The following is a 57,475-nucleotide window of genomic DNA, read 5'->3' as shown; positions in this document are numbered from 1 at the left end:
CCGCAAGGAACTGGCACAGCGTGACATCAAGGTGGAGAAGTCCGACTTCAACATCGACAACATGCTCACCACCATGCGGCAGTATTACCGGGGCGGGCGTTACGATTTCCTGCTCAACTCCACGGAGAACATCGACCTGCTCGGCAAGCGGTTCATCGTCTTCGAGATAGATTCGATTAAAGAAAACCGCGAACTGTTCCCCGTCGTGACCATCATCATCATGGAAGCCTTCATCAACAAGATGCGGCGGCTGAAAGGCGTGCGGAAACAGCTTATCGTGGAAGAGGCTTGGAAGGCCCTCTCATCGGCGAACATGGCTGAATATCTGCGCTATATGTATAAGACGGTCAGAAAATATTACGGCGAGGCAATCGTGGTGACGCAGGAGGTGGACGACATTATCAGTTCTCCGGTGGTCAAAGAGAGCATTATCAACAACTCGGATTGTAAAATCCTGCTTGACCAAAGGAAATATATGAACAAGTTCGACCAGATACAGGCGTTGCTCGGACTGACGGAAAAGGAGAAGTCGCAGATACTCTCCATCAACATGGCGAACAACCCTTCACGGCTCTACAAGGAGGTGTGGATAGGCTTGGGCGGCACGCAGTCGGCGGTCTATGCCACGGAGGTCAGCGCGGAAGAGTATCTGGCGTACACCACCGAGGAAACGGAAAAAGTGGAGGTTTACCGTCTGGCGGAGAAGCTGGGCGACGACATCGAAGCCGCCATCCGGCAGCTTGCCGAAAGGCGGAGAAACAAGGAATAACTAAAAAACAGAATGTATCAACCAAAAAAGAAAAACGCGTATGAATTTACCAAAAGTGAAAATGCTGCAAGTCAGCAAGTGCCTTATCGGATTGGCGGTCATGATGCTGCAATCCTGCGACGTGGCCGACAACCGCCGCGACATGCTGTGCGGGAACTGGGAGAGCGTGGAGGGAAAACCTGACGTGCTTATCTACAAGGAGGGCGAAGCCTACAAAGTGACGGTGTTCCGTCGTAGCGGTCTGCGCCGCAAGCTCAAGCCGGAAACCTATCTCTTGCAGGAGGAGAACGGCAACCTGTTCATGAACACCGGCTTCCGCATCGACGTGTCCTACAACGAGGCCACGGATGTGCTGACTTTCTCGCCAAACGGGGACTATGTGCGGGTGAAGCCGCAGCCGGGACATCCGACCGAAGAATAACAACCACTAAAATCCAAAGTAACATGAGAACAAGAATAACAATGATTATCTGCCTGTGCCTGCTTTTCGCGGGCAGGGCAAGCGCACAGTGGGTCGTAAGCGATCCGGGCAATCTAGCGCAGGGCATCATCAATGCCTCCAAAAACATCATCCATACCTCCAAGACCGCCACGAACATGGTGAGCAACTTTCAGGAGACGGTGAAAATCTATCAGCAGGGCAAGAAGTATTACGATGCCCTCAAATCGGTGAACAATCTGGTCAAGGACGCCCGCAAGGTGCAGCAGACCATCCTGATGGTGGGCGACATCACAGACATCTATGTGAACAGTTTCCAACGGATGCTCCGTGACGGGAATTTCAGACCCGAAGAGCTTTCCGCAATCGCTTTCGGCTACACGAAACTGCTGGAGGAAAGCAACGAAGTGTTGACGGAACTCAGGAACGTGGTGAACATCACCACGCTCTCCATGACCGACAAGGAGCGCATGGACGTGGTGGAACGCTGCCACTCGAAGATGAAGCGTTACCGCAACCTCGTGAGCTACTACACGAACAAGAACATCTCCGTGAGTTACCTGCGTGCGAAAAAGAAGAACGACCTCGACCGCATCATGGGGCTGTACGGGAACATGAACGAAAGATACTGGTAGCCTATGAAGTTCGACAACCTTCATCAGATTTTACGTTCACTTTATGAGCAGATGATGCCGCTGTGTGGGGACATGGCTGGTGTGGCGAAAGGCATCGCCGGGCTGGGTGCGCTGTTCTACGTCGCCTACCGGGTATGGCAGTCGCTGGCGAGAGCTGAACCGATAGACGTATTCCCGATGCTCCGTCCTTTTGCCATCGGTCTGTGCATCATGTTCTTCCCGACTGTGGTGCTGGGCACGATAAACAGCATCCTCTCACCCGTCGTACAGGGCACGGCAAAGATGCTGGAGGCGGAAACGCTGGACATGAACCGATACCGGGAGCAGAAGGACAAACTGGAATACGAGGCGATGGTACGCAACCCCGAAACCGCCTACCTCGTGTCCAACGAGGAATTTGACAAGCAACTGGAGGAACTCGGCTGGTCGCCCTCCGACATGGTGACGATGGCGGGAATGTATATCGACCGGGGAATGTACAACATGAAGAAGAGCATCCGCGACTTCTTCCGCGAGATACTCGAACTGCTGTTCCAAGCCGCCGCCCTCGTGATAGACACCGTCCGCACCTTCTTTCTCGTGGTGCTGGCGATTCTCGGTCCGATAGCCTTCGCCCTGTCGGTATGGGACGGTTTCCAAAACACGCTCACGCAGTGGATATGCCGCTATATACAGGTCTATCTGTGGCTACCGGTATCGGACATGTTCAGCACCATACTGGCGAAGATACAGGTTCTGATGCTGCAAAACGACATCGAGCGGATGCAGGCAGACCCGAACTTCTCGCTGGATTCGAGCGACGGGGTGTATATCGTATTCCTCTGCATCGGCATCATCGGCTACTTTACCATTCCCACCGTTGCGGGCTGGATTATCCAAGCCGGAGGCATGGGCGGTTACGGTCGCAACGTGAACCAGATGGCGGGACGAGCCGGAAGCATGGCGGGCAGCGTGGCGGGTGCAGCCGCAGGAAACGCAGTCGGACGTGTCGGCAAATTGCTGAAATAATCAATGTGCAATCATAAATTGGAAAATATAAATGGAATTCAAATCACTTAGAAACATCGAATCGTCGTTCAGGCAGATACGCCTGTTCGGTATCGTCTTCCTCTCGCTGTGCGCCGTGGTGACGGTGTGGAGCGTGTGGAACTCCTACCGTTTCGCAGAGAAGCAACGGGAGAAAATCTATGTGCTGGACAACGGCAAGAGCCTGATGCTCGCCTTGTCTCAGGATTTGTCGCAGAACCGCCCGGCGGAGGCACGGGAACATGTGCGCCGTTTCCACGAGATGTTCTTCACGCTATCACCTGAAAAAAGCGCGATTGAACACAACGTGAAACGTGCCTTGCTGCTGGCGGACAAGAGCGTGTACCACTATTATTCGGACTTCGCGGAGAAGGGGTACTACAACCGCATCATCGCCGGGAACATCAACCAAGTGCTGAAGGTGGACAGCGTGGTGTGCGACTTCAACGCCTATCCCTACCGTGCCGTGACCTACGCCACACAGAAAATCATCCGGCAGAGCAACGTCACCGAGCGCAGCCTCGTGACCACCTGCCGCCTGCTGAACGCATCGCGGTCGGATGACAACCCGAACGGTTTTACCATCGAGGGTTTCACCATCATTGAGAACAAGGATTTACAGACTATCAAACGGTAACAGGACATGAAAAGTATCAGAAAATCAATGTGGGGCATGTATTGGAAACTCCACGACAAACGGAAACGCTTGGCGGCAAGTCTCAAAGGGTATCTGGACGGCTTGCCGCCGGAAACACGCCGCCGCATCGTGCTGGGGATGTTCGCCGCCTTCGCGGTGCTTGCCCTTTACACCTTCGGCAGAGCCGTCTATGACATCGGCAGGAACGACGGCTCACATATGGAAACGGGACACGCCGGACGGGTGGAACTGCCGACCCCGGCGGAAACAGGCAATCACTTAACACCTTATTTATATGGAACAGACAAAGAATGAACCGACGAAAGAGAACAAAGCTGCTCCCGAAACGGGGAAACCGAAAAAGGAGCGCGAACCGCTGACAGAGGCGCAACGGCTGAAACGGCAGAAGATGATCGTGCTGCCCGCTATGGTGTTGGTGTTCATCGGGGCGATGTGGCTGATATTCGCCCCGTCCTCCGGCAAGGAGCAACCGCCGGGAACGGACGGATACAACACCGAGATGCCCGACGCTGACAAGGCGAACCGGCAGATTATCGGCGACAAGCTGAAAGCCTACGAGCATGGGGAGATGGAAGAGCGTCAGGAGAGCCGCAACCGTGCCATCGGGCAGCTGGGCGACATGTTCGACCGCGAGATAGCGGGAACGGAGAACGGAGTGGACTTCGACCTCGCCAATCCGGGCGGCAAGGAAGAAAGGGCAAAGCCAGCCACGCCGCAGACCATCCAGTCCTCCGCAGCCGCCTACCGTGACCTGAACGCCACGCTCGGAAACTTCTACGACCAGCCGAAAAACGACAATGCGGAGATGGACGAATTGTTGGAGCGCATCGCATCGCTGGAGTCGGAACTGGAAAGCGAGAGGGGCAAGGCTTCCTCTATGGACGAGCAGGTGGCTCTTATGGAGAAGTCCTACGAGCTGGCGGCAAAGTACATGGGCGGTCAGAACGGAGGACAGCCATCGGCGGAACAGAGGGCAGAGCCAACTACCGTGCAGAAAGGGAAGAAGAACAAGGCAATGCCTATCAGACAGGTGGAGCATCAAGTAGTTTCTTCACTCTCACAGCCTATGAGTAACGCGGAGTTTGTCGCCGCCTTATCGCAGGAACGCAACCGGGGTTTCAACACGGCTGTCGGCACGGCGGAGGTATTGGACAGGAACACCATACCGGCGTGCGTGCATGGGGCGCAGAGCGTGACGGACGGGCAGACGGTAAGGCTGCGCCTGCTGGAGCCTATGGCGGTGGCAGGCAGGACAATACCCCGGGGTGCGGTGGTGGTCGGCACGGGCAAGATACAGGGTGAGCGGCTCGACATCGAGATTACCTCGCTGGAATACGACGGCACGATTATCCCCGTGGAGCTTGCGGTCTATGACACGGACGGACAGCCCGGCATCTTCATCCCGAACTCGATGGAGATGAACGCCGTCCGGGAGGTCGCCGCCAACATGGGCGGCTCGCTGGGAAGCAGCATCAACATCTCCACCAATGCCGGGGCGCAGCTCGCCTCCGACTTGGGCAAGGGGCTGATACAAGGCACGAGCCAGTACATCGCCAAAAAGATGCGAACCGTCAAGGTGCATCTGAAAGCCGGGTACAGGGTCATGCTTTACCAAGAAAAATATTGAAAACAATAAAAATTACCACTAAAATCCAAAAGTAATGAGAAAAGTAATCATCATGTTTGCCCTCGCTATGGGCATCATAACTGCCAACGCGCAGGAGAATGTAACCGTTGAAACGACCAACGGAAGTGAACAACCGACCTTGACGAAGGAGGTCTATCCGCAGAAGGAGGCGGACGGCGACCTATATCACGGGCTGTCACGCAAGCTGACCTTCGACCGCATGATACCGCCGCACGGTCTGGAAGTGACCTACGACAAGACCGTCCACGTCATTTTTCCGGCGGAGGTGCGCTATGTCGATTTAGGCTCGCCCGACCTGATTGCCGGGAAAGCCGACGGAGCGGAGAACATCATCCGTGTGAAGGCTACCGTAAGGAATTTTCCCAACGAAACGAATATGTCCGTCATCACGGAGGACGGCAGTTTCTACACCTTCAACGTGAAGTACGCCGCCGAACCGCTGTTGCTCAACGTGGAGATGTGCGACTTCATCCATGACGGCAGCACGGTGAACCGCCCGAACAACGCGCAGGAAATCTATCTGAAAGAGCTGGGCAGCGAAAGCCCGATGCTGGTGCGCCTTATCATGAAGTCCATCCACAAACAGAACAAGCGCGAGGTGAAGCATATCGGCTGCAAGCGTTTCGGCATCCAATACCTGTTGAAAGGCATCTACACGCACAACGGCTTGCTTTATTTCCACACGGAGATAAAGAACCAGAGCAACGTGCCTTTCGATGTGGACTACATCACTTGGAAAATCGTGGACAAGAAGGTTGCGAAGCGTACTGCCGTGCAGGAGCAGATTATTCTGCCGCTCCGCGCGCAGAACTACGCCACCCTCGTGCCGGGCAAAAAGAGCGAGCGCACGGTCTTCACGATGGCGAAGTTCACCATCCCCGATGACAAGTGCCTCGTGGTGGAATTGAACGAGAAGAACGGCGGCCGTCACCAGTCCTTCGTGATTGAGAACGAGGATTTGGTACGCGCGGGTACCATCAACGAACTTCAAGTACGCTGACCATGAGAAAGTACATCGCAATAATCATCGCGTCGCTTGCCCTTTTTACAGGGCAGGCGCACGCCCAGCGGTGTCTGCCGAAGATGCAGGGCATCGAGGTGAGGGCGGACATGGCGGACGGCTTCAATCTCGGCGGCAAGGACGGCGGGTACAGCTTCGGGGCGGCTCTCTCCACCTACACGAAGAAGGGGAACAAGTGGGTGTTCGGTGGCGAATACCTGTTGAAGAACAATCCCTACAAGGACACCAAGATACCCGTGGCGCAGTTCACGGCGGAGGGCGGCTATTACTTCAAGATACTGTCGGACGCCCGAAAGATTGTTTTCGTCTATGCCGGGGCTTCGGCTCTCGCCGGATATGAGGCGGTAAATTGGGGGAAGAAGGTGCTGCATGACGGCTCCACGCTGCACGACCGGGACGCCTTCATCTACGGCGGTGCGCTGACGCTCGATGTGGAGTGTTACGTGGCAGACCGTATCGCCCTGCTTGCCAACCTGCGGGAGCGTTGCCTTTGGGGTGGCGACACACGGAAGTTCCACACGCAGTTCGGGGTCGGTATCAAGTTCATCATCAACTGACACGGGCATGGAAAGGACGGAAATAGATGCTGTCAGAAGGATGCCGCTTGCGGATTTTCTCGCACGGCTGGGGCATGAGCCTGTCAGAAGGAGCGGTAACGAGCTGTGGTATCTTGCCCCGTACAGGGGCGAGCGCACATCCTCTTTCCGTGTGAACGTGGCGAAACAGCTCTGGTACGACTTCGGTTTGGGCAAGGGCGGCGACATCTTCACGCTTGCCGGGGAGTTTCTGCAAAGCGATGACTTCATGAAGCAAGCGAAGTTCATAGCGGAAGCCGCCAATATGACGGTTGCCGGATGGGAAAAGCCCGTCTATCTCTCGAAGCCGACCGAATCCGTTTTTGAGGATGTGGAGGTCGCTCCGCTGCTCCGCTCACTGCTGACGGAGTATTTAGAGGAACGGGGCATCCCTTACGCCATCGCATCCCGTCACTGCTGCCGCTTGAACTACGGTGTGCGTGGGAAACGGTATTTTGCCGTTGGCTTTCCGAACATGGCAGGTGGCTATGAAGTCAGAAGCCGATATTTCAAGGGTTGCATACCTCCGAAGTCTGTATCACTGGTAAAGGCGAATGACATCCCGGCTGACGAGTGCCTCGTGTTCGAGGGCTTCATGGACTTTCTCTCTGCCGTGACGCTTGGTGTAACCGGTAACGCTGACTGTCTTGTGCTGAACTCAGTCGCCAACGTGGAGAAGGCGGCGGGATTGCTGGACGGATACGGGCGCATCGGCTGCTTCCTCGACCGTGACGAAGCCGGACGGCGGACGCTTGCCGCACTTACCATGCGATACGGGGAACGTGTCACCGACCGTTCCTCCCTCTATGACGGTTGCAAGGACTTGAACGAGTACCTGCAACTGACAACGAAAAAACAGAAAAACAACCATCTAAAAATCGAAGAACAATGAACATACTGAACAACAGAAACAAGAGAACATCAATATTCAAGGCAGTGGCGTTATGCCTGATAGCCGCCATGTCATTCACCCTCGTGTCATGTGACGATGACATGGACATCCAGCAGTCCTATCCCTTCACGGTGGAGGTCATGCCCGTGCCGAACAAGGTAGTAAAGGGGCAGACAGTGGAAATCCGCTGTGAACTGAAAAAGGAGGGCGACTTTTCGGGTACGCTCTATACCATCCGCTATTTCCAGTTCGAGGGGGAAGGCTCGCTCAAAATGGATAACGGCATCACCTTCCTGCCTAACGACCGCTACCTGCTGGAGAACGAAAAATTCCGCCTGTACTACACGGCGGCGGGTGATGAGGCGCATAATTTCATCGTGGTGGTGGAGGATAACTTTAGCAACTCCTACGAACTGGAATTTGACTTCAACAACAGGAATGTAAAGGACGACGATCTTACCATCGTTCCCATCGGCAACTTCAGCCCCTTGTTGAAATGATGCGTGTATTCATGACAATGCTCTGTTCACTTCTGACGGTCTGTTCTGTGTCCGCGCAGATCAGCCGCCAAGAGGGAACGGACGGGCAGGCGGCAATCTACCGACTGCCGCTTATGGAACGTGCTTTTTTATGCTGCCGCTACTTTGAAGGCTGGCACTCAGAAAAACACTACCCATACGTCGGTTGGGGTCACAAACTTTTGCCAAACGAGAAGTATTCGGCACGAACCATGACAAAACGGGATGCGGATGAACTTTTGCGGAAAGACCTGCGCAAATTTGTCGCCATGTTCCGTAAATTCGGGGTTGATTCGATTTTGCTTGGCACGTTAGCTTACAATGTGGGACCGGCGAAGCTGTTAGGCAGCAAAACAATCCCCAAAAGCACCTTAATCAAGAAGCTGGAAGCTGGTGACAGGAACATCTACCGTGAGTATATAGCCTTCTGCAACTACAAAGGAAAACGCCACGCCATGCTGCTCAAACGGAGAAAGGCGGAGTTTGCGCTGTTGTATATCCCATAAAAGGACTGACAAAACTGGCAAAAGACGTGCCATATTTAACTTGGCACGTCTTTTGCTCTATCACTTGATAGATTATCGTAGGATTTTCTCGTTAATTGACATCGTTGAGCCATTTTTGCCTATCGGTTTCCAAATAACACTTCAAGTTGTAAGTGTTGTGAGAGCAATACAAAACATAGTTATTAACCATAAAAAGTATAGCGAAATTATGAAGAAAGTATTTAGGAAAATTCAGAAAGGAACAACAAAAATGATTGAACGTATCAAATCGTTGGGGGAAATGGAGACGAAGCAGAAATGTGTAGTTCAACGGTTCGAGATTATCATTCCCCTCCACCAAAAAATAACGACCCAATATATAGCCTCCGCAAGTTTTACTTGCGGATTTTTTAGTTATCGCAGATTGGACAAAGGTTTCTTTGCTACTTTCTTTGTCCGCCATCATGCTCACTGAAAGAAAGTAGGGCGGCTCTCGCCGCCCCGCCACTCAAAAGCGTGTGTAAAGTCCCGTCACCATCGTGAACATTTCCTCCAGCATATCAAAATAGATACCCTCGTGTACGGCAATGTCCTTTGTCTTGCACTCAAAGGTCTTTTTGCTGAACGTCCTGCGGTAGAAGCGCATATTGTAGAGGTCTGCCCCTTCGTCATAGATGATGTCAAGGCGGTTGGCACTTGTTTTGTTCCTTGCAAGGCTCATCCGTAAGCCGTTGCCCATATCTATGAAATCACGGCTACCTGTCATGGCGGTGAAGCGTTTTCCGCCTATCTGCTGTAATATCGTCTTGGCTATCATATCTTTTGTTTTTAGGGTTTTAAGTATTGGCGGTGCGGACACCGCCATCCCGTTCAAAATTCTCGCATTTCGGAAATGGGGGTCTGCCGTTGTAGCCACTCTTTCACACATTCCATATTGTACTCGCTCGTGATGACTGCCGTATGGCTGTCGGTGGCGGTGAAACGTGTGCTTTCGTAATCATCTATCCACCCCTTGAGGGTGTCCGTTCCCCACGCTCCGGTATCGTCAAAGATACCGTCCAATGCCGTGATAGGTTCGCTGAACTTGACTATCAGCGTTTGATAGGTCGTGTTCATAGTCTGTCCTCCTTTCCCTTCTTTGCGTTCAGCCACTTGTCCCGTGCGGCTCGGCACTCGTCCAACGTGGGTTTGACACAAGAGAACAATTCTCTGTCTATGGGGTGGCGGTAGTCGTACTGCACAAGTGTCCGCCTGCGTCTTCCGATACCCGATTGGAAACGCTCGTATTTCTCCGTACCTGCTTCCGCGCAGGTGCTTACTCCGTTGATGGTCATTCGTGTTGTCATAATGTTGCTTTTTAGATGGTTAAAAATGTACTGACAGAACTCTGTTCTTCATCACCATTTCGGGGTTGCTTGTGTAGCGTTGGTGCAGGTAGAAATGGTGTGAGCCGAAGCCGTAAAGGAAAAACTTGTCAAGTTCGTGCTTCTCGGCAAACTCCTTTACGCTCTTTCTCAATTCCCCCTCACTCGTTGTGAGAGTGAGGAGGTTCACAAATTCAAGGAACATCGTGGGGATTGCATCATCCCACACACAAATCATACTTTCAATTCTTACTTCCATATCAATGTTGTTTTAGGGGTTATGCTATGCCGCTTTCATCCGCTCACGGATAAGGTTGGCGTTCTTGTTCACAAGGTCTATGATGCGCTCGTGATATTCGGTGTCCTGGTTGTGCTTGCCGTGGCACTGCACCACTTCGAGGGTTCGCAAGTCCACCTCTACGGTTTCAATAATCTCATCGCCAATCCTTGCCGATAGTATGAGGGTTTCGGCTTTCTTGTAGTATCCACTGCCAAACACGCAGATGCCCTGCGTCTTGCCCTCGTTGTAATACTCGTCTATGCTTTCAAGCACCTTGACGATTATTTCCTCGTCCGTGATTACCAAGCCGAAGAATTTGGATTTGTTGGCGATGAAATCCTCCGCATCTTTCTTTCGTTGGAGTTGTCGCTGTTGCTCACGCTCACGCCTTTCAATCTCCCAACGGCGTTGCTCTGCGGCTCTTTCCTTCTCGTGTATGGCTTCAATTTTTCGGGTTGCGTTGTCGTGTGCCGCCATGAAATCTTCGGGACAGATGTTCTTCGGGTTACGGAGGTCTTGACCGAGTTTTTTGAGCATACGCAGATAGTCGCACCACATTGAGAGGTTGTCTATCTGATACTTGTGACGCTTGGCAATCAGATATGATGCCCAACATTCATCGGCAGTACGGGTATTGAAAAGAAAGTGTTTCATGACCTCAATCTCACCGCCTTTCATAAGGGTTTCAATTCTTGGGTCTGAAAGCAAGGCTTTGAAAAGACGCACGGGGGAGATGCCGTGGAAATCGCCCTTGAAGCCGTTACGTCTGAGTTGGGGCAATATCCTCATCTTTGGATATGCACAGCTTCTTGCCACCACATCATCGTATAGGCTGTTGTGCGGTCTTACCTCCATATCGCTGCCTAATGCCCACACATCGCAATAGCAGAAAAGGAAGCCACGGAGCAACGCCATGTCCGTAACCTTGCCGTCGGGTGAAATCCAACGCTGCACGACCTCGTGGCAGTAGAAACGCATCGGTTCGCCTTTCCTGCTCTCGCATCTGACCTGCGCCACGCGGATTACCTGATACCCTTTGCAGGTGGTTATCACGCTGAAATTCTGCGTTTCCTTGTAGATGCGTCTGCGTGTGTCCTGCACTTTGAGTTCGGCATGGCATTTGGGGCAGGTGCAGCCTTCAAGGGTGTCGCATAGTCCGCTGTCGCTGTGCCACTCGTGACCGCAGTCGGAACAGGTGATGTTCCCTTTCTTGGTGCGGTAGCCGATATGCTCAACGCAGTGGCGGTATGCCCAATCTATTTGTGTCGCTGATATGGGGCGAAGGTTGGCGGAAAGTCTTGCCACCTCTTTCTGTATCTTGGTCTTCGGTTTCATAAGCCTAAATCAAATAATGAGGGTTGGGGTTGGTTTTCTTTTCTCGCTGACGGTCTGTGGCGGTTCTGCAACTTGCGGAGTTCCTCCTCTTGGTATTTGCGGACAGCGTTCTGACGTGCCTCCGCCTTTTCCTCTGCCGTGAGTTTCACAACGTGGTTCACAACCACTTGGCAGTCCATCGGTTTGCCCACCTCTATCTCGTTTTCCTCATAGTAGTGGATGGCTTGCCCGAATATCTCTCCGTCCGTGAAACCGTTGCAACCGCTTTTCTGCACATAGTTCAGAATGTGGGTCACGCACTCGTCCATGTTCTTGGCAGGGTTGCGGTACTTCTTTGCAAATAGCGCATCTTCCTCCGCACGCTGTTCCAAGTACATATATATCGTTCTCTTGAAATGGTCTGTTCCTTTCATATCGCTGTCATTTTTAGATTATCTGTTTCAGTATCTCTCTCCAATAGGTCGGCTCTACCTCGCTGAGAAGGAAGTCCATGAAATCCCTCCGTGCGTCCTTGTTCAGTTCGTGGTACAATCTTCGGAAAGTTTCAAAATTGCCGTTGATGTACGTTTCCACCATATACACGAAGATGTTGTCCACCTCGTAATATCTGCACTGCTGCGCTGCCGTCTTGCTGTTTCTTTTTGCCATGTCGGTAAGGGTTAAAGGGTGAATAACCAAAGGATGAAGCCAAAGAAGGCAATGGTGGAAAGGATAGCCACGATTACACCTATCGCCACTCGGAACACTCCGTTTACAATCTCTCTGATGATGCCCCAAAGGATGCCGAACACCCCGAAGGCGGTGCGCATCATCAAGCCGCATATCGCCAACCCGATGTGTTGCGCCATTTGTCTGAAATTTGCCGTTGCCGTCATATCTTCGCTGTTTTTGATTTTTTTGTTTTTAATGCGGATTCAAGAGCTGAGGGAGTTGAGTTTCAAACTATCTTATCTGCCTCTCGTTTATCCGACATTTTTTTTATGCGTCTTTCTGTCGCATCGGTCGTTTTCGTTTCGGGTGCTTGAAAAGGTAGGGATTAGGGAATGCAAGGTTTTTCGGTCAAAATACTACCCGCAGGGCTGGAGATTTTTACCGAAAACAGGAGGCTTGACCTTGCTTTCCCGTCCAATCCCGGAATTACCTTTGCGCCCAGAACGAAAATGACTGACTGATGCGGCTTACTGAAAGGCGCAAAATGGAGGTAAACGAAAACAGAGGCAGATTGTGTAGAAAAAAACTTCAGGGGAAAATCCGTAAAAAAAAGAATCACCAAAAGGAAAAAGACATCACCGGAAGCGTGAAAAGGGCAAACCACAACAAAGGAAGTATGATTGTTTCCGATCCGACGGAACTTGTTCAGCCGGGTGGCAACAATCATTCTTCCCGGTTTGTCCGGCTGTGTGTGGGCGCCTGTTTCATTCATGGGGCAGGCTGACACACTCTGCATTCACTTTCCGCTTCCGGCAAAAGAGACAGCGAAAAAAGAAAAATCATTTGAAAACCCGTAAAAGCATCTCTTGGCATAGGCGCAAAAGAAAGGGGCATTGCTTCATCTGTCTAAACATCGTTTAGGCGTGAGGCAATGCCCTTTTCTCCAGCTATGCGGTAGTCGGCACACGTTTGTTCCAAACTCGTTTTGGGCAATGGTGTGCCGACGGACAATACCGCTTTTACGGAAAATTCTTATGAATGAGGGGATAAAAAACGGGAGTTTATATCAAAATCTCGAATTAAATAGCTACTTTTGCATACGAAGAGTTCTTTGAAGGTTACGCAACGCGCAGAAGGATAATGCAGTAGATAACTAACTAAATCGTAACCTATTACTATCAAGAGCAATTAACCTACGCTCATTTCCAATAAATTACACTCTTTTCGTAACTTCACACTGCGAAAATACAACAACAGCTAATATATAAGACTATGAGTATTAAAGGAACAAAAACAGAACAGAACTTATTGAAATCATTTGCTGGTGAATCACAAGCCAGAAGTCGTTACACTTTCTTTGCAAGCGTGGCTAAAAAAGAAGGCTTCGAGCAAATCGCCGGAGTATTCATGGAAACCGCGGAACAAGAAAAAGAACACGCCAAGAGATTCTTCAAGTTCTTGGAAGGCGGAATGGTTGAAATCACGGCGTCTTACCCCGCGGGAATTATCGGAACTACCGCTGAAAACCTGAAAGCTGCCGCCGAAGGTGAAAACGAAGAATGGGCAGACCTTTACCCTGAATTTGCTAAAGTAGCCGAAGAAGAAGGATTTACCGCTATCGCTGCCGTATTCCGCAATATCGCGAAAGTAGAGGCTGAACACGAGGCTCGTTACAGAACTTTACTCGCTCGCGTTGAAGAAGGAAAAGTATTCGAGAGAGATGAAGAAATCCTGTGGCAATGCCGTAACTGCGGTTACGTGCATAAAGGCAAGACCGCCCCGAAAGCATGCCCGGCATGTGCTCATCCGCAAGCATACTTTGAAGAAAAGAAGAACAACTATTAACGAGAAAAGTTAATAGTTAAAAACTGAAAGCCGGGGATATATTTTTCCGGCTTTCTGTTTTTTATTTTTACACGTGGTAGAAAAATAACAAGGTGATTTTCGTTATATTCGCGTCGAGGAAATAGAATTATATTTTTAAATCAATAAAATAAAAGTCATTATGAAAAAAGTTATCAATTCACCGAAAGCACCGAAAGCAATCGGGCCTTACAGTCAAGCTATTGAAGCCAATGGAACGCTCTATATCAGCGGACAACTTCCTATTGACGTGAACACCGGTAAATTCGCGGAAGGTGGCGTGAAAGAGCAAACCGAACAATGTTTGAAGAACATCGGTTATATCCTCGAAGAAGCCGGATACACTTTCGACAACGTGGTTAAATCAACTTGTTTACTCGGTGATATGTCTTATTTCGCTGAAATGAACGAAGTATACGCGCAATTTTACAAGAGTGACTGCCCGGCACGTGCCGCGTTCGCCGTGAAAGCACTTCCCATGGGCGCTATGGTGGAGATCGAAACGATAGCCGTGAAATAAAAAAAGGAGGTGTGTCAAACACACCTCCTGTCTGTAATGTCTATAAAGTCGAGCCTCCGGATCCTAAAGTCCATAAAGTTCACGACGCAATAACACAATGATATACAGTATCATAAACAAAACATTCCGATAGATTTGACCTTATGACCTTATGACATTATGGACATTCAGACCTTATGGACGAGAGGGCGATACATGGATCATGTCATGATTTTTGTTTTTCTCCGTTTTTTTTCGTAACTTGGACTGCACTTATAAACACATAAAAACAATGATTATGAGAACATTCGGATTTCTTCTCGTGCTTGCCTTCTTTTGCTCGTGTGCCTCACAGAAAGACATTACCCAAAACAAGAAGGGACGTTGCGCTATCAAAGACTCCGCGCAATATGAATTAATCGTTTTCGATTCCGGGTTCGACTATTGGCTGGCAACTCACCAATCCGTCGCGAACCAACACAGCAACGAATATTATCAAAGCATGAATCTGCAATACTCCATCGAATGGAACAGGCGCTATGCCATGGGCGATCCGAGGATAAACAGTTATATCGATTATAGTATGAATAAAAACTACGGCTTCGATTTTAATTACAAGCTATACATGTATTTCAAATTCTTCGAGGACACGAATCACATCAAACTGATACCGGGAAGCAGAAGCATTTAAATGATTTTAGATTTACGATTTTAGATTTCAACCACACGAGGCTATATCTTTTTTTCAATCCGAAATCGTAAATCATAAATCGTAAATCATCCCGTTTGCCTCTTTTATCGCCTCCGGAGTTCCGAGGTCAAAGGCAAGTCCGTCATGTTGAAAAAGTTCGATAGGATGATTCTTTGCTTGTGCCAGATGTTCGTCGATGATAGAGAAAACATCCCCATGGATCATGTTATGTAAATATTCGGAACTAAGCACCTGTATCCCGCAATAGTTGTATTCTTTCGCCCTGTAAAAACCGTCGTCCACGATTTTCTGTTCTCCAGTCCGCTTGTTCTCCCAACCTTTCAATATACCGCCATTAAACTTTAACACCCGATCTGCCAGACAAGGCTTCACCACTAACGTGGCATACGCGTCGTGTTCCTCGTGCTGCCGAATCAAAGCATTCAAATCCAGATCGGTTAATATGTCCACGTTGTGTATCAGCACCGGAGTGTCAGGAAGGAATAAATCACGGGCTTTCAGAACTCCTCCCCCCGTATCGAGCAATTTTTCCCGCTCTTCGGATAGAACGATATCCATTCCGAAATTCTCATGCTCGCGTAGAAAGATCTTTATCTGATCGGCAAAATGATGAATGTTTATCACCAAACGCTCGACCTTCACTTCTTTCATTCTCCCGATCACCCGTTCCAACAAGGCTTTCCCGTTCAATTCCACCAAAGCCTTCGGGCGATCATCCGTCAACGGTCTTAGCCGTGTGCCTAATCCGGCGGCGAAAATCATTCCATTCATCAACTAATTTTAAATTTAATGATTTATCTTGTAGCTTTCAGATCTCTATTATGTTGTTCTTTATGGCGTACATAACTAACGCGGCAGTATTGCGGCATCCCGTCTTGCTTAGCAAATTGGCACGGTGTTTATCCACCGTCCGTTTACTGATAAACAACTCGTCGGCAATCTCTTGGTTGGAAAGCCCGCGACAAACGTGGTACAATATTTCCAATTCCCGTTCCGAAATGTCATTATCCACCACTTCCGGCACGTCATTTTTATTATCCCGCATATTATTCAAGATATTCACCAACAACTCTTCCGAGAAGAAACTCTCCCCTTCCGCCACCTTTTGAATCGCCGTTACCACTTTATCAATACCGGAATTTTTCAACAAAAATCCTTTCGCTCCCGCATCGATCATTTTGTAATAATATTGCTCGTCCCCGTACATGGAAAGCACGATAATTTTCAAGCCGGGCTTCATCTTCATCGCCTCGATCGTCGCCTCGATCCCGTTCATTCCCGGCATCTCGATATCCATGAGTACCACGTCACAATCCACGAACGAGAGATTCTCGATAAACTCCCGACCGTTCGAAGCCTCGTAGATATGTCGCACGAAATCCTGCGTCGAGAGCAACAGCTTCAATCCCTCGCGAAATAACTTGTGGTCGTCGACCAGATATATTCTCAATTTATCCATATTTAAACAACTACTTACATTTTATAAAAGCCCGGGCAATCATTCCCTTTCCCCGCTCGCTCAATATCTTGATATCCCCGTTACCGGAGTTCAGACGATATTGCATATTACTCAATCCCATTCCCCCGTCACTTTCCGCCAGTTTCACGTCAAATCCCATGCCGTTATCCTCGTATTCGAGGTATAGGATATCATTTTGTAATTGCAGGTCAATACTGATTTTACTCGCTTCGGCATGGCGCAACGTGTTATTGAGCAATTCGCAAACCACACGATACATGATAACCTCGACATTATAAGCGAAACGGCGATTTTCTACATTTGTTTCAAAAGTTATCTCGATACCTTCGGCCGGACGCAATTTCTTGATAAATGACCCCACGGCATCCTTTAGCCCGAAATTGTTCAATATGTGGGGACTGATATTCGCGGATATCTCCCGAACTCCCACGATGGCCTCGTCTACTGCCTGTTTCAGGTTCACCTTGATTTTCTCGTTTACCTCCGGGGTATTACTTTGGTCAAAACCGGAAAGCAGCATTTTTATCACGCTCAGCAACGGTCCCAGACCGTCATGCAATTCTTTGGCAAATCGTTGCCTTTCCTGTTCCTCCGTGCGGATCACTGCCGACAAAACCCTTTTCTCCGTTTCACTCCGTATCCCGTCCAAACGCCGCAGGAATTGAAATACTTTCCGTATATAAAACGCCCCGATGGCAAATGCCAAGGAAATCACGAACGACAGCCATACTTTCGTCTGGTATAACTCTTCCGATTCTCCCCGGTGCATGGACGGAACCAACTCTATCGCCCGGTAAATCGCCATAAGAAAAAAGCCCGTGGAAATCAATATCCACGCCGCATTGAATTTTGTCCGCTTAAATAAACTGATTGCAAATCCCATCGCCACGATCTGCAACAACAACGATAAATATACAACGATCTGTGTCACCAAGAGATATATTAAATTAAAAGTTAAAAACTAAAAGATAAAAGTTATCTGTCAAATATCGGTATAATTTACAAATTTACCAAACGCCACAGGGCAAATACGTTAAAACGCTTTTACCCTGCTAGAACGGATACCCGATTGCCACATTAAATACCGAACGACGGAAACCTCCGCCCGAGTTAAACAACACGAAACGCTGTCCGGCGGGGAGCGCGGGATCTTTCAGTTTTATACCCAAGTCGAAACGCAGAAGGAAGAAATTAGCGTTCAATCGTAATCCGGCTCCCGTACCTATCGCTATCTGGTTGAAGAAATTGTAATTCAATTTTGCACCGTGACGGGTTTCTTTCGGGTTGATATTCCACACGTTTCCGGCATCGAGGAACAAAGCACCCTCCAGTAGCCAAAGTAATTTGAAACGATACTCGATATTGGCTGCCAACTTGAAATCCCCCACGCTATTCGGGTACTTTTCCGTTGCCAGATATGACCCCGGTCCCAGTGTCCGAGCCTGCCAAGCCCGCATATCGTTAGCCCCTCCCCCGTAAAAGGCCTCCTCGAAAGGCAACACTTTCATGTTCCCGTACGGGTAACCGCAACCGACAAAGAAACGCCCGACGAGGGAGTTCGCCCGGTTGATATACCAATTGTAACGGTATTCGGCATCCGATTTGACAAATTGCGCGTACCGTACACCCAACAACTTATAATATTTCTCGTCCAGACTCTCACCTGTCTTCTTGCCGCCGGAAAGGCGATCTATCACGTTCAACACGTTACCGGAAGTTTCCACGTTCACCCGAAAATAATTATAATTCATTGCTTTCGCGTTCAGAAGCTGATCGGTAAAGGTCGCGGAGAACACGGCCGAAAGAATCATGTGGTCCGTGTAGGCATTCTTGATATACTCGTTTTTCAGCCCGTCGATAAAACTCTTGTCGACATCCTTCATCAACACGTAATTCAAATCGATCAAATCAAAATTATACCGCCATTTCTTATCCGCTTTCCGCCACAAGTAACCGAACCGGGCGTTGGCAATCGAACGGGTATAATAAGGCGTGTATTCATAACTGTAAGAGAAAGATATCGACGTCTTCGGGGCATAATTCCGACGGAAATCTTTCATCCGCAAGAAAGGCATCCAGAACTGCGGCGTCACGAGTTTCAATTCCGCCCCGATCTCCGTGGTATTAAATAATTTTCCCTCCCCGTTCACTTGCTCCTTACGCAGGCTTCCCCACACGCTGGCAGAGATATTCTCGCCCGCCCGAAACACGTTACGATGGTTATACGTGAAGTTTCCCCCGACTCCCAAGTTACCCGAATTATGAGTTCCTTCCAAGAACACGTTATATGACTGTCTTTTCACGGGGGACAACTGTATCGTGCAATCCAACGCTTTCACCTCCCCGTCGGATTCCACCTCTTTGAAGTCGATATTCACCAGCTTGAAAAGATTCAACGCCTGTAAACGCACGTAAGTATCAATCACCCGTTGCGCATCGTACAATTCCATTCGCTGCAACTGTATCGTCTCGATAATCATCTTCGGCTTGATTTTCAACTTATCCTTGTACAATATCGTGTACCCGTTATATACCAATGAATTATAGGTCGCAGCAACCTGTTCCGCGCTCACGAGAGGATCATAGTCAAAGTTGACGCTGATATTCCGCACGAAATAACGCTTGTAGGCATTACTGTCCACGGCATTCTCGACAATACGCACGAAGACTTTTGCCATATTCTCTTTTTTCACAGTCGACGTGTCTGCCATAAAACGAATAAAATTCTTCGAGAAGTTGAAGTACCCCTTTTCCCGAAGCGCTTTCGTGATCCTTTCCCGCTCGTCGTCCAGCACGTCCAAATCCAAAGGTGCATTTTTCTCCAACAGCGTGTTCACCGTGTCTCTCCGGTAATTCGCCATTAAACCGCTTTCTTCCGCTATCCGATTTTCCGGCCGTCCTTCGGGGGCATCAAATTTTATACTCTCGATCGAGGTCACGGGACCGACTTTCACCTTATACTCCACGTTCGCCCTTTTCTTCTTGTAATACACCGTATCATGCACTTCCGCTTGATAGAATCCTTTATTGTGAAGGAATAATTCTATTTGCTCGACACTCCGTTTCGTTAAAAAGGGATCGTAAATCACGGGAGCCTCCCCGATACGACGCAACCATTGATTAAATTTCTTTTTTTCGTTCCGTCCGCTTAAATTATAAAGCCCCAAATGGAACCGCACGGTACCCAGAATCCGGGTGTTCGGTTTTTGTCGTATACTCCGCCTCACATCACTCCTATTCAGCTTGTAATCATCCACTTTCACCTTCACGTGATCCAACAAATACTCATCCTTCCCGACATACTTCGTCGGGGAACACGAATACAGGAAGTAGAATATAAAAAGAATAAAACTTATCTTGTACGCTCCACGCATGCTCAAAAATCTCAAAAAAATACTATGTTTGTGTTTTAATTCTAATCAGCAAACTTGAAAAGTATGCTTAGTAAACACTTAACAAATATAATCCAAAACCTTGAAAAAAAGAAATTCAGGGAAAAATATAATTTGTTCAAAATAGAGGGTGAAAAACTCGTGCAGGAATTATTCCTTTCCGACATGAAGGTTGACACCTTGATCGCCCGTCCCTCGTGGATTGAACGCAACAGGCAAAAAGCACAGTCATACAATACGATAGAGGTCAACGAAATTGAAATGGGACGAGTTTCCAACTTCAAATCCCTCCCCGAAGTAATCGCTTTGGCACAGATTCCGGTCAAAGAACACTCGCCGGAAGAAATAAAAAATGAGCTTAGCATCGTGCTCAACGGTATTCAAGATCCCGGTAATCTCGGCACGATTCTCCGCTTGAGTGATTGGTTTGGAGTTAGGCACGTGTTTTGTGACCATGATTGCGCGAACATTTTTAACCCGAAATCCGTTCAAGCGAGTATGGGTGCAATTTTCAGGGTGAACGTGTTCTACTTGAATCTTGTTGAATTTATCCCGCGATTCGTGGATCAGGATTTCCCCTGTTACGGGGCGTTTCTGGAAGGAGAAAACATCTACCGGACTGAACTTCGAACGAAAGGATTTATCGTCATGGGAAACGAGGGGAACGGTATCAGTCCCGAAATAGAAAGGTTTGTTACCCGAAAAATAACAATCCCCAGCTTTGCACACAGCCCCTATTCGACGGAATCCCTGAACGTGGGCGTTGCCACCGGCATCATCCTCTCGGAATTTAAACGGATAGAATATAAATAGCAACAATTTATTTAATCACACAAAAAAGAACAGTATGAAAAAGATTGTAATTTTAGCGTTCTTCAGCCTTATCGGTTTAACTACCATGGCTCAATCCCTCCCTATCAGTCTGGGTATCCACGGCGGTTGGAACGACACGAAAATCAAGGCAAAACACTTGAAAGTAGATTCTCACGGCGGATACATGATCGGTGCCTTTGCCAGAATCAATTTCGGAAGTATTTATCTGGAACCGGCTTTAAACTTCGCTCACAAGGAAAGTAAAGTTACCGCCGGAAATATCGGGAAATTCAAATACAGCTCTATTGACATTCCGGTTTTGGTCGGTTACCATATACTAGAACTCCCGATCTTCAAACTTCGCGGATTCGTTGGTCCGGTAGCCTCTTTCACAACAAAAAAACTTAAAAAAGATATGTTTGACACCGACAAGATGATGTGGAACGGTAAAGTCGGCGCCGGTGTAGATGTATGGAAAGTTACTTTCGATATTGACTACGAGTTCGGTTTAAAGAAATTCGGTGACGGCATCAAAGCCCCGAAATCATGGAACTTGACTCTTGGATTCAAGATTATTTAATAAACTGTATATAAAATGAAGGAGTGTTTTTACACTCCTTCATTTTATATACAACACCTCCTTATCCCGGTATCTACCCATATCCGACAATATCACTTTCTCTCCCGAAGTCAGTCCCTGCACGACCTCCACGTGTTCAAAACCACTCTCTCCCAACACTACTTTTCGCTTCTCGGCACGGTCGCCGTTCACTACCCACATATCGTAATCGCCTTTACCCATGTAATAAGCTCCCGTCGGGATCCGTAACACGTCGTCTTTCATGGCGTGGGTAACATGTACATCTACTTTCAGCCCGGAACGCAAACGGGTGTTGTTATGCTCCGTCAGGAACACGACAAACTTGATAATCCCGTTATTCACCGATCTGGCTATCTTGTAATCCAATTCCAACGGCCAGATTTCCGATCGAGAGGCACTTTGCTTGTTCTCGAACTTACGCTTCAGTTGCTAATACTATAGTTATTCTGTTTGCGTATCAACGAAGTAATCTCCACGGTAGACTCGTAAACCAATTATAGTCCCCCTGCCCTTCTTTTCTCCGGGCAAGGGAAATATTTTACTTTTTCGCGTTTTCGTCAATAGACTTCAAGAAAAGGCGTTGCAACAATTCTTTATCAATAGAATCCTCGTTATTTTTGCCTAATTCCTTGTAAAGAGCATCCAAATATTCAGCTCCTTTCAGTTCCAGAACAATATAATTCGTGTATTGTCCGGTTTGCTCATCCTGTGTCCAACGGTCGAATACAATAGTAGCCCCCACCAAAGTCTTTTTCACCGTTACTTTCGTCTTATCCTGAAGCAAAGATTTGGACGCGGACGACAACCCCTCGGACAGCACCGTGGTGTATTCTTCAACGGTAGCCTCCACGGTTTTAGACAACATGGCGGCCAATTCAGCGGAAGCCATCATCTGTGCTTTCTTCCGGGCAGAAGCCTCGCTGTCGGACTTCCCGGAACCCCATCCGCGAAGCACACCGTTGCCGCTGACATATTCGGAACCGGGCATGATAAAAGTGGATACGGGAGATGTTTCCTGTACTTTCTTCGATGAGCCGCAACCGACTAACGAGAAAAACAGAACTAAAAATATTACCCACAAGGCATAATGTTTCATAATCTTACATTTTAATTGATTTTTAATTTTTTAATCCGGTCCGGTAATTCACGGTTGACACGTTTCATAACTTCCCGCACACACATTGAAATAGTTTCTTCCGCAGACTTACTGATAGGTACCAGAACTTTCACGCGATTCACCGAATAGTTTAGTAACATCTGCTGATTCTTGTTATTATAAATCTTGAGAACGAGTGTACAATAACACGCGTTCAAATCATAAATACCACCGGTAACCGTTTCCCCCATCTCCATTTTTGTTGACAAATCGACAAAACATTGTGGAGCATCCGGGTCTTCCGACAGCGTGAAATAATTGTTGGTCAATAAACTGCTGATATGGCGTTCACATCCTTCCAAGTCATTATCGTTGACATACAAGTAAGCCGTGATCGGGGCACTTTTCAACAGAATAGAAACCTTGGCAGCCGGCCACGTTTGATTTTGTAACAGCCGGCGATACGCCGCAGGAAGAGCGTCCGTGAACGACTCGTCAATAGAAACGCGTAACTCCTGCACATCTTCTTTAGACGTGATATTCGTCACGTAAAATTCAGCCGTCCCCGTGTGATCCGTCTGTATGGCAGGCGACACGGCACCGCTACCGGACACGAACGACGCTTTCAACTTCACATTGGGAACAACAACGCCATTCTTTGAAAGACACCCGGCAATAGGCTCAGCAACCGCCTTGAAAGCCTCCCCTTCCACTTGAACGACATTCGTGGTAATAGCCATACCGCTGAATACATTCATGTAGGCATTGTAAAGTTCAACGGGAACATTTACAGACCTTCCCCCCTCGTCCGTCGTCAAATCCATAAACACCCACGGTTCCGCGGCTTCAAGTCCTTTACCGTAAAGCTGGACGGCTTGCGTGAGATTCATGGCTTCTTCCGCGGCACGTCCCTTTTGCAGGTAATCCATACCCGTTTTTATCGCCTGCTGCCTGCGTTCCTCCGCCTTCCGGGCATACACGTTTTTATCCAGAACATAATACACGTAGTATTTTTGTCCGGATTGGTAGGTATCCTTCAACTCCTGCCCTTCTATCCAAGCCACCAGCGAACCGTGAATCTTGTCCTCGAACATCTCGCGCGACTTCCCGTCTACATCCACCCGATGTAAAAAAGAATTATTTTCAAGTTTTATCGCTATCTGTGAAACAATGTCCAACAGAGCATTTTGAGTGGCCTTTTTCATGTAGTCGGTTTCTGTCAGCGATGCCATGCCTATGCCGATATACATATCCGGCGAAGTCGGACGCTTGTTTACCCATTCGGGTTCCTGCGCTCCGGCTTGAAAAACACCGTACACGGAAAGCAACAAGCTTAAAATAATCTTTCGCATAATCCTTTTCTTTTAACTGTTATTACTCTCTACAAATCCAGCATCAGCAAAATCGTGCCGCCCTCGATACGATAAGAGGCGGAAACACCCTGTTCTTTGAGTTGCCGTCCCAGTTGACCGGCGAATTTGTCCGCGGTCATTTTGTAACCGTTCTCGTCTTGCATAGGAATCATGACATAATCAAATATAGCCGACTCTCCCATAATACCCTGCATATGATAATCCCCTTCAAAAGCGTTACGATCCAACCAATTCTGGATAAAATCCAAAATCCGCTCTCCATTAGAGCAGGAAGCATCGTTCAAGGAACTTATAGAACTTCCGCTAATGGATATTTGCAAAACGACACGTGCCGGCTGAGAATAATTCTTAACAATCTGTTCCAAGAACTTCGGAAGATTGTCCTTAACGGCATGAGAACACAAAACATCCGTGGCTCTGGTACGGAAACGATTCGTCCACCCGTCTTCCGATGCCCAGATAGTTCCGCTTGCCGTTTCGTAAGCCTTCATTATCAATGATACGCGGGCATCCTGTTCCGTGACATCCTTTTTCATATCCACGGTGACATACACATCCGCACCCGACGACAGCAAAAGCTGCTTATCATTGGAATCCGCCGCACCGGCATTGTCCTCGTATTGCATACGCCGTTTCATCGCGTCGATAGTCCCCTGCAAATCCCTCGTTTTAATATCACAATCTTCAAACCCTTTCTGCACGGCAGCCACGGCGACACGAAGATCATAGTCATTCTCCAGTATGCTTTGAAAACTTTCGCCTTCCTTCTTGTAAGGAACAACAATGATTGTGGGTTTAGGCAGGCGGGGTTTAGGAGTTTCCGCCACCATCTGGTCATAACCCGTGTTCTTCCTCACGTCGTTTATCAATTGGCGAAGGCGCAACGTGACACGCGTCGTCCCTTGGTAACGTCCGCCAATCTTCGCGGCCTTGACAGCCTCTTCGGTACGCGCCACATAAGAAGCGTAGCGCGCCTGATTATTAAAAAACGAATTGGTATAGGCCTCGTTAGGCTTGCTAACCAAAGGTTTCCCGTCATTAACACCTTCTACACCTTGAAAAAACAAGGTATAGATAAGTGATTTTATAGCGTCTGTTTCAATCCCTTTTTTATTCTCAGCCGCCCCCGCGGAAGAAAAAACAGCTTGTGTCCCGTTATCCGATTCCAAAGAAACAATCTGAAGATAATCCTGAGCCTTTACTGAAATTACACCCCCGAATAATAGTACACAAAATAGGCTAATTATTTTTTTCATAGCTGACTATTAAAATGATAATAAAGGCGCCACCGTAGATTTAATCTTTAGAGCTTGTTTCTTCTGTGCCGCTTCATCCAGTGCTTGAAAACTTTCCATCGCGGCAAACACTCGCTTGTCCCCTTGCACCACCTTACACTGCGACATGGTTCCGTCTACCACTTCTTCCACTCTTAACCGCCCCACTTCGCTGTAAGTCGTGCGACCGGCTCTTACGCTGGGCGACAAAACGGAAAAATAATCTCCCTTCTTAACCCCGTGTTCAGCCCCCAAATCAATGTAACACTTTACCATTTTGTCCTTCTTCACCTCATAGTCCAAAGGGATAACTGTACCTTCCAACGGAAATTCCTTGATCAGGAAATCCTGAATATCACTGGAAATCATATTAACGGCACCGGCAATTGCCTTTTCTTTCGAATCCGACATATCCAAAAGTTTACCCACGGTACCGCCTATCCCCGAAGGGGAATGATCGAACGCTTTGGTTGCAACAGTCGTTGACGTGGTAACTTCCGTCAACGTGACAGAATAATTCAAAACACAGGTGTACATCGTCTTGCCGTCTTTTTGTTCGGATTTCACGGAACACCCCAATACATTCCCGCTCAAGATATAATCATGGGCGGCGGCAGACATGGTTTGTGTACGGGCTTTTTCATCTCCCATCGCTTTCTCGTCGGAACGGCGTTCCTCTTCCTTTTTAAGAGAGCTTTCAACATCCCGGTCTACCAACTCGAAACGCTTTGTCTTGCTGAGGGCATCAATCACCGCCTGACGAACTTTATCGCCGTCCGCTTTCGATACTCCATTCGCTTCCGTGAAATACTCCACGTACAAACGCGGTTTCTTAACTTCCTGAGCTTGAACTGCAATTGCTACAACACAGAACAAGGCAACACTCAAAACAATTTTTAACATAGCGCCAATTTTAGTCATTAGTAAATTCTATTAATATGTTTTTTTATTTTCATTTCAATTTCGCTTTCGCGTCTTCATTTCCCATATCGGCAGCTTTCTTAAAATTCTGCCGTGCCATCATTGCGTTGGCAGCCACTTTACCGCAGCCGCTTTCATAAATCCTACCCAGCATATAATAAGACGTCGCACTGCCGGATTTCTTGAAAAGGCGAATGGCTTCAATCCCCTCCTTCTTATCATAAGCCGCCATTCCCGCATCATAATCAGCATCTTTCTTCGCCACCACGGGTTGTTCAGCCTTTACCGCCGTTTTTTCCGTTTTCGCCGGAGTTGTGACCTGTGGTGCGGCTTTCTGTTCCGCAGCCGGAGCCGCTTGTTTAGAAACCGTCTGTTTTTGTTCCGTCGGGGGAACAGAAGCCGTTTCTTTGGAAGAATTATCTTTCTTGCCAAAAACGAAAAAAACGCCAATCACGACAAACACGATAACAACCGCAGGAAGCCACTTGTTTTTCCCTTTGCTTGTCGAACGAGGCTGAAGAGGTTTGTCCCCGGTTAAAGCTCCCACGCCTTTTCCGGCTATTTCCGCTTGCTGAACGGATTGTCCCGTGAATGTTGCAGCACCCCCAACCAAGGGTTGTACAGCCTTATCCACCGGTTTGTACAATTCATTCATCTCCTCCTCGATAGCCTCTTTCGAGTCCTCCACGTCCAACTCTCTCGCCTTCTGATTCATCATCTGCCGTCCGGCAATACCAATATTCCCGTTCGTCGTCAAGAGCAATTGCTGAAAAGCGACACTGTATTCGTTCACGGACTTTTTCTCGCACTCCACGCAACGATTCTTGTTCTTCACCTTACAGTCAAAACATATCTGTTTGCCGCATTTCGGACAACGAGCGTGTTTCTCCCCGAAAGGATTCCCGCATACCTCACAATATTCAATCTCCCCCTTTCCCATCACTATCGTCGTGTTATTATGGACGGTAGCGGAATTATCCACATGGGAGGTATTGACATTAGTATGTGTAGTTGAAGTTTTATTGATGCCCCCGGTAACGTTTGCCCGCGCCCCCGCGCCGATGATAGATCCCTCCGTGTCCGAAGGCTTAACCTCGTTCAAAACCGCCTCCGCCGCGGCACGGTCTTTATCCGGATCACACGGTACCTCTGCCCCGCAATCCTGACAAAAACGTTCATCCGTTTCCATTACCTGACCACATTCCGGACAATATCTCTTTTTGCTCATAATCTCGTATTTTTAATTCATTTTTTTTCTTTAAACTCGTACAGCACATAGGACTAAACAGACTCGTCGGCAACGGGAGGTTCTACCGGTTGCGAAAAAACTTCCGTTCCGTCATCCAATAGAATAGATGTTACACAAAAACTCCCTGTCGCTTCCTCCGCATTTCCGGAAATCCCGACCCGCATCCCGTCATAAGGGATAAAAAAAGGATCCCCGGCAGGTAAAATGCCAACCCGATAGAGTTTATACGTCCTGCCGTCATCTCCTTTCAGAACCGCTCTCACGCCTTCCGACTTCGACCCGACATGCTGCAAACGACACTCTATGATTCCATGAATTATTATCATATCCTTAACTCTTTGAAATGAGAAATTCTTTTGCTATACCTCGGCTCCGCAATCCTCGCAAAACTTGATTCCGGCTTCCAACTGCTTCCCGCATTCCGGGCACACGACAAAAGCAACCGTTTTCGCTCCCGCTTGCCGTGCTACCTGTTCCGACTCCGCGTTCTGCCGCGGGTGAGCGGGCGCGTTACCGCGGGTGCTATAATCCAACGCACGGTCGTAAGCCGTATCCATCCGTCCCTCCTGCCGCAGAATACGCTCATCGCGTTCACGCAACTGACGGTCTTTTTCCTCCATCTTTTCCCGTGTCCGGCTATCCCGATCCTCCGCTTTCTGGGCTTGAATACCCCCGGTCATAGCCATCATGTCGCGCATCATCCCGAACATCTGACTCTGATTATCCCGGTACTCGGCATCACGGGACGCGCGTTCCGCTTCCAGACGCGCATCCAACTCGCGCCGTTGGGCTTCCAGACGTTCGCTCGCTTCCCGCTCGGCATCCGCGCTATACCTGTTCTCGGCATACGCCACGGCAGCATCGCCACCGCTTAACGCCCACACCTTCTCGTCAGAAAGTTCCTTAGAGTTCTCCCACTTCAGACGTTCCAACTCCTCGGCACTCTTCAAACGCGTTTGTTCCAGTTCCGCCTCATGCCGGCGCTGATTTTCTTTTCCTTCTTCCTCCCCCTTTTGCATCGCCATGAACTGTTGGAATTGGGTATCGTCATCCTCCCGTTCCATATCGTGCATACGCTTGACATCCTGATAGTCCATATCACGGCTACGCTGTTCCAAATCCAAATTAGTTTCGGCAAGCGTACGCTGTTTTTCAACTTCTTTATAGAAACGGCTGTCGTCATAATCGTCACGTAAACCGGTCAACTCGAGTTCCTTCTTGATAATCACTGCCGCCTTGTCAGCTTCACCTTCCAGACGAACACGCTCGAACTCGATACCGTCACGAAGTTGCATCATCTGGAATGCCATCCCCCGCTGGTAGCTGTTCGTTTGCAACTGATCCTGAAGCGCATACACTTCATCTTCACGGATCAAGCCCGTCTTGGCCAATTCCGCTAAAGCCGCGTTACGCTCGTCATCATTCTGCGCCTCACGCACGATACGCTCGTTTTTCAGGAAATATTTGAATTTTTCCACTTCATCCTCGTGCAACAACCGGTCATGATTGATCACTTCCAATTGCTTGTCCAAATCCAAATCGGACGAGGCTTCATGCAACCGTTGTGCGTTCACGGTATCGGACAATCTATTCTTGAATTCATTGGAACGACGCAGGTAATCCAACTCTTTCTCTGAAAGATACAATTCACGACTCAACGCCCTGAAACGCTCCAAATCCTCGTTCGCCGCCGAAATCTCCACGATACGCACGACCGACACACCGAAGAACGCCTCGGCGGCAACCGCGTTAATCTTGTCTTTTAACATCGAGTGAAGTTCCTTCGGGATACGATTGGAAGAGAGTTCCACGTCATACAACGCATCTTGGAGTACCGTACGGACGGTATCGGTTATCTCGTCCACGATAAACGCCGTGTTCAGCACCTGCCGCTCCGTCAAATAGTGAATGATAAACCGTTCCGGGTCTGAAATCTTGAAATAGGCATTCACGCCCAATTCCATATCGAGATACCGGGTCTGAATATTCATCGGGGTAAAATCCTTGTACCCGTCAATCTGCTGCTGTTTGGAACCGATGAGAAGCGGAAATGCTTTGTCCAACAAAATGATAATTGAAAAAGCCGCTCCCCGCTTCGCGTTTTCTTGAATCACATTCTGCTGCTGCCGGTAAAGTTCCTCCCCGGTCTTATCTCCCTCCTCCCGCTTGCGGCTTTTAAATAAATTGACAATAAATTCCCATCCTTTCCGCAAATTTCTTCCCGCATTATTAATCGCTTGTTCCGATGAACCCGTAAAATCATAAGTACCGCCGCTGATAGAAGCGATAGTGCGCCCGTTAGCCCGGATATATGCTGTTGTTCCTTCCGGTATGATAATGCCTTGAATCTTATTATAAGAGTCAAATTCCGCCTCACTGATCACCCGGGCAACTTGCCCCGGTTGTATATTCCAATAAATACGCCCCTTCACCGTATTCAAGTCGGACGCTTCCGGTTGCGGTGAAGCCGGTGCTTTTTCCGCCGGAACCATTCGATGGCCGCATTTGGTACAAAACTTGGTCCCCGGTTTCAAGGGAGCACTACATTGAGGACATTCCATCGAGGCCTCTATTTTCTGTCCGCAAGAAGTGCAAAACTTTGCACCCGCACGAAGGACTGTATTACATTTAGGACAATTCATAATATTTCGTTTTACAATCTTATTTTAAATATTTCATTTTGCCGTGTAAACACGCTTGATTTCCCCGCCGACAGTGGTCGTTATGACATAACGGGCAGGTATTTTTCCCTCTTGAGCCTCCATGTCATAATTAAACTGTAATTCTTCCCGCCCGTCTTTATATCGCACCTTGAAAATCCCGTCAACCTCACGCGGTACCACGCCATAATTCGCGTTCAGGTATTGATTTATCATCGTGTGAATTTGGAGAATATTACCATCAACGGCACTGCGCACCTGTTCCAGAATGGAACCGCTCCTATTCCCCGATTTAATTCTCTCGACAGTACACCCGATTTTAGCGTCTTCGGGAACCAGAGCCTTCTTCCCAAGCCTTTCGCCCTCTGACTTTCCCCCCTTGTAAAAATTCATCGAGAGAGTCGGGTCCCCGAAAAGATTAAATTCCACGATCGTCAAAGCCGAGTATAAACTGCCCTGATCGGTTCCCTGCAACAAAGCACTACGCGCGATAAACAATGCCTGCGCCACGGTATATCCTTGCAAAACGGCATTCATGAAGCAACTGGCGATGATATCCGCCTCGCACAAAGCAACCGTGGAAGGAGTTGCGTTCAAAGAATCCACGGAACCCCAAGCCACCCGCGACGAACCCACGAAAGCCAACGTGTTCGCGGAGAGCGAGGCCAATAACATACTGTGATACCTATCCAACCCGATAAAACGTCCCCCGTAACAAGCCTCGCTGATAACGATATTAGGAGCCAGACAAGTCATCATGTGTTCCGGCTCGATGACCGGATAAGCTCCCTCCCCGCTTTTATGAAGCATGGCTCCGAAATAACCGCGTGACTCCAATCCTTCCCCTCCATGAAGGTTATAATAATACAAAGAAGCTCCCGCGTGGAAAACTTGGCTGACATTCTCCTCCATAACCATGGGAGAAAGAATAAGCCGGTTATAATAACAATCAGCCGGCAAACGACCGTCGAAATTACGCAAATAATTACCGCTCAAAAGATCACCCGCCACGCGGACGGACACATTCTTCCAGTTAGGATCGCATTGCCCGTAAGCCGCGATCATCGGAATACCGTGAGAATTTTCTATATCCCGCTTCAGGTAATCGAGTAAATCTTCACATGACGCATCCTCCCCGAAAGGCAACCGTCCCACGAAAAAAAGCTGTTCGTACTTGAATATCTCCTGACTTTCAAGTAAAGCAAGCATCTCCTTGCCGTAGGGATAAGCGTAAAGTATATCCGTATCGATACTGTCATCATTACTATCATCCGGGATATAATGACGGACGCACGGCATGGGAATAATATCGCTTCCTCCTATAATAAACAGGTATTGTGATTCTTCCTTTCCCGCCGCTTCTTCCCGTTGATGAACATCCATCAGTATGTCCATATAATCCCACAACGAACTGTCGGCATTTAAACTGACCGTTCTGGCCTTCCCGAAAAAACCGCTCTTCCCGTAAGAATAATTACCGGCATCGACAAGTTTGTATGAAACGCCACACTTCCTTTTCTCCACGATAAATTTGTCAAACACGGCTGTTAAACTTTGCTCGTCAACATCCAGTTTTTCTGCCAGCAAATTCAGATTCGTGAAGAGCAATCCATGAATACCCGCTTCTTTAGACGAGGACGAACCCATGGAATCCTTGTTCATCGTGTGAACGTCCCTCTCCAATTTTGTTCCGCATTCCGAACAAAAAAGCACGTTCCCGTCTTCTATTTTATTTCCGCATTCAGGGCAATACATCGTTATTTCATTTTTTATTTGAGATACTTTTTCTGTCGTTTCGTCACCCCCGAAACATAATTCCGGGCTTCACTCGTGCTCAGACGAGTCGTGAGATGACTGTATAATTGTTCATAATTGCATTCGTTTATCAACGGGATGGCTTTATTCAGGTTCGTTGCTCCCGTGAAAGCCCTGCTCACGTTTCCCGCCCCGGTATTATACCCGGCAATCACGCACAACTTGCGGCAATCGGAATTGGCAACCGACGCGAACTGGTTCGACAAAACACGCAAATAGGCGGTACCCAATTCTATATTATTACGCGGGTTGAAAAGATAACTCCGCGTGGGAATCCACTCGCGCTTGTACACATAGCGAAACGCGTCAAAACCTCCCGACGTCGGGACAAGCTGCATCAACCCGTAAGCCGGAACCCAACTCGTTGCCTCGGGATTGAAACAGGATTCCTGCTCCATCACGGCATAAATAAGTGACGCCTCAATCTGGTAGACGCGCGAAAATTCCGCTACAAGGTCTTTATAAAGAGCCGCGTTTTTCGAGAGATTATCGGCAACAAGGCTCATTTGCACCTGCACCACTTGACGTGCTTCCTTGTTCGTTCCCGTTACCTTGACCGTTTTTTTACTTTGCGCCGCGATAGCTTTCGCGATAGATGCCGTTTCCCCTTTGCCCGACCATTCCTGCTTTTTTTGTTCGGCACGCTCACGAGCCTCTTCCTGTTTACTAGCGAGAGGATTACCATTTCTTTTATCGTCTTTCTCCAGAGTACGCTGTGCCATCGTTTTCCCCGTGTCGACAGTTCGTGCCAGCGAATCCTGCTTCCGATCAACCGTCAGATTTTTCCCCTTCACGGTCGGCACCGGGGGGACAGGACGGGCGGATGTCGGTTTCCTGTCCGTTGAGGCTGACGACGTATCGAATTTATACTTGGAGAAATCGACAAGCCCGTCAAGGATAGGTTTTTGCGTTAAGGCTTCCGATGCGTCAACAGAAGATTGGTAAGGACAGGTTGAACCCCTGCTGTTCAACATCCGTTCTATGGCTTCCGCCAAACGTGCGTTTATCTCGGTAGAATCCGTAACGCCGATATCGTCAAGCGCTATCTCCACGAAAATCTCCCCTTTGTCAAAATCGACAATGGAACGGCTATGATAATCATCACTGTATTCCACCCATTCCGTCCGGGTGTTGTCAATAACACTATCTTCCCCCCATACCTTTTTGATAGAACGGACATAACGAAAATAATCCGCTTTTGCTTGTGCCTCGTATTTCGCGTACTCTTCACGAGCCTGTTTACTATACGCCTCAAAATCAGACGTGATTTGCTTGGCATCTTTCTCGAACTGCACACGAAGCGAATCGGTAAGCGTCTTCGTCGATGTTACCGTCTGTGCATAACCATAAACCACTAAAATCATGATCAAAAAAACAAACACACATTTCTTCATACTCGCAACACATTGACAGTGTAAATATCCATATTAACTATCCGCAAAAACTCACACGAATCGCTCCTGTTCTCCCTTTCACACGCGACACTTCTCTAATTTTACAATAATATCAATAAATTTTTATTCACTGATACACAAAAGTAATTAATTTTTGATTAACACAAAATATAAATACATGAAAATTTGTCGTTATAAATCTTATATTTAAAATTATCACATTTATCGTAATAATATCAGTTTGTGTTTCATTTCTCGCAATTCGCAAAATGTTAAATTGCGATAAACGAAACACTGCATTTTCATCCCTTCACTCACACCCGGCATCCCCCGGACTATACTTAGGCTATGGTTTCCCGCTACCAAGTTCGAAGCATGAACGTAGCATCTTCGAAGCATGAACGTAAACCAGCGTTCATGCTCTGTTAATGATATGAAATTGCAATCTTTTTGATAGAGACCAAGGGTTGAACAGGGGTTATTCACGTGTAATGAAGAGTTATAGCAGTAAATTAGAATCCCCGATCGCAAAAAAGATGAAAAATATTTGCATTCTTCATTTATTCTTTTTTTCTTTGTCCCGATCAATTCAATCTGCGAGGATTGTTTGAATTATAAAGAGGAGTCGAGAGAACAGGCTCATTGAAGCTCCGACAACCTGCAAAAGATTTGCAAGGTGCCAAAACCTGACCTGAGAACCAGGAGTTATAATTTAAGCTGAAGAAAAATGAAAAAAGAAACAACAAACCAGAACAGCAGTTATTGCACCGCCAATTGTAGAAATCTTTTCATCCTCTCTATTGCCATGTCCATGTGTATGCGCTGCATGCGCTAATATCTTTTTTACCCCGGAACTTATTCATTTTAGATTTTTTGATTTTAGATTTATGATTGATCGTTGTGTCATGACTTTTATGACACAAACAACATCTACAATCTAATAATCAGATAGTTGCAAGGCAATTATCTTGAAAAAATCATTATTCAAACATTTATTTATCAAGAAATTGGACAATATCATGGCAAAAACATACGCGGAAATAAACGACAAGATAAAAAAGGGAACGGCAGTGGTTCTGACCGCCGAAGAAGTTTCCGAATTGGCAAAAACACTCTCGCCGAAAGAGATCGCCGAAAAAGTAGATGTGGTAACAACCGCCACTTTCGGGGCAATGTGTTCATCGGGCGCATTCTTGAATTTCGGTCATGCCAATCCCCCGATTCGCATGGAAAAAATCGAATTGAATGGGATACGTGTCAGTGGCGGACTCGCCGCCGTGGACACCTACGTGGGTGCCACGGACTGCAACCCGGAGAACCCGGCATACGGGGGAGCGCACGTTATCGAAGATCTCGTGGCAGGAAAAGAAATCGCCTTGGAGGCTTGGGGAAAAGGAACAGACTGCTATCCCTGCAAACATATTAAAACCCGTATCACGAAAGACTCGATCAACGAAGCAATCCTGTACAACCCGAGAAACGCGTACCAGAACTACAACGTGGCAACAAACTCCACGGACAAAATCAAATACACTTACATGGGAACCCTACTTCCAAAATTGCGCAACGCCTCGTACAGCACGGCAGGTGAACTCTCTCCCCTGTTGAATGATCCGGAATGTCGCACGATAGGATTGGGAACCCGCATTTTCCTCTGCGGCACGGAAGGGTACGTCACATGGAACGGGACACAATTCCACTCCACCAAAGAAGTCAACGAATACGGCATCCCGACCAGTAACGCCCGCACGATAGCGGTAATCGGCGATTTGAAGAACATGAGTACCGACTTCCTGCGAGGCGTGTACTACGAGAAATACGGGGTAAGCCTGTTTGTCGGGATCGGTATCCCCATCCCTATTCTGGATGAAGACCTCGCGCGCAGGGTATCCATTCGTAACGAACAGATTGAAACAACCGTCGTGGATTACGGGGACGGAAACAAGATTCTAGGAAAAACAAACTATGCCGCCCTCCAATCGGGTGAAATAGAAGTAAACGGACACAAGATCAGAACCACCCCCGTGGCCAGTCTGGCAAAAGCCCGACAAATCGCCGATATACTGAAATCATGGATTCAAAAAGGTGATTTCCTGCTCTCGGAACCCGTTCGACCGATGCCGACAGGAACTGCACTGAAACAATTGAAAATTGAAAGTTGAAAATTGAAAATGAACTCCTCCGTCTGCTTCGCAGCCACCTCTCTATAAACAGAGGAGGAGCTGGTGACACTAGCCAAAGACGGTGAGTAATTCAGCTCTCCCTCTGTTTATAGAGGAAAACTGGCGAGTAAGAGAGAACAGACTGAGAGCTTGCTCGTTGTCTGTCGAACGAGAGCCAGTTCGAGACCGGTTTCCAGGCTCAATACCCCGAAGGAGGGAGGGAGTTCAATCTAAAATCTAAAATTTAAAATCTAAAATTATTCCGGTTATGAATAAAAAAGTAATATTGACCTTCCCGGTCGACGCAACAGACAGACCTTTGACATACGAATTGATTCGTATTTATGATATAAAAATAAATATACTGAAAGGAGAAATACAACCCGGAAGAACCGGCTCTTTACTCATTGAAATGGATGCCGACGAATTGCGTATAGAACAAGCTATCGCGTTTCTGAACGACAACGGAGTCACCGTGAGTCCCGTTTCCAGCAAAATCTCGTATGACGAAACCCGTTGCATCAATTGCGGCAACTGCGCATCCGCCTGTTTCTCCCACGCCTTGACTATTGAGGCTCCGGACTGGAAACTGCAATTCAACCCGGAAAAGTGTATCGCCTGCAAGCTATGTCTGAAAGCCTGCCCGCTGAAACTTTTCAAGATTGAATTCAGCGATTCGCTGAATTAGTTTATAAAGTTTATAAAGTTCATAAGGTTTATAAAGTTAGCAGACCTTATGAAAGCAAAAATAATAACACTGGACACTTTATAAACTTTACAAACCTTATAAACTTTACGAACTCAAATGGAATACAAAGATCGTACATACAGGGAACATTTACAGGAAGAGCGCTGGCATTCTTTCACGGTCGCTTTCAAGGAAACCGATTTGTGGATAGGGATTGACAAAGTCTCGTTTCACCCGGAGATTCCCGTCTTCACGGAAACCCGTGTACGGGCGTTACGGGAGAAAATGGACGCTTACATAGCCCAAGATCCGGACTACTTGAAAGCATTGGTACCACACGAGGCACAACCGACAGCACCGGTTATCTTCCGTGAGATGGCGGAAGTGGCTGTCCGTTCGGGCATCGGTCCCATGAGTGCCGTTGCCGGAGCTGTCGCCCGCGAAATAGGCATAGAAGTCAAAGAAAAGTTCGGGGTACAAGAGATTATCGTGGAAAACGGCGGAGATATATACGCCGACATCCGGACAGACATGGATATCGCCGTGTTCGCCGGGCAATCTCCCCTGTCCGAGAAAGTCGGTTTCACGATCAACGCCGGATATGCCCCGCTGGGAATATGCACCTCATCGGGCACCGTAGGTCCATCGCTCAGTTTCGGGAAAGCGGACGCGGTAATGATTATCTGCAAAGACTGTGCTTTGGCCGATACATACGCCACTGCCTTTGCCAACCGGATACAGACCGTGGAGGACATTGCCCCCTGCATGGAAGAGATAGGAAAAAAAGACGAAATCCTAGGAGCTATTTGTATCAAAGACGATAAAATCGGTATTCACGGGATATTTGATTTGAAGATTTGGAAATGAAGAAATTTAGAAATGAAAACATACAAAGACATACAACCAAACAACACCGACACGGGAGTTCCTGTAACCTGTAACTTGCCAAAGGCAAATGCAACCTGCAACCTGCAACTCGCCGCAGGCGACAACAAACGCATCCTCATCCTCGACGGAGCCACGGGGACAGCCTTACAAAAATTCGGATTAACAGAAGCCGATTTCCGGGGAGAAGAATTCGCGGGGCACCCTATCCCTTTGAAAGGCAACAACGACGTGTTGAATATCACCCGTCCCGACGTGATTCGCCGAGTGCATCAAAGTTATATTGAAGCGGGTGCCGATATTATAGAAACAAACACGTTCAACGCCAATGCCGTATCCCAAGCCGAATACGGGTGCACGGAATGGATTACCCGAATAAACCGGGAAGGGGCACGAATCGCCAAAGAAGCGGCTACCGCCTGCCGAGAACGCGAAATACTCGTGGCAGGAAGTATCGGTCCCACGGACAAATCTCTCACGCTTGCCCCCGATCCGGAACAGCCCGCCTACCGTATCGTGGACTTCGACACATTAGTCGCGGCTTACACGACCCAAGTTACCGCACTAATCGAGGGAGGCGTAGATCTCTTGCTCGTGGAAACCATTTATGACGGCCTGAATGCCAAGGCAGCCTTGTATGCTATCGCCAAAGTACAGGAGGAACGCGGGACACAACTCCCCGTGATGCTCTCGGCAACGATCAACGACAAAAGCGGTCGTACGCTGACAGGGCAATCACTGGATGCACTGTTCACCAGTTTGTCCCACTACCCCATCGTGAGTTTCGGGTTAAACTGCTCGTTCGGGGCAAAAGAATTACACCAATTCATCCGGGAACTGGCGCCACATATACCTTGCGCGATCAGCATCTACCCGAATGCCGGGCTTCCCAACGAAATGGGTGAATACGACGAATCTCCCGAATTCACGGCACAATGCCTGCAAAATATGGCAAAAGAAGGGTTAATCAACATCGCGGGCGGATGTTGCGGAACGACACCCGAACACATTCGGGCTATCGCCGAAGTGTTGAAAAACATCCCTCCCCGTGAAATCCCGGTTTCGGAACACTGGTTGAAAGTGAGCGGACTGGAAACTGTAATTGTTGATAAAGAGCAAAGCAATTTTATCAATATCGGGGAACGCACCAACGTAGCAGGTTCCGCCAAATTCGCCCGTCTGATACGGGAAAAGAATTACACGGAAGCCGCTATCATCGCCCGCAAACAAATCGAGGCGGGAGCGTCCATCATAGACATCAACATGGACGATGCCATGCTGGACGGCACGGCGGAAATGGAACGCTTCATTCGTATAATCAGCAACGAACCGGATATAGCCAAGGCACCCTTGATGATCGATTCGTCGAAATGGGAAACCATTCTTGCAGGATTGAAAAATTCGCAAGGGAAATGTATCGTGAACTCCATCAGCTTGAAAGAAGGGGAAGAAGAATTTCTGCACAAGGCGAAAGAGATACAACGCCTCGGGGCTGCAGTCGTGGTTATGGCTTTTGACGAGGAAGGACAAGCAACCACTTTCCAACGGAAAATAGACATCTGCCAACGCGCTTACCGATTACTGACTACCCGCGCCGGATTTACCCCCGAAAATATTGTCTTTGACGTGAATATCCTCGCTATCGGCACGGGTATCGACGAACATAACAATTATGCAGTGGACTTCATCGAAGCCGTGCGCTGGATAAAACAGAACCTGAAAGGCTGCCGCACATCGGGCGGAGTATCCAACCTCTCTTTCTCGTTCCGCGGTAACAATACCGTGCGGGAAGCCATGCATTCCGTTTTCCTGTACCACGCGATACGGGCGGGACTGGATATGGCTATCGTCAATCCCGCCATGTTGCAAGTGTATGACGAAATCAACCCGGAACTTCTGAAAGCAGTGGAAGATGTTGTCTTAAACCGCACTCCAGAGGCCACGGAAACATTAATCGCCCTAGCCGAGAAATATAAAGAAGTAAAGGGCGAAAACAAAAACGTACAAAACGAGGAATGGCGCACCCGCCCGCTGGAAGAGCGCTTGGGACACGCACTCGTGAAAGGCATCACGGACTATCTTCCCGCGGACATAGAAGAGGCCCTCGCCCGGTATTCCAATCCGGTAGAAATTATCGAAGGACCGCTCATGAAAGGCATGGAGCGCGTAGGCGAATTTTTCGGGGACGGCAAAATGTTCCTCCCGCAAGTGGTGAAATCGGCAAAAGTGATGAAAGAAGCGGTGAATATCCTGCAACCCGAAATAGAACGCCATAACGCGGCGGCACAAAACGTGAAACGATTGCCCAGAGTAATTCTTGCCACGGTAAAAGGCGACGTGCATGACATCGGCAAAAACATTGTAAACATTGTATTAACGTGTAATAATCTGGAAGTGATCGACCTTGGTGTCATGGTAGACAACCAAAGGATTATCGAGGCTATTAAAGAACACGAGGCGGATATTGTCGGGGTTAGCGGATTGATCACTCCCTCGCTGGGTGAAATGGAAAATCTATGCGAACTGTTACAGAAAGAACAACTGCAAGTACCGCTAATCGTGGGAGGTGCAACCACCTCATCCGTGCACACGGCTGTGAAACTGGCACCCAAATATGATCATTGTGTTGTACCCGGGGGGGATGCTTCACGTACCGTGGGAATCATAAAACGTTTGCTGAACGACCGGGAAAATTATACCCGTGAACTCAAACGGGAGCAGGAAGAAATCCGGACGCATTATTACCACCGTCAACAAAAACACATATCGCTTGAAGAAGCCCGCCGAAGAGCGCCACGCTTTAATTGGGATAACGTTCAACCGACAACATTCGGGGAACACAATTTACTGGTAAAACACCTTAATATCGAAGACCTCGTGGAAAGAATTGACTGGACCCCGTTCTTCCATTTCTGGGGATTCAAAGGAAAATACCCGGAGATCGTTTACACGAATGACGAGGCTGACCGCACTTATCAGGCAGCACTGGATATGTTGGGGAAAGTCATTGCCGGCAACGAATTTGACGCTTCCATCATCGTGCGCTTTTTCGATGCCTGTTCGGAAAACGACGAAATCGTGCTGGACGGCAAATTCCGCTTCCCGATGCCCCGGCAACAGGCAGACCTGCAAGAATGTATCTCTTTGGCAGACTTCGTGATCCCCAAAGAGAAAGGGACGGGAAGTGTCGGTTTGTTCTGCCTGAAAGTATCCGACAAGCACAAGTGTAACGACTGTCGTGATTTCGAGCACCTTCTACGGGAAAGCCTGTGCGCCCGACTGACGGAAGCCTGCGCGGAATGGATGCAGGAGCAGATAAACGAGGGTACGCATGTCATCCGTCCCGCTTTCGGTTACCCCTCCTGCCCGGATCACGCGTTAAAAAAGATCGCTTTCGAAGCATTGGATGCACCCGCCCAAATCGGGGTACAACTGACAGAAGGATATTCAATCTATCCCTCAACCAGCCTCTGCGGAATGCTGATCTCACACCCGGAAGCAAAATATTTCAGCGTGTAAACGCTGAAATAAGATAAAAGCTAAAGAGGGGGTAGTTGAAGCGTTGGTTCAAGCGCAGGTAATCTAAAATCTAAAATTTAAAATCTAAAATCATGAAGGTTATTGACATCTTAAACAAATCAGATAAAGCGGTATTCTCTTTCGAGCTGGTGCCACCGCTGAAAGGGGGAGATATTAACAAGATATACGAGGCAATTGAGCCGCTTATCGCTCTCGCTCCCCCGTTTATCAATATCACGTTCCACCGGGATGAATTGGAATACAGGGAATTACCAGACGGAATAATTAAAAAAGTTACCGTCACGAAGCGTCCGGGTACGGTAGCTCTGGCAGCCGCCATCATGAGAAGATACAACGTGGATATGGTTCCGCATATCGTGTGCGGTGGGGCTACCCGCCACAAAATCGAAAACGAATTGATTGATCTGAACTTTCTCGACATCGAGAACATAATGGCTCTCCGGGGAGATCCCATACCGGGCCAGCGTTTTTTCTCACCCGAAGAAGACGGACACAAATACAGTTGCGAGTTAGTCGAACAGATATACCGCATGAATCACGGGCAATATCTTGATGATACTTTGACGGACTCCGTTCCCACGAATTTCTGTATCGGCGTGGCTGGTTACTCGGAAAAACATTACGAGGCGCCGAACCAAGCCTGTGATATCGAAAACCTGAAACGAAAAGTAGATGCCGGGGCAAATTATATCGTGACTCAAATGTTTTTCGACAACTCTAAATTCTTCCGGTTCGTGGAAAAATGCCGGGCGCAAGGAATCACGGTTCCGATTGTTCCGGGATTAAAACCGATCTCCACGCTCAAACATTTGGAGATGCTGCCCCGTACATTCAGCATTGATATTCCCCAAGAGTTGGTGAAAGAAATCCGCTCCTGTAAAAACAACAAGGAAATCAACCAAGTCGGTATCGAGTGGTGTGCGGCACAAAGCAAAGATCTAATTGCGCATGGCGTTCCCGCTGTCCACTATTATACCATGGGAAAATCGGAAAACATACAAGAGATAGTGAAACAAGTATTTTGAAAAAATCAAAAAGATGAACCAAGAACCGAAACCACGCTTTTTCGCACTGATACCACTGATTGTCTTTCTACTAATCTACTTGGTAGCTTCAATTATCATCGGAGACTTCTACAAGATGCCCATCACGGTAGCGTTTCTCGCGTCATCCGTGGTTGCCGTGGCAATATCTTCGGGAGGCAAGTTACACAAACGAGTAGATTTATTTTGTAGAGGAGCGGCAAACAGCAACATCATGCTTATGGTGTTGATTTTCATTCTTGCCGGAGCTTTCGCCCAGACCGCCAAAGCGGTTGGAGCCGTCGATGCCACGGTAAATCTTGCTTTAGCCGTTCTCCCGGATAACTTGCTGCTCGCGGGAATGTTCATTGCAGCCTGCTTTATCTCGCTATCGATGGGAACCTCTGTCGGCACGATTGTCGCCCTCACTCCCGTCGCCGCGGGTATTGCCGCGCAAACAGACATAGCATTGCCCTACATGGTGGCAATCGTGGTTGGCGGCGCCATGTTCGGGGATAACCTTTCTTTTATCTCTGACACGACCATCGTGGCAACCCGCACACAAGGATGCAACATGAAAGACAAATTCAAGGTAAACAGTCTGATCGTCATTCCCGTAGCCGCACTCGTCACTCTTGTCTACCTGTTTCAAGGAACGGAAATAACCACGCATCCCGTGATCCATGAAATCGAATGGTTGAAAATAATCCCCTACATTCTGGTTCTCGCGACCGCTTTATCCGGAATGAACGTCATGTTGGTATTGTTACTTGGCATTTTATGCTCGGGCATAGTCGGCATCCTTGCCGGAAGTATCCGATTCTGGGATTGGATCGCGGCCATGGGAACAGGGATATCCGGCATGGGTGAACTCATCATCATCACGCTGCTTGCCGGGGGGATGCTGGAAATGATCCGCTATAACGGGGGAATCGCCTACATCATACAGAAACTGACCACCCGCGTGAACTCGAAAAAAGGAGCAGAATTGAGTATTGCCGCGCTCGTGAGCTTCGCTAACCTCTGCACGGCAAACAACACGATAGCGCTTATCATGGCAGGTCCCATTGCCAAGGATATTGCTGCCCGTTTTGGCGTAGATCCCCGAAAATCGGCCAGTTTATTGGACACGTTCTCCTGTTTTGTACAGGGAATCATTCCCTACGGGGCACAACTACTCATGGCTGCCGGATTAGCAGCTGTTACCCCACTCGCTATCATGCAATATCTTTATTACCCGTACCTCATGGGAATAGCCGCCCTTTTAGCCATATTTTTCCGGTACCCGAGAAAATACTCCTAACAATTGTAAATCTAAAATTAGTATGTAATTTCGCACCATGACAATAGCAGAAGCACTCATCACCATATTGCTCGGCATGGCAGCCGGGTTTATCAATACAGTGGGCGGAGGTGGTTCCATGTTGGTGGTGCCCTTCCTGATCTTTATCGGTCTTCCGGCAAATGTAGCCAACGCAACAAACCGGATTGCCATTCTGTTACAAAACGTGGTTTCCGTCGGAAGTTTCAAACAAAAGAAAATACTTGATTTCAAAACCGATTACAAACTTCTGCTCCCCGTTGCCCTCGGAAGTATCGTGGGGGCTTTGATAGCGGTAGATATTAACGAGGACGTCTTCAAAAAAGTCATTGCCGGACTGTTGATTATCATGTTCTTCATGCTGCTTCTCAATCCCGACGCTTGGGTAAAAGCCAATGCGGATAAAGCAAAAATGAAACAACCGTGGCTGCGAAACCTGATCTTCTTTTTTATCGGTATTTACGGCGGCTTCATCCAAATCGGTATCGGTTTCTTTCTACTTGCCGGACTGGTGCTGGGGTGCGGTTACGACCTGTTGAAAGCTAATGCCATAAAACTGTTTATCGTTCTCTTTTACACGATTATCGCTCTAGCAATCTTCATATACAACGATCTGGTCAACTTCAAAGTAGGTCTTATCCTCGCCTGCGGCAATATGCTCGGCGCATGGCTCGGCGTACGCTTCAGCGTGAAATGGGGAGCGAAATACATTCGCTATTTCCTGCTCGTGATACTGGTAGTCGTGGCTATCCGTCTGTACTTTAGCTAAACATCAAGGCAACTTTCAATATGACCTTTGCTTCATTGAATGAAGTTATTGATTCTGTTCGCCGGATTAAGTGGTGTTTGGTCTGACAATACCAACGATTTGACCATGTGTAATGTTCCCTGCTTGTATTTTTGAAAATGCACTGACGCAATATGCTTTTCGTAAGCCTCTTTACTCGCATAGGTTTCGAGAATCGTTATGCTGCAAGGATTTTCCTTTTCCTGCACGGCATACATCGTCAGTACGCCCGGTTCGGTACGCAAGGAGATTTCGCCGACTTCGGCAGCGTATTTCAGGTATTCGTCAAGGTATCGCGAATAGACCTCTATTTTCGACAGACGCACGATACCGTCGGAGCACATCGGCTCCTTAGCGCACATGACCGGCTCTTCGTCGAGTTTCAGACACTTGCCGATGACTTCTCCCGTGGCGATATAAGAGTAAGTGGGGTACTCGAACAGTACGGGTTTCAAACGGGTATAGTCGGGGCGACCTTTATCGTCAAGCACTTCGGGAGCAGCGTAAGTATTGACCACGGAACATATGAAATTGTCGAAACCGTCCGTTTCGTAAATGTCCACCACATTACATTCCATCGTCAGCGGCGAGGCGTCAATCACGGGCGTGTTATTTTCCCCCACGTGATAGTCAAATACATTTGATTTGTCAACCGATGCTCCGCTTATACTGCCCACGTAGTCGGCTTTCGGCAACATCTCACGGCTCACGAGATTGACGGAAAGTTTCTTGGACTTCCGTATCCCTTGATTGGTATAATGACTTTTACTCATGCTAACAAGTATACGGTCGTGCCCGATAATACCCGTGTGACCTACCACGAGCCAGTTTACCTTACCTTCAACATTCGCACCCACAACCGTCATCGGTTTCGGGTAGAGAGCCAGCAGGCTTCCGATATTTTTCTTTTCCATTTCCATTATATTAGATTGAATCATATTTTCTTTCTCTGATGTACTGCACGATAAAAGCACAAACAGGAAAAATACACTTAATGTCGTTTTTATCATATTCTTTGAAATTTTCGTTGTTCACTATTATTGTCTTTCTATTTTCACTCGTATATCACCGCCCACATTTAGAGCCTCGATACCATTTCCATCTATACGCCCTATCTTAATCAGGTCATCACTGTACGACCAGTTCTTACAAAAAATAGCCACATTGCCCCACGGCGCGTAAATTGTAATGTCGCCGGGCGTAGGAGTACAACCGCGTGTCACGCCTTCGGTTGTCAGAGCCGGAGCGGGATAAAAGATTTTCTCGGTCATATTGTTGTAATCGTTCAACGTAATTTCCAACGGTAAACGGGAAAGGAAATCCCTGCCCGCGGCATTATTCTCCATCGTGGCGGTAATCGTGCGTTCACCAAACGTAATGCTCACTTTCATGGACATCTCCTCCGATATTTCCGGTTCTTCCCGATTTGCCCCGATTCCTTTAAGCCATACCGGAACACGGGATGTCATTCGCGAAAGAGTCGAAGAAGTTAATAACAATGTTTGTTCAATTATCGTCACACCGGGGCATAGCTTGCGGGTTTCGCTGACCGACGCGGAAATTCCACTGCTTCCACTAGTGGCAAACAACGCAATCCGCTTTCCGGCAAGCCTCGAGGCATGTTCATGCAGGAATGTCTGCATCGGCGTCGCCATACTACCGTACCAGATTGGATAACCGACAAATACAATATCGTAGTCATCGAAACTTTCGACTGATGTCTTGACAGGTGGATAATTGCCTTGACTGATTGCCGTCAATTCCTCCCGCGAGCGTTCCAACATGGTGTTATAGTCAATATCATAAGGTGTTTCCGGCTCGATTTCCAAGATGTCGCAATCGAGCGTAGTTTGAATCAGTTGCGCCACTCGTTCAGTGTTGCTCGTGCGTGACGCGTAAAGTACAAGATAGCGACCATTACCCGCGGGGGTAAGTGTATCGGTGTCATTGCTGTAATCATCGCCACCTCCGCAAGCCGCCAATGTAAAGAGGGCAAACAGTAAAAACGGAATCAATAATAATTTTTTCATACCAATATATTTTTATTTGTCGATTTGACTTTCAGTGAAAGGGTCGGCACGATGTCCCATCAAGTCGATTTTCGCGTATTCCTTGTCGAACTCTTCCATTTCCCAAGCCGACAGGCGAATCGTTCCCGCGCCGAGGAGGTCGTCCAAATGGTCGGGATTGGTGGTACCGGGAATCGGCGCGATCCACTGTTTGCGCGAAAGCATCCACACGAGGGCAAACTGGGCAGGTGTCAACCCTTTCCGTTCCGCCCACTCGCGCACGAGCGCAACAAGCGGCATATTGTGTTTCAATGCTTCAGGTGTGAACTGTGGCAAATTCCATCGTCGGTCGCCTTGCTTGAATCGACTGTTTTCATCAATCACACCCGTAAAAAATGCACGCCCTAACGGACAGTAGGGAACGAAACCTATACCAAGTTCCTCGAGTGTCGGGAATATTTTTGTTTCCGGTTCACGCCACCAAATGGCATACTCGCTCTGTACGGCAGACACGGGACACACGGCATGAGCACGGCGAATAGAACGCGCACTCGCTTCCGACAAGCCCCAATGTATAACCTTTCCCTCCCGTATTAAATCTTTTACCGTACCGGCGACCTCTTCCATCGGCACTCTCGGGTCGACACGGTGTTGATACAACAAATCGATATGGTCGGTACGCAGGCGTTTCAAGGAACCCTCCACCGCACGACGGATATGCTCGGGACGGCTGTTTAGCGCTGTCGGTTGCTTCTCCTCTACCCCGAAACCGAACTTCGTACCGATTTTCACTTTATCCCGAAATGGAGCGAGAGCTTCACCTACCCATTCCTCACTGGTATACGGGCCATACACCTCCGCCGTATCGAAAAAAGTTACGCCCTTGTCGTATGCCCGACGAATCAAGGCAATCATTTCCTGCTTATCATACTTGCCGCCGTAATAGCCAACCATCGGTAAACAACCGAGCCCGAGAGCCGATACCTCCAGCCCCCCGAGAGTTCTAAGCTCCATACCGTCCGATAGATTACCATTGTTCCTCGATCGCGACGAGGATTGTGCAAAAACATTCGATAATCCTGTCCACTCTCCGGCAGTTAATAATGCTGCCATTGATGACATTTTCAAAAAACCTCTTCTATCCATAACTTGTAAATTTAGTTCAAACTACAATAAAAGATTTCCGCGAGTCAATCCCCGTAATATTTCCAATTCGTTATCTTCCAAATGAAAAGTGGCGAAATCTTCATCTATTTCTGTAACAAGACCGTCCTGTACAAGAAAGCATTGCACGACTTTCTTCGGAGTGGTATGATAACGATTGGCAAGGAAGCATACGACTTCACTTTCATACAATTCAGCGGGAATATCAATTCGTTTATTCATCATTTTCGTTTTTTTATAACGCAAAGTTATCGGATCTTGCAAAAGCGGGCGTAACGATAAGTGGGAAGTTCTTACCATTTTTACTGATTTTAATATATCAATATTCGGTCATTTGATTGAAATCATTTACTTTTGTATATAAACACCAATCTCCTATGATACTATGGTTAAGATTATGAAAATAAAAAACGTGGACGATTACAGCCGTTACATCGGTCACACGGATCGCCATCCGTTAGTCAGTGTCATCGACTATTCAGAAGTGTCACCCATTCGCCATAGCTTGAACAATTATAGTGTCTATGGCATTTTTTTTCATGATGAAGCGGAGATAAATTTGGCATACGGATGTGGCAAATATGATTACAAGAAAGGAACGGTCATTTGCGTTGCCCCCGGTCAGATAGGCGGAAAAGAAGATAACGGCGAATGGGTAAATCTGACAGGCTGGGCTTTGCTTTTTCATCCCGACTTGTTACATGGTACACATTTGGAGAAAACGATTAAAAAATATTCGTTTTTCGACTACCGCGTGAATGAGGCTTTGCACATGACCAATGAAGAGCATGATACACTCGTTGCGTTAATGAGGCAAATCAGAGATGAACTTCAAAAACAGCATGATGAAATCCAAGATAAAATTATTGTAGGATATATCGAATTAATGCTGAATTTCTGCTTGCGCTTTTACAATAGGCAATTCATTACCAGAAAGTTGGACAACTCCGATATACTCATGAATTTCAATACATTGCTTTCCGCGTATTACGAACAGGAACTGCAATTATCACTTGGACTGCCAACCGTGCAATACTGCGCCGACAAACTATGCATGTCCGCAAACTATTTTGGCGATTTAATCCGCAAAACAACAGGCGACACGGCAAGCAATTATATACGACAGTACATCGTGCAACAAGCCAAAAACGAATTTTCAACAGGTGCCACTATCGCACAAGTCGCTTATAAACTTGGTTTTGAATATCCTCAACACCTTAGTCGAATGTTTAAAAAACAAACCGGGCAAAAACCTAAAGATTATTGCAAAAACCTCCGAAATTAGTGTCCCCGGTAGTAACCTTTCAGCAAATACAAATACTGGAAAATGACGGGAATAGGAAATTATTGAAATAAGTAGGCGACAAAAAAGCATCGCATACGATATATTTTGATAACTTTGTAAATCAAATTTTACATCACCATGGAAATAAAAATAGGACACTCATTCACGCAGGAAATAACAGTGCAGCATAAAGATACCGCGGCTGTTTACGGTTCGGGGAAATTGGAAGTATTTGCAACCCCGGCAATGGTCGGATTGATGGAAAACACGGCAATTAAATGCCTCGAAGGAATGCTCGACACTGACAGCGATACCGTGGGTATTGAAATCAACACCAAACACGTGAAAGCTACCGCCGTGGGCAAAAAAGTAGGCTGCAAAGCCACCATTACCGAAGTCGACGGTCGCCGTATTCGCTTTGAAATCGAAGCGTGGGACGAAACCGCCCCTATCGGAACAGCCGTCCACGACCGTTTCATCATCAACCCGGAGAAATTTATGAGCAAACTTTCTTAATTGTAAATTGAATGATTTTAAATTTTAGATTGAATATACTCATCTTGCAATTTAAAATTTAAAATTTAAAATCTAAAATCTAAAATCAGTACATGTTTAAGCTTACCTCAGAATTTCAACCCACCGGCGACCAACCGGAAGCAATAAAACAACTGACACAGGGACTTGAAGAAGGTACCCCGGGACAAGTGTTGCTGGGGGTCACGGGTTCGGGGAAAACATTCACGATCGCGAACGTCATTGAAAAGGTACAACGCCCTACCCTTATTTTAAGTCATAACAAAACATTAGCCGCGCAGTTGTACTCGGAGTTCAAAGCGTTCTTTCCGGAAAATGCGGTCGAATATTTTGTTTCCTATTACGATTATTATCAGCCGGAAGCTTATCTTCCGACGACAAACACTTATATAGAAAAAGACCTCGCTATTAACGACGAGATCGATAAACTACGCCTACGGGCAACCGCTTCCCTCCTCTCCGGACGACGGGATGTGGTCGTAGTTTCATCTGTTTCCTGCCTGTACGGTATGGCAGACCCGACAGCTTTCGGGGCAAATATCATCTTCCTGCGCCGGGGACTGAAAATCGCCCGCAATCAACTATTACGACGTCTGGTAGACGCCCTTTACGTGAACAACGAACTCGAGTTCAAACGGGGAAGTTTCCGGGCAAAAGGTGAAACCGTGGATATATTCCCCTCCATCGAAACTTTCGAGGGCATGGCTTACCGGATAGAATTCTGGGATGATGAAATCGACCGGATCACTTCTTTTAGCCCACAGACCGGAAAGACCATGGATGAAATGGAAACATTGAACATCTACCCGGCAAACTTATTCGTCACGGACAAAGCCACGCTGGCAAAAGCCATCCACGACATAGGACACGACCTCACTATACAAGTCGATTTTCTTAATTCTGTCGGGAAACACATGGAGGCCAAACGTCTGGAAGAACGGGTAAATTACGATCTGGAAATGATTCGGGAACTGGGATACTGTTCCGGAATCGAAAACTATTCCCGTTATCTGGACGGTCGTGCCGCAGGTGTACGTCCATTCTGCTTACTGGATTACTTCCCGCAAGATTTCCTGTTGGTTGTCGATGAATCGCACGTGACGCTACCACAGGTGAGAGCCATGTACGGGGGCGACCGCTCCCGCAAACAATCGCTCGTGGAATACGGCTTCCGGCTTCCCGCCGCTTTTGACAACCGTCCGCTTACTTTCGAGGAATTCGAGGCAAACACGGGACAAACGATATACGTCAGCGCTACCCCTGCCGATTACGAACTCGAGAAATGTGAAGGCGTCGTGGTCGAACAAATTATCCGTCCCACGAGTATCCTCGATCCGGAAATCGAAGTCGTACCCAGCAAAAACCAGATAGATCATCTTGTCAACGAAATACAGCAACGAATAGAAATAAAAGAGAGAGTTCTCGTTACCACGTTGACCAAACGCATGGCAGAGGAACTGAGTAAATATTTAGACCGTATTCGCATCAAATGCCAGTACATCCACTCCGACGTGGACACGCTGGAACGAGTGCAAATCATCGAGAACCTGCGCAAGGGAATTATTGATGTCATTGTCGGGGTAAACCTGCTCCGTGAAGGATTGGATATGCCGGAAGTTTCTCTTGTCGCCATTCTCGACGCCGACAAAGAAGGATTCCTACGCTCCACGCGCTCACTCATACAAACCTCCGGACGTGCAGCCCGTAACTTGAACGGAAAAGTCATCATGTACGCCGACACGATTACCCGTTCCATGCAGGCAACCATAGACGAAACCAATTATCGTCGGGAAAAACAAATGGAATACAACCGTGAACACGGCATCATCCCCACCCAAATTCACAAAACAACCGAATCCGTGCTAAAAGAAACTTCCCGTGCTTACGTGGAAGAAGAGCATATCAACATGGCCGCCGATCCGGTTACCGCTTACATGAGCAAACCCGAACTGGAAAAGATGTTGCAAAAAACAAAAGCCGCCATGCAAAAAGCCGCCAAAGAAATGGACTTCCTCGAAGCCGCCCGCCTGCGTGACGAAATGTTCAAACTCGAAGAAACAATAAAACGGCTGGAACTTTAAGATTGTTCAACGGACAACATATCGCTGCATCTTAAGAATATATTCAAAGAAAACGAACTGGACGAAAATTCAGTTACCGAGGAATTCTCGGTAACTGAATCTGACGACAAATCTCGCTTAAATACTTTTACTCAAAAGGTTATCTTTCCAAGATAATTTTATAAAATAAAAGCAAGAAGAGAGCATAACTTTTCTGACAGCACATAAACTTTTCAACTTGGTCTTTTCTATATCTAAAAAATAATATAAACTATCCTCTATAAAAATCGGAATAAACCAACCATTAAATATCTGATAACTATAGAAGAACTATCTTTATCGGAATATTCAAATCTATTTCCGTGGTGTTTTATATACACAATCTTATACCAAAAAACAATTATGCCACGACATTTTTTTATCCTAATAGGTGTTTCATGGGGGTATGATAGAAGTATGATAGAAGTATCACCCAACCAACACCCTGCAAACAGCTTGGTATATAGCTGTTATGTTACCAACTTGCCTAGGTTTACCTATAATATACCACGAGAACACACCTCGTTCAAATTCTTGCTCTCTTCATCGAAATTATAGAATCGATTTTTTCACATGGTAATCTTGTCTATCCGATATTTTCTAAATAAAGTGTATACAAATTGATAGAATCCCCGCACAAGCGTGATTTTTTGTTTGTAAAGTAATTATACTTATATTTGTTGGTAGAACTAATAAAGAATGCATATGGAAACAGGAAACCGATATATCCGTTTTGATTGGGCCATGAAGCGCTTGCTGCGTAATAAAGCTAATTTTGCCGTGTTGGAAGGATTGTTGACCGTGTTGTTGGGTGAGCGTATTACTATCCAGAAATTATTGGAGAGCGAGAGTAATCAGGAAGACGAATATGATAAATATAATCGGGTGGATATGTTGGCTGAAGATTCCAAAGGCCAACTTATCTTGATAGAGGTACAAAATAATAATGAATACGCTTACTTCCAACGTATGTTGTTCGGGACGTCAAAGTTAGTTACCGAATATATCAACCGGGGAGAGGGATATGACAAGGTACGCAAAGTGTATAGCGTGAATATAGTCTATTTCTCCCTGGGACACGGGAAAGATATCGTTTATCATGGTAAAACGGAATTTCACGGTATTCACACCGGTGAAGTGCTTGAATTAACACCTTTTCAGCGACAAACATTCAAGGTGGATACAGTTAGCCAACTTTACCCCGAGTATTACATCTTGAGAGTGAATGATTTCAATCAAATAGCGAAAAGTCCGTTGGAAGAATGGATTTATTATTTGAACACGGGTAACATTCCGGAATCTGCTACAGCACCCGGTTTGAACGAAGTTCGTGAACGTCTGAAGCTTGATAGAATGACTAAAGAAGAGTTAGACGCATATTATCGGCATTTGGATAATGTGGTTATTTTGCGGGATAATATTTTTACCGAACGTGCGGAAGGACGCGCGGAAGGACGCGCGGAAGGACGTATGGAAGGACGTGCGGAAGGTGAGTTACAAAAAGCTAAGGAAATAGCATCAAACTTGAAAAAAGCAGGTTTGAATATTGAAATAATCGCTCAAAGTACAGGGCTATCGATTTTAGAAGTAGAGAAACTTTAAACTACATAAATAGGGTATTTTGTAAACATGAAAACCAGAAGAGCCCAAACAATGAAACTCTTTTGGTTTTCGTGCCATGTCAATTTTTTTCCTCATCATCCGGCAAGCTTCCGATTTTTTGTTTTTTCGGCAAAAATTATAACTTTTTATTTGTGATCTGACGACTTCGGCAATACCACGTTCGTGATACGGCACACGGAAGCCAAGTTCCCGAATTCATCCGTCACGTTCACGGCAACCACGTGGGTTCGTTGTCCCTTATGGATAAATTCAGCCCGCCCGATAACATAACTCCCTTGGGCTTTACGGATATGATTGCCATTAATCTCGATTCCGAACACGTGATTTTCTTCCAGATTTTCCCCGATATAGGTTAATCCACTTCCCACGGTTTCCACCAATGCCATAATCGCTCCACCGTGCAACAATTGTCCCGGACGCATCGTGCGTTCATCAATCGGCATCTTTGCTTCCAACCAATTCTCTCCCACCCCGATAAACTCAATTCCCAAACTTTCCATCAATGTCCCCCGGCGTTCCCGGTTCATCTGTTCTATAAGCTCTAACATGTATTGATTTTAGATTTATGATTTTAGATTTCCACTCACAGCTCAAGGCTTTTAATCGTAAATTAATTTCTCTTTTTATTGGGATTCGCAGGAAACCATCCTTTCTTTACCCTTTCTTCCTGCTCGAAAACTTCCTTAATCGTCCAGAAAGACGAGAAGGCAAATACACCCAGCAAAGATGACCACAACACGTTGGTAACCCACAGGGCAGCAAGCGTTCCGGCGATTCCCAATACAAGGAATATCCACCAACATTTTGTACCCCAGTAATACTCCGCTTTTACTACCACGGGATGAAATAACCCGATAATCAGGAAGGTACAAATCCCGATAATTAATCCAGTCAAGTTATATGATTCAATGAATTCCATAAATGTTTTTTTAGACTCCCGCAAATGTACAAATATTCCCAAAACACTACCTTATTTCTCCAAAATATTCCTACTTTTGTATGGAAGTACGAGAAAAAACTAAGCAACTATGATAACACTGAAAGAAGGAGAAAAAGCCCCTTATTTCGAGGGCATAAATCAAGACGGCAAAAAAATTACCTTGGATGATTTCAAGGGGAAAAAATTAATACTTTATTTCTACCCGAAAGATAACACTTCAGGATGCACGGCAGAGGCTTGCAGCTTGAACGACGGGTATTCCTCCCTCACGAATAATGGCTTTGAGGTTGTAGGAGTTAGCCCCGATTCGGCAAGTTCTCATCAGAAATTTATAGCGAAATACAACTTGTCGTTCAACCTTATCGCCGACACGGACAAAAAGATACTGGAAGCTTACGGCGTATGGGCAGAAAAGAAAATGTACGGCAGAACTTACATGGGCGTATTACGCACCACGTTTATCATTGACGGAAACGGTATTATTCAAAAAATCATCACGAAAGTGAACACGAAGGAGCACGCGAAGCAAATCCAAGAGCAATTGAAAATTGAGAATTGAAAATTGAAAATGAAATGCGAGAACAACAACTTGTAACTCGCCGAAGGTGAACAAAAATCATAAATCTAAAATCATAAATAAATCAAGTATGGCAAATGCAGAAACCAACCAAGACAAGTTAAAAGCACTTCAACTCACGCTCGACAAGATCGAGAAGAATTTCGGGAAGGGAAGCGTCATGAAACTTGGGGATAATGTCGTAGAAGATGTTATGGCTATCCCCTCGGGTTCTATCGGACTGGACAGAGCTCTGGGCGTAGGCGGTTATCCCAAGGGACGCGTCGTAGAAATCTATGGCCCCGAATCTTCAGGTAAAACAACACTCGCTATTCACGCTATCGCTGAAGCACAGAAAATGGGTGGTATCGCCGCTATTATCGACGCAGAGCACGCTTTCGACCGGGTATACGCGGAGAAACTGGGCGTTGACGTGGATAATTTATTTATTTCACAACCCGACAACGGGGAACAAGCCCTTGAAATAGCGGAACAATTGATTCGTTCGGCTGCTATCGATATCATCGTGATTGACTCTGTTGCCGCCCTTACCCCGAAAGCTGAAATCGAGGGAGAGATGGGTGACAGCGTGATGGGATTACAAGCCCGTCTGATGTCCCAAGCCCTACGTAAATTAACGGGAACAATTAGCAAAACAAATACTTGTTGTATCTTTATCAACCAATTACGTGATAAAATCGGTGTTATGTTCGGTAATCCCGAAACGACAACCGGTGGTAACGCACTGAAATTCTACGCTTCCGTGCGTCTGGATATCCGCCGTATCGGTCAGATCAAGGACGGGGAGGAAATTTACGGTAACCACACCCGCGTGAAAGTAGTGAAAAACAAGGTAGCTCCTCCATTCAAAAAAGCGGAATTCGATATCATGTACGGGGAAGGTATCTCCCGTTCCGGTGAAATCGTTGACATGGGTGTTGAATACAACGTGATCAAAAAAAGCGGAAGTTGGTTCTCTTACGGGGAAAGCAAACTGGGACAAGGACGGGAAACCGTGAAACAACTTGTCATGGACAACCCGGAATTGGCAGAAGAACTCACGCAAAAGATCGTGGAAGCAATAAAGAGTGGTGTGCAACCGGCAACGAAATAAGTTATAAAGTTCATAAGGTTCATAAAGTTTATAAAGTAATTGTTTTTCCCCACAGGATGCTTTTCCACGGTAGCTAAAGCTACCGTTAAATACTGTCCGAAGGACACCCGTCACTTTAAGAACTTTATAAACCTTATAAACTTTACAAACCCTATAAAACAGCTGAAATATACAATGAAAAATCGTTTATTCTCTGCACTTATCCTGCTATCTGTTGTGTCGTGCGATAGCCAGAAAGAGGCAGTAAAAACAAGTTATAAAACACCGGATATGAAATTAGCATCCGACGTGATGACTCCCGAAGTGTTATGGTCATTTGGCAGACTCGGCGGAATAAGTGTATCCCCCGACCAGAAATCACTCGTGTACGAGGTGACTTACTTCAACAAAGAAGAAGACCGCTCGTACAGTGATGTCTACCTGATGAATCTTGCTGACGGAACATCCAAACAATTAACCGACACGGATTACAAGGAATTCGGGACAACATGGACTCCCGACGGTAAAATTGCCTTCATGTGCAGCAAATCGGGTTCCGTCCAATTATGGGAAATGAACCCGGACGGCAGTAATCTCAAACAATTGACCAACGTGGAAGGTGGTATCGGGGGATATATTTTCTCCCCGGACAAATCCAAACTTCTTTTCTTGAAAGATGTGAAACTGGAAAAAGATGTACACGACTTGCACCCGGACCTCCCGAAAGCGAATGCCCGCTTGATCAACGACCAGTTCTACCGTCACTGGAATGATTGGGTGGAAGCGTATACCCACCCGTTTGTCGCCGACTATATCGCGGGACAAATGATTACCTCCGGTAAAGACATCATGGAAGGCGAGAAATGGGAATCTCCCGTTCGTCCTTGGGGTGGCACCGAGCAACTGACATGGACAAAAGACGGTCAAGGCGTTGTCTACATGGCACGCAAAAAAGAGGGTATCGATTACGCTTTCTCTACAAACACGGACTTATACCTTTATAACGTGAAATCCGGGAAAACCGAGAATCTCACGAAAGGTATGATGGGGTACGACCAAAACCAAGTGCTCTCTCCCAACGGGGAATTCATGGCATGGGAAAGTATGGAACGTGATGGATACGAGGCTGATAAAATCCGCCTTTTCGTGATGAATCTGAAAACAGGCGAGAAAAAGGAGTACACGAAAGACTTCGACCAAAACGTGGGTGGTCTTACTTGGGCTGACAATAACACGCTCTATTTTATTTCCGATCACCACGCCACCGACGAGATTTACAAGTTGACGTTGAACGACGGGGTTATCACCAAATTAACCGAGGGCATACACAACTATACTTCCGTTATCCCAGTAAACGATTACCTGATCGCTACTAAAGTATCCATGAGCAAGCCGGCAGAAATCTACAAAGTAGACCCGAAAACCGGAATGGACACGGAACTCTCGTTCGTGAACAAAAAGATACTGGATCAACTGACCATGGGTAAGGTGGAATCCCGTTGGATAAAAACTACCGACAACAAAGAGATGTTGACATGGATTATCTATCCTCCCCATTTCGACCCGAACAAGAAATACCCGGCAATCCTTTATTGCGAGGGCGGACCGCAAAGTACCGTCAGCCAGTTCTGGAGTTTTCGCTGGAACTTCCAGATGATGGCAGCCAACGGCTATATCATCGTTGCTCCTAACCGCCGCGGTTTACCGGGATTCGGTCAGGAATGGAACGAACAGATCAGCGGGGACTATTCCGGACAAAACATCAAGGATTACCTTTCTGCCATCGACGAGATGAAGAAAGAACCTTATATTGACGAGAATCGTTTGGGATGCGTGGGAGCCTCTTATGGAGGGTACTCCGTGTTCTACCTTGCCGGACATCACGACAAACGTTTCAAAGCGTTTATCGCCCATTGCGGTATCTTCAACATGGAAATGCAATATTTCAACACCGAAGAGATGTGGTTCGCACAATGGGACATGGGCGGTGCGCCTTGGGACAAGAAAAACAAGGTGGCTCAACGTACTTTCGAAAATTCCCCGCACAAATTTGTCGGAGAATGGGACACCCCGATTCTGGTGATCCACGGTCAAAAAGACTTCCGCATCGACGCATCGCAAGGTATGGGAGCTTTCAATGCCGCACGTATGCGTGGCATTCCGGCACAATATTTATATTTCCCGGAGGAATGTCACTGGGTACTCGGATGCCAGAACGGTATTTTATGGCAACGAACTTTCGCCGCTTGGTTGGACAAATGGTTGAAATAATATAAAAGGGACTGTCTAACAAGTTTTAGACAGTTCTTTTTTTTTGTAAAAATAAGGC

At 47.3% G+C, this 57,475-nt stretch carries 61 protein-coding genes and 1 riboswitch (1 of these 62 cut by a window edge); of the genes, 32 read left to right on the top strand and 29 right to left on the bottom strand.

Annotated elements, in window-relative coordinates:
- From L0M98_RS00300 to L0M98_RS22630, 13 genes are all read left to right on the top strand, one after another.
- Positions 1–769, top strand: the 3' end of a protein-coding gene (locus L0M98_RS00300) for a TraG family conjugative transposon ATPase (RefSeq protein WP_227214571.1). Its footprint begins 1,736 nt before the window's first position; only the last 769 of its 2,505 coding nucleotides appear in the window; the start codon falls outside the window, past its left edge; it ends in the stop codon at positions 767–769.
- 40 nt (positions 770–809) lie between these two features.
- A complete protein-coding gene (locus L0M98_RS00295) occupies positions 810–1,190 on the top strand; it encodes a DUF3876 domain-containing protein (RefSeq protein WP_004291516.1) in 381 nt (126 codons plus the stop codon).
- 23 nt (positions 1,191–1,213) lie between these two features.
- On the top strand, positions 1,214–1,843 hold the full coding sequence (locus tag L0M98_RS00290) for a DUF4141 domain-containing protein (protein ID WP_004304283.1): 630 nt from the start codon (positions 1,214–1,216) through the stop codon (positions 1,841–1,843).
- A gap of 3 nt (positions 1,844–1,846) precedes the next feature.
- The gene (gene traJ / locus L0M98_RS00285) at positions 1,847–2,851 is read left to right on the top strand and encodes a conjugative transposon protein TraJ (protein ID WP_004291518.1); all 1,005 of its coding nucleotides are present in this window, start codon (positions 1,847–1,849) and stop codon (positions 2,849–2,851) included.
- 31 nt (positions 2,852–2,882) lie between these two features.
- A complete protein-coding gene (traK, locus tag L0M98_RS00280) occupies positions 2,883–3,506 on the top strand; it encodes a conjugative transposon protein TraK (protein WP_004291519.1) in 624 nt (207 codons plus the stop codon).
- A 27-nt stretch (positions 3,507–3,533) separates the two neighbouring features.
- Positions 3,534–3,821, top strand: a complete 288-nt coding sequence (locus L0M98_RS00275) for a TraL conjugative transposon family protein (RefSeq protein WP_018697145.1) — start codon at positions 3,534–3,536, stop codon at positions 3,819–3,821.
- Complete coding sequence (gene traM, locus L0M98_RS00270; RefSeq protein WP_004291521.1) at positions 3,802–5,154, top strand: conjugative transposon protein TraM; 1,353 nt, start codon at positions 3,802–3,804, stop codon at positions 5,152–5,154. The genes L0M98_RS00275 and traM overlap by 20 nt, the downstream gene beginning before the upstream one ends.
- A 34-nt stretch (positions 5,155–5,188) precedes the next feature.
- The gene (traN, locus tag L0M98_RS00265; RefSeq protein ID WP_004291522.1) at positions 5,189–6,175 is read left to right on the top strand and encodes a conjugative transposon protein TraN; all 987 of its coding nucleotides are present in this window, start codon (positions 5,189–5,191) and stop codon (positions 6,173–6,175) included.
- 2 nt (positions 6,176–6,177) lie between these two features.
- Positions 6,178–6,753 carry a conjugal transfer protein TraO gene (locus L0M98_RS00260; RefSeq protein WP_004291523.1) on the top strand — a complete coding sequence of 192 codons (576 nt, stop codon included), beginning with the start codon at positions 6,178–6,180 and terminating at the stop codon, positions 6,751–6,753.
- A gap of 7 nt (positions 6,754–6,760) precedes the next feature.
- Complete coding sequence (locus L0M98_RS00255) at positions 6,761–7,663, top strand: toprim domain-containing protein (protein ID WP_004291524.1); 903 nt, start codon at positions 6,761–6,763, stop codon at positions 7,661–7,663.
- Complete coding sequence (locus L0M98_RS00250) at positions 7,660–8,163, top strand: DUF3872 domain-containing protein (protein WP_004291525.1); 504 nt, start codon at positions 7,660–7,662, stop codon at positions 8,161–8,163. The genes L0M98_RS00255 and L0M98_RS00250 overlap by 4 nt, the downstream gene beginning before the upstream one ends.
- Entirely contained in the window at positions 8,160–8,687 is a 528-nt protein-coding gene (locus L0M98_RS00245) for a glycoside hydrolase family protein (RefSeq protein WP_004291526.1), read from the top strand. The genes L0M98_RS00250 and L0M98_RS00245 overlap by 4 nt, the downstream gene beginning before the upstream one ends.
- A 64-nt stretch (positions 8,688–8,751) precedes the next feature.
- A complete protein-coding gene (locus L0M98_RS22630) occupies positions 8,752–9,141 on the top strand; it encodes a hypothetical protein (protein ID WP_004291527.1) in 390 nt (129 codons plus the stop codon).
- Positions 9,142–9,174: 33 nt separating this feature from the next.
- Here L0M98_RS22630 and L0M98_RS00240 read toward each other — a convergent pair whose 3' ends face one another.
- From L0M98_RS00240 to L0M98_RS00200, 9 genes are all read right to left on the bottom strand, one after another.
- On the bottom strand, positions 9,175–9,483 hold the full coding sequence (locus L0M98_RS00240; RefSeq protein WP_004304290.1) for a hypothetical protein: 309 nt from the start codon (positions 9,481–9,483) through the stop codon (positions 9,175–9,177).
- Positions 9,484–9,536: 53 nt separating this feature from the next.
- The gene (locus L0M98_RS00235; RefSeq protein WP_004291529.1) at positions 9,537–9,782 is read right to left on the bottom strand and encodes a DUF6956 domain-containing protein; all 246 of its coding nucleotides are present in this window, start codon (positions 9,780–9,782) and stop codon (positions 9,537–9,539) included.
- The gene (locus tag L0M98_RS00230) at positions 9,779–10,012 is read right to left on the bottom strand and encodes a DUF3873 domain-containing protein (RefSeq protein WP_004304291.1); all 234 of its coding nucleotides are present in this window, start codon (positions 10,010–10,012) and stop codon (positions 9,779–9,781) included. The genes L0M98_RS00235 and L0M98_RS00230 overlap by 4 nt, the downstream gene beginning before the upstream one ends.
- Positions 10,013–10,031: 19 nt before the next feature.
- The gene (locus L0M98_RS00225) at positions 10,032–10,289 is read right to left on the bottom strand and encodes a hypothetical protein (protein ID WP_004291531.1); all 258 of its coding nucleotides are present in this window, start codon (positions 10,287–10,289) and stop codon (positions 10,032–10,034) included.
- Positions 10,290–10,313: 24 nt separating this feature from the next.
- Complete coding sequence (locus tag L0M98_RS00220; protein WP_227214570.1) at positions 10,314–11,645, bottom strand: PcfJ domain-containing protein; 1,332 nt, start codon at positions 11,643–11,645, stop codon at positions 10,314–10,316.
- Positions 11,642–12,058: a PcfK-like family protein gene (locus tag L0M98_RS00215; RefSeq protein ID WP_004291533.1), complete on the bottom strand. Its 417-nt coding sequence runs from the start codon at positions 12,056–12,058 to the stop codon at positions 11,642–11,644. The genes L0M98_RS00220 and L0M98_RS00215 overlap by 4 nt, the downstream gene beginning before the upstream one ends.
- A 13-nt stretch (positions 12,059–12,071) precedes the next feature.
- Positions 12,072–12,293 (bottom strand): hypothetical protein, encoded by a 222-nt coding sequence (locus L0M98_RS00210; protein WP_004291534.1) that lies wholly within the window; start codon positions 12,291–12,293, stop codon positions 12,072–12,074.
- An 11-nt stretch (positions 12,294–12,304) separates the two neighbouring features.
- Positions 12,305–12,520, bottom strand: coding sequence for a hypothetical protein (locus L0M98_RS00205; RefSeq protein WP_004291535.1), 216 nt, complete (start codon positions 12,518–12,520; stop codon positions 12,305–12,307).
- Positions 12,521–12,681: 161 nt separating this feature from the next.
- Positions 12,682–13,068 (bottom strand): hypothetical protein, encoded by a 387-nt coding sequence (locus tag L0M98_RS00200; RefSeq protein WP_009126113.1) that lies wholly within the window; start codon positions 13,066–13,068, stop codon positions 12,682–12,684.
- A 500-nt stretch (positions 13,069–13,568) separates the two neighbouring features.
- Between L0M98_RS00200 and rbr the strand changes: the two genes are divergently transcribed.
- The 3 genes from rbr to L0M98_RS00185 all read left to right on the top strand — a co-directional run bounded on the left by rbr (position 13,569) and on the right by L0M98_RS00185 (position 15,349).
- Positions 13,569–14,141: a rubrerythrin gene (rbr, locus tag L0M98_RS00195; RefSeq protein ID WP_018336532.1), complete on the top strand. Its 573-nt coding sequence runs from the start codon at positions 13,569–13,571 to the stop codon at positions 14,139–14,141.
- A 160-nt stretch (positions 14,142–14,301) separates the two neighbouring features.
- Positions 14,302–14,679: a RidA family protein gene (locus L0M98_RS00190; protein WP_099292202.1), complete on the top strand. Its 378-nt coding sequence runs from the start codon at positions 14,302–14,304 to the stop codon at positions 14,677–14,679.
- 277 nt (positions 14,680–14,956) lie between these two features.
- A complete protein-coding gene (locus L0M98_RS00185) occupies positions 14,957–15,349 on the top strand; it encodes a DUF6146 family protein (protein ID WP_099292201.1) in 393 nt (130 codons plus the stop codon).
- A 72-nt stretch (positions 15,350–15,421) separates the two neighbouring features.
- On the opposite strand, the gene L0M98_RS00180 is transcribed toward L0M98_RS00185, so the two are convergent.
- From L0M98_RS00180 to tamL, 4 genes are all read right to left on the bottom strand, one after another.
- A complete protein-coding gene (locus tag L0M98_RS00180) occupies positions 15,422–16,141 on the bottom strand; it encodes a sugar phosphate nucleotidyltransferase (RefSeq protein WP_227214569.1) in 720 nt (239 codons plus the stop codon).
- 37 nt (positions 16,142–16,178) lie between these two features.
- The gene (locus tag L0M98_RS00175; protein ID WP_099292200.1) at positions 16,179–16,829 is read right to left on the bottom strand and encodes a response regulator transcription factor; all 651 of its coding nucleotides are present in this window, start codon (positions 16,827–16,829) and stop codon (positions 16,179–16,181) included.
- 10 nt (positions 16,830–16,839) lie between these two features.
- Positions 16,840–17,781, bottom strand: a complete 942-nt coding sequence (locus L0M98_RS00170) for a sensor histidine kinase (protein WP_227214568.1) — start codon at positions 17,779–17,781, stop codon at positions 16,840–16,842.
- Between the two features lie 121 nt (positions 17,782–17,902).
- Positions 17,903–20,239 (bottom strand): translocation and assembly module lipoprotein TamL, encoded by a 2,337-nt coding sequence (gene tamL / locus L0M98_RS00165; RefSeq protein WP_227214567.1) that lies wholly within the window; start codon positions 20,237–20,239, stop codon positions 17,903–17,905.
- 48 nt (positions 20,240–20,287) lie between these two features.
- Between tamL and L0M98_RS00160 the strand changes: the two genes are divergently transcribed.
- Positions 20,288–21,055, top strand: coding sequence for an RNA methyltransferase (locus L0M98_RS00160; protein ID WP_227214566.1), 768 nt, complete (start codon positions 20,288–20,290; stop codon positions 21,053–21,055).
- 34 nt (positions 21,056–21,089) lie between these two features.
- Positions 21,090–21,635 carry a porin family protein gene (locus tag L0M98_RS00155; protein WP_227214565.1) on the top strand — a complete coding sequence of 182 codons (546 nt, stop codon included), beginning with the start codon at positions 21,090–21,092 and terminating at the stop codon, positions 21,633–21,635.
- 39 nt (positions 21,636–21,674) lie between these two features.
- On the opposite strand, the gene L0M98_RS00150 is transcribed toward L0M98_RS00155, so the two are convergent.
- The 10 genes from L0M98_RS00150 to L0M98_RS00105 all read right to left on the bottom strand — a co-directional run bounded on the left by L0M98_RS00150 (position 21,675) and on the right by L0M98_RS00105 (position 33,438).
- Entirely contained in the window at positions 21,675–22,022 is a 348-nt protein-coding gene (locus L0M98_RS00150) for an efflux RND transporter periplasmic adaptor subunit (RefSeq protein WP_227214564.1), read from the bottom strand.
- A gap of 172 nt (positions 22,023–22,194) precedes the next feature.
- On the bottom strand, positions 22,195–22,752 hold the full coding sequence (locus L0M98_RS00145) for a hypothetical protein (RefSeq protein ID WP_227214563.1): 558 nt from the start codon (positions 22,750–22,752) through the stop codon (positions 22,195–22,197).
- 11 nt (positions 22,753–22,763) lie between these two features.
- Positions 22,764–24,104 (bottom strand): LPP20 family lipoprotein, encoded by a 1,341-nt coding sequence (locus L0M98_RS00140; RefSeq protein WP_227214562.1) that lies wholly within the window; start codon positions 24,102–24,104, stop codon positions 22,764–22,766.
- Positions 24,105–24,133: 29 nt separating this feature from the next.
- Positions 24,134–25,381: a DUF6175 family protein gene (locus tag L0M98_RS00135; RefSeq protein WP_186975208.1), complete on the bottom strand. Its 1,248-nt coding sequence runs from the start codon at positions 25,379–25,381 to the stop codon at positions 24,134–24,136.
- 9 nt (positions 25,382–25,390) lie between these two features.
- Complete coding sequence (locus L0M98_RS00130; protein ID WP_176555053.1) at positions 25,391–26,302, bottom strand: hypothetical protein; 912 nt, start codon at positions 26,300–26,302, stop codon at positions 25,391–25,393.
- A gap of 49 nt (positions 26,303–26,351) precedes the next feature.
- Positions 26,352–27,548, bottom strand: a complete 1,197-nt coding sequence (locus L0M98_RS00125) for a hypothetical protein (protein WP_227214561.1) — start codon at positions 27,546–27,548, stop codon at positions 26,352–26,354.
- A gap of 53 nt (positions 27,549–27,601) precedes the next feature.
- Positions 27,602–27,895 carry a hypothetical protein gene (locus tag L0M98_RS00120; RefSeq protein ID WP_227214560.1) on the bottom strand — a complete coding sequence of 98 codons (294 nt, stop codon included), beginning with the start codon at positions 27,893–27,895 and terminating at the stop codon, positions 27,602–27,604.
- 33 nt (positions 27,896–27,928) lie between these two features.
- Complete coding sequence (locus L0M98_RS00115) at positions 27,929–30,211, bottom strand: zinc-ribbon domain-containing protein (protein ID WP_227214559.1); 2,283 nt, start codon at positions 30,209–30,211, stop codon at positions 27,929–27,931.
- Positions 30,212–30,244: 33 nt separating this feature from the next.
- A complete protein-coding gene (locus L0M98_RS00110) occupies positions 30,245–31,984 on the bottom strand; it encodes a C25 family cysteine peptidase (RefSeq protein WP_227214558.1) in 1,740 nt (579 codons plus the stop codon).
- A 14-nt stretch (positions 31,985–31,998) separates the two neighbouring features.
- On the bottom strand, positions 31,999–33,438 hold the full coding sequence (locus L0M98_RS00105) for a murein transglycosylase domain-containing protein (RefSeq protein WP_186975202.1): 1,440 nt from the start codon (positions 33,436–33,438) through the stop codon (positions 31,999–32,001).
- Between the two features lie 609 nt (positions 33,439–34,047).
- Positions 34,048–34,152, top strand: a riboswitch (SAM riboswitch).
- Positions 34,153–34,457: 305 nt separating this feature from the next.
- Between L0M98_RS00105 and L0M98_RS00100 the strand changes: the two genes are divergently transcribed.
- The 7 genes from L0M98_RS00100 to L0M98_RS00070 all read left to right on the top strand — a co-directional run bounded on the left by L0M98_RS00100 (position 34,458) and on the right by L0M98_RS00070 (position 43,825).
- On the top strand, positions 34,458–35,600 hold the full coding sequence (locus L0M98_RS00100) for a homocysteine biosynthesis protein (RefSeq protein WP_099294503.1): 1,143 nt from the start codon (positions 34,458–34,460) through the stop codon (positions 35,598–35,600).
- Between the two features lie 268 nt (positions 35,601–35,868).
- On the top strand, positions 35,869–36,288 hold the full coding sequence (locus L0M98_RS00095) for an NIL domain-containing protein (RefSeq protein WP_099292186.1): 420 nt from the start codon (positions 35,869–35,871) through the stop codon (positions 36,286–36,288).
- Positions 36,289–36,405: 117 nt separating this feature from the next.
- Positions 36,406–37,155: a UPF0280 family protein gene (locus tag L0M98_RS00090; RefSeq protein ID WP_099292185.1), complete on the top strand. Its 750-nt coding sequence runs from the start codon at positions 36,406–36,408 to the stop codon at positions 37,153–37,155.
- Positions 37,156–37,167: 12 nt separating this feature from the next.
- Entirely contained in the window at positions 37,168–40,692 is a 3,525-nt protein-coding gene (gene metH, locus L0M98_RS00085) for a methionine synthase (protein ID WP_227214557.1), read from the top strand.
- Positions 40,693–40,784: 92 nt separating this feature from the next.
- Positions 40,785–41,738, top strand: coding sequence for a methylenetetrahydrofolate reductase [NAD(P)H] (metF, locus tag L0M98_RS00080; protein ID WP_227214556.1), 954 nt, complete (start codon positions 40,785–40,787; stop codon positions 41,736–41,738).
- Positions 41,739–41,751: 13 nt separating this feature from the next.
- The gene (locus tag L0M98_RS00075) at positions 41,752–43,038 is read left to right on the top strand and encodes a Na+/H+ antiporter NhaC family protein (protein WP_227214555.1); all 1,287 of its coding nucleotides are present in this window, start codon (positions 41,752–41,754) and stop codon (positions 43,036–43,038) included.
- Between the two features lie 37 nt (positions 43,039–43,075).
- A complete protein-coding gene (locus tag L0M98_RS00070; protein ID WP_227214554.1) occupies positions 43,076–43,825 on the top strand; it encodes a sulfite exporter TauE/SafE family protein in 750 nt (249 codons plus the stop codon).
- Between the two features lie 32 nt (positions 43,826–43,857).
- Here L0M98_RS00070 and L0M98_RS00065 read toward each other — a convergent pair whose 3' ends face one another.
- The 4 genes from L0M98_RS00065 to L0M98_RS00050 are packed head-to-tail and all read right to left on the bottom strand — an operon-like array spanning position 43,858 to position 47,241.
- Positions 43,858–44,853, bottom strand: a complete 996-nt coding sequence (locus L0M98_RS00065; RefSeq protein ID WP_227214553.1) for a flavin reductase — start codon at positions 44,851–44,853, stop codon at positions 43,858–43,860.
- Between the two features lie 27 nt (positions 44,854–44,880).
- On the bottom strand, positions 44,881–45,873 hold the full coding sequence (locus tag L0M98_RS00060; protein WP_227214552.1) for a cyclophilin-like fold protein: 993 nt from the start codon (positions 45,871–45,873) through the stop codon (positions 44,881–44,883).
- 12 nt (positions 45,874–45,885) lie between these two features.
- Positions 45,886–46,998: an aldo/keto reductase gene (locus L0M98_RS00055; RefSeq protein WP_227214551.1), complete on the bottom strand. Its 1,113-nt coding sequence runs from the start codon at positions 46,996–46,998 to the stop codon at positions 45,886–45,888.
- Positions 46,999–47,019: 21 nt separating this feature from the next.
- Entirely contained in the window at positions 47,020–47,241 is a 222-nt protein-coding gene (locus L0M98_RS00050) for a hypothetical protein (protein WP_227214550.1), read from the bottom strand.
- Positions 47,242–47,413: 172 nt separating this feature from the next.
- On the opposite strand from L0M98_RS00050, the gene L0M98_RS00045 reads away from it, so the two are divergent.
- The 4 genes from L0M98_RS00045 to L0M98_RS00030 all read left to right on the top strand — a co-directional run bounded on the left by L0M98_RS00045 (position 47,414) and on the right by L0M98_RS00030 (position 52,536).
- Positions 47,414–48,301 (top strand): helix-turn-helix domain-containing protein, encoded by an 888-nt coding sequence (locus L0M98_RS00045; protein ID WP_227214549.1) that lies wholly within the window; start codon positions 47,414–47,416, stop codon positions 48,299–48,301.
- 138 nt (positions 48,302–48,439) lie between these two features.
- On the top strand, positions 48,440–48,817 hold the full coding sequence (locus tag L0M98_RS00040; RefSeq protein WP_227214548.1) for a thioesterase family protein: 378 nt from the start codon (positions 48,440–48,442) through the stop codon (positions 48,815–48,817).
- 92 nt (positions 48,818–48,909) lie between these two features.
- Entirely contained in the window at positions 48,910–50,916 is a 2,007-nt protein-coding gene (gene uvrB, locus L0M98_RS00035; RefSeq protein WP_227214547.1) for an excinuclease ABC subunit UvrB, read from the top strand.
- A gap of 723 nt (positions 50,917–51,639) precedes the next feature.
- Positions 51,640–52,536, top strand: coding sequence for an Rpn family recombination-promoting nuclease/putative transposase (locus L0M98_RS00030; protein WP_227214546.1), 897 nt, complete (start codon positions 51,640–51,642; stop codon positions 52,534–52,536).
- Positions 52,537–52,682: 146 nt separating this feature from the next.
- Here the strand turns inward: L0M98_RS00030 and L0M98_RS00025 are convergent, their stop codons facing one another.
- Both L0M98_RS00025 and L0M98_RS00020 read right to left on the bottom strand, forming a co-directional pair.
- Positions 52,683–53,105: a PaaI family thioesterase gene (locus L0M98_RS00025; protein WP_099292178.1), complete on the bottom strand. Its 423-nt coding sequence runs from the start codon at positions 53,103–53,105 to the stop codon at positions 52,683–52,685.
- A 62-nt stretch (positions 53,106–53,167) separates the two neighbouring features.
- On the bottom strand, positions 53,168–53,476 hold the full coding sequence (locus tag L0M98_RS00020) for a DUF4491 family protein (protein ID WP_186975195.1): 309 nt from the start codon (positions 53,474–53,476) through the stop codon (positions 53,168–53,170).
- Positions 53,477–53,585: 109 nt separating this feature from the next.
- Between L0M98_RS00020 and bcp the strand changes: the two genes are divergently transcribed.
- From bcp to L0M98_RS00005, 3 genes are all read left to right on the top strand, one after another.
- Positions 53,586–54,056, top strand: coding sequence for a thioredoxin-dependent thiol peroxidase (gene bcp, locus L0M98_RS00015; protein WP_099292176.1), 471 nt, complete (start codon positions 53,586–53,588; stop codon positions 54,054–54,056).
- Positions 54,057–54,144: 88 nt separating this feature from the next.
- Positions 54,145–55,167, top strand: coding sequence for a recombinase RecA (recA, locus tag L0M98_RS00010; RefSeq protein ID WP_099292175.1), 1,023 nt, complete (start codon positions 54,145–54,147; stop codon positions 55,165–55,167).
- Between the two features lie 174 nt (positions 55,168–55,341).
- Positions 55,342–57,417: a S9 family peptidase gene (locus L0M98_RS00005; protein ID WP_227214545.1), complete on the top strand. Its 2,076-nt coding sequence runs from the start codon at positions 55,342–55,344 to the stop codon at positions 57,415–57,417.
- Positions 57,418–57,475 lie beyond the last annotated feature (58 nt).

The organism is Butyricimonas sp. DFI.6.44, assembly GCF_022132345.1.
Taxonomy (GTDB): domain Bacteria; phylum Bacteroidota; class Bacteroidia; order Bacteroidales; family Marinifilaceae; genus Butyricimonas; species Butyricimonas muris.
Note: the sequence above shows the minus strand (reverse complement) of the source record. Positions and strands in the feature narration are given on the sequence as shown.

Bases quoted from the DNA above. Each gene is read 5' to 3' on its own strand.
- L0M98_RS00180 (WP_227214569.1), bottom strand. From the start codon at position 16,141: ATGAATGGAATGATTTTCGCCGCCGGATTAGGCACACGGCTAAGACCG.
- recA (WP_099292175.1), top strand. From the start codon at position 54,145: ATGGCAAATGCAGAAACCAACCAAGACAAGTTAAAAGCACTTCAACTC.
- L0M98_RS00210 (WP_004291534.1), bottom strand. From the start codon at position 12,293: ATGGCAAAAAGAAACAGCAAGACGGCAGCGCAGCAGTGCAGATATTAC.
- L0M98_RS00140 (WP_227214562.1), bottom strand. From the start codon at position 24,104: ATGCGAAAGATTATTTTAAGCTTGTTGCTTTCCGTGTACGGTGTTTTT.
- L0M98_RS00160 (WP_227214566.1), top strand. From the start codon at position 20,288: ATGCTTAGTAAACACTTAACAAATATAATCCAAAACCTTGAAAAAAAG.
- L0M98_RS00295 (WP_004291516.1), top strand. From the start codon at position 810: ATGAATTTACCAAAAGTGAAAATGCTGCAAGTCAGCAAGTGCCTTATC.
- L0M98_RS00255 (WP_004291524.1), top strand. From the start codon at position 6,761: ATGGAAAGGACGGAAATAGATGCTGTCAGAAGGATGCCGCTTGCGGAT.
- L0M98_RS00050 (WP_227214550.1), bottom strand. From the start codon at position 47,241: ATGATGAATAAACGAATTGATATTCCCGCTGAATTGTATGAAAGTGAA.
- L0M98_RS00025 (WP_099292178.1), bottom strand. From the start codon at position 53,105: ATGTTAGAGCTTATAGAACAGATGAACCGGGAACGCCGGGGGACATTG.
- traJ (WP_004291518.1), top strand. From the start codon at position 1,847: ATGAAGTTCGACAACCTTCATCAGATTTTACGTTCACTTTATGAGCAG.
- L0M98_RS00055 (WP_227214551.1), bottom strand. From the start codon at position 46,998: ATGGATAGAAGAGGTTTTTTGAAAATGTCATCAATGGCAGCATTATTA.
- L0M98_RS00250 (WP_004291525.1), top strand. From the start codon at position 7,660: ATGAACATACTGAACAACAGAAACAAGAGAACATCAATATTCAAGGCA.
- L0M98_RS00110 (WP_227214558.1), bottom strand. From the start codon at position 31,984: ATGTATTGCCCTGAATGCGGAAATAAAATAGAAGACGGGAACGTGCTT.
- traN (WP_004291522.1), top strand. From the start codon at position 5,189: ATGAGAAAAGTAATCATCATGTTTGCCCTCGCTATGGGCATCATAACT.
- L0M98_RS00215 (WP_004291533.1), bottom strand. From the start codon at position 12,058: ATGAAAGGAACAGACCATTTCAAGAGAACGATATATATGTACTTGGAA.
- L0M98_RS00095 (WP_099292186.1), top strand. From the start codon at position 35,869: ATGAATAAAAAAGTAATATTGACCTTCCCGGTCGACGCAACAGACAGA.
- traM (WP_004291521.1), top strand. From the start codon at position 3,802: ATGGAACAGACAAAGAATGAACCGACGAAAGAGAACAAAGCTGCTCCC.
- L0M98_RS00135 (WP_186975208.1), bottom strand. From the start codon at position 25,381: ATGAAAAAAATAATTAGCCTATTTTGTGTACTATTATTCGGGGGTGTA.
- uvrB (WP_227214547.1), top strand. From the start codon at position 48,910: ATGTTTAAGCTTACCTCAGAATTTCAACCCACCGGCGACCAACCGGAA.
- L0M98_RS00120 (WP_227214560.1), bottom strand. From the start codon at position 27,895: ATGATAATAATTCATGGAATCATAGAGTGTCGTTTGCAGCATGTCGGG.
- metF (WP_227214556.1), top strand. From the start codon at position 40,785: ATGAAGGTTATTGACATCTTAAACAAATCAGATAAAGCGGTATTCTCT.
- L0M98_RS00020 (WP_186975195.1), bottom strand. From the start codon at position 53,476: ATGGAATTCATTGAATCATATAACTTGACTGGATTAATTATCGGGATT.
- L0M98_RS00185 (WP_099292201.1), top strand. From the start codon at position 14,957: ATGAGAACATTCGGATTTCTTCTCGTGCTTGCCTTCTTTTGCTCGTGT.
- bcp (WP_099292176.1), top strand. From the start codon at position 53,586: ATGATAACACTGAAAGAAGGAGAAAAAGCCCCTTATTTCGAGGGCATA.
- L0M98_RS00090 (WP_099292185.1), top strand. From the start codon at position 36,406: ATGGAATACAAAGATCGTACATACAGGGAACATTTACAGGAAGAGCGC.
- metH (WP_227214557.1), top strand. From the start codon at position 37,168: ATGAAAACATACAAAGACATACAACCAAACAACACCGACACGGGAGTT.
- L0M98_RS00065 (WP_227214553.1), bottom strand. From the start codon at position 44,853: ATGATAAAAACGACATTAAGTGTATTTTTCCTGTTTGTGCTTTTATCG.
- L0M98_RS00115 (WP_227214559.1), bottom strand. From the start codon at position 30,211: ATGAATTGTCCTAAATGTAATACAGTCCTTCGTGCGGGTGCAAAGTTT.
- L0M98_RS00070 (WP_227214554.1), top strand. From the start codon at position 43,076: ATGACAATAGCAGAAGCACTCATCACCATATTGCTCGGCATGGCAGCC.
- L0M98_RS00130 (WP_176555053.1), bottom strand. From the start codon at position 26,302: ATGTTAAAAATTGTTTTGAGTGTTGCCTTGTTCTGTGTTGTAGCAATT.
- L0M98_RS00155 (WP_227214565.1), top strand. From the start codon at position 21,090: ATGAAAAAGATTGTAATTTTAGCGTTCTTCAGCCTTATCGGTTTAACT.
- rbr (WP_018336532.1), top strand. From the start codon at position 13,569: ATGAGTATTAAAGGAACAAAAACAGAACAGAACTTATTGAAATCATTT.
- L0M98_RS00175 (WP_099292200.1), bottom strand. From the start codon at position 16,829: ATGGATAAATTGAGAATATATCTGGTCGACGACCACAAGTTATTTCGC.
- L0M98_RS00240 (WP_004304290.1), bottom strand. From the start codon at position 9,483: ATGATAGCCAAGACGATATTACAGCAGATAGGCGGAAAACGCTTCACC.
- L0M98_RS00030 (WP_227214546.1), top strand. From the start codon at position 51,640: ATGGAAACAGGAAACCGATATATCCGTTTTGATTGGGCCATGAAGCGC.
- L0M98_RS00260 (WP_004291523.1), top strand. From the start codon at position 6,178: ATGAGAAAGTACATCGCAATAATCATCGCGTCGCTTGCCCTTTTTACA.
- L0M98_RS00290 (WP_004304283.1), top strand. From the start codon at position 1,214: ATGAGAACAAGAATAACAATGATTATCTGCCTGTGCCTGCTTTTCGCG.
- L0M98_RS00125 (WP_227214561.1), bottom strand. From the start codon at position 27,548: ATGAGCAAAAAGAGATATTGTCCGGAATGTGGTCAGGTAATGGAAACG.
- L0M98_RS00225 (WP_004291531.1), bottom strand. From the start codon at position 10,289: ATGGAAGTAAGAATTGAAAGTATGATTTGTGTGTGGGATGATGCAATC.
- L0M98_RS00105 (WP_186975202.1), bottom strand. From the start codon at position 33,438: ATGAAGAAATGTGTGTTTGTTTTTTTGATCATGATTTTAGTGGTTTAT.
- L0M98_RS00005 (WP_227214545.1), top strand. From the start codon at position 55,342: ATGAAAAATCGTTTATTCTCTGCACTTATCCTGCTATCTGTTGTGTCG.
- L0M98_RS00245 (WP_004291526.1), top strand. From the start codon at position 8,160: ATGATGCGTGTATTCATGACAATGCTCTGTTCACTTCTGACGGTCTGT.
- L0M98_RS00275 (WP_018697145.1), top strand. From the start codon at position 3,534: ATGTGGGGCATGTATTGGAAACTCCACGACAAACGGAAACGCTTGGCG.
- L0M98_RS00060 (WP_227214552.1), bottom strand. From the start codon at position 45,873: ATGAAAAAATTATTATTGATTCCGTTTTTACTGTTTGCCCTCTTTACA.
- L0M98_RS00200 (WP_009126113.1), bottom strand. From the start codon at position 13,068: ATGAATGAAACAGGCGCCCACACACAGCCGGACAAACCGGGAAGAATG.
- L0M98_RS00190 (WP_099292202.1), top strand. From the start codon at position 14,302: ATGAAAAAAGTTATCAATTCACCGAAAGCACCGAAAGCAATCGGGCCT.
- L0M98_RS00230 (WP_004304291.1), bottom strand. From the start codon at position 10,012: ATGACAACACGAATGACCATCAACGGAGTAAGCACCTGCGCGGAAGCA.
- L0M98_RS00045 (WP_227214549.1), top strand. From the start codon at position 47,414: ATGAAAATAAAAAACGTGGACGATTACAGCCGTTACATCGGTCACACG.
- L0M98_RS00040 (WP_227214548.1), top strand. From the start codon at position 48,440: ATGGAAATAAAAATAGGACACTCATTCACGCAGGAAATAACAGTGCAG.
- L0M98_RS00100 (WP_099294503.1), top strand. From the start codon at position 34,458: ATGGCAAAAACATACGCGGAAATAAACGACAAGATAAAAAAGGGAACG.
- L0M98_RS00145 (WP_227214563.1), bottom strand. From the start codon at position 22,752: ATGAAACATTATGCCTTGTGGGTAATATTTTTAGTTCTGTTTTTCTCG.
- L0M98_RS00075 (WP_227214555.1), top strand. From the start codon at position 41,752: ATGAACCAAGAACCGAAACCACGCTTTTTCGCACTGATACCACTGATT.
- L0M98_RS00220 (WP_227214570.1), bottom strand. From the start codon at position 11,645: ATGAAACCGAAGACCAAGATACAGAAAGAGGTGGCAAGACTTTCCGCC.
- L0M98_RS00235 (WP_004291529.1), bottom strand. From the start codon at position 9,782: ATGAACACGACCTATCAAACGCTGATAGTCAAGTTCAGCGAACCTATC.
- traK (WP_004291519.1), top strand. From the start codon at position 2,883: ATGGAATTCAAATCACTTAGAAACATCGAATCGTCGTTCAGGCAGATA.
- L0M98_RS00205 (WP_004291535.1), bottom strand. From the start codon at position 12,520: ATGACGGCAACGGCAAATTTCAGACAAATGGCGCAACACATCGGGTTG.